The organism is Actinomyces ihuae (assembly GCF_001457875.1).
Lineage (GTDB): Bacteria > Actinomycetota > Actinomycetes > Actinomycetales > Actinomycetaceae > Pauljensenia > Pauljensenia radingae_A.
Window position 1 is genome coordinate 1 of record NZ_CZPX01000004.1, and the last position, 57,671, is coordinate 57,671.

The following is a 57,671-nucleotide window of genomic DNA, read 5'->3' on the forward strand; positions in this document are numbered from 1 at the left end:
TTTTTTTGGTTGGGATTGGCTGCCCTGTTGTGGGGTGGTTGTTTTCTGAGCAGATTATGGTTTTTGTTTTTTGTTTGGAGAGTTTGATCCTGGCTCAGGACGAACGCTGGCGGCGTGCTTAACACATGCAAGTCGAACGGGATCTGCGTGGCCTTTGTGGTTGTGTGGTGAGAGTGGCGAACGGGTGAGTAACACGTGAGTAACCTGCCTTTTTCTTTGGGATAACGCTCAGAAATGGGTGCTAATACTGGATGTTCTGCGCTTTCCGCATGGGGGGTGTGGGAAAGGGGCCTTTGTGGTTTCTGGAGGGAGATGGGCTCGCGGCTTATCAGCTTGTTGGTGGGGTGATGGCTTACCAAGGCTTTGACGGGTAGCCGGCCTGAGAGGGTGGGCGGTCACATTGGGACTGAGATACGGCCCAGACTCCTACGGGAGGCAGCAGTGGGGAATTTTGCACAATGGGGGGAACCTTGATGCAGCGACGCCGCGTGAGGGATGGAGGCCTTCGGGTTGTGAACCTCTTTCGCTCGTGTGCAAGCCGCTATTTGGGTAGTGGTGAGTGTAGCGGGTAAAGAAGCGCCGGCTAACTACGTGCCAGCAGCCGCGGTAATACGTAGGGCGCGAGCGTTGTCCGGATTTATTGGGCGTAAAGGGCTTGTAGGCGGTTTGTCGCGCCTGTCGTGTAATCCTCTGGCTTAACTGGGGGTGTGCGGTGGGTACGGGCAGGCTTGAGTGCGGTAGGGGAGATTGGAATTCCTGGTGTAGCGGTGGAATGCGCAGATATCAGGAGGAACACCGGTGGCGAAGGCGGGTCTCTGGGCCGTTACTGACGCTGAGGAGCGAAAGCGTGGGGAGCGAACAGGATTAGATACCCTGGTAGTCCATGCTGTAAACGTTGGGCACTAGGTGTGGGGGCCGCCCTTGGTTTCTGCGCCGTAGCTAACGCTTTAAGTGCCCCGCCTGGGGAGTACGGCCGCAAGGCTAAAACTCAAAGGAATTGACGGGGGCCCGCACAAGCGGCGGAGCATGCGGATTAATTCGATGCAACGCGAAGAACCTTACCAAGGCTTGACATGCGCCCTGAGCGCCTAGAGATAGGTGTGCATTTGGTTGGGGGTGTGCAGGTGGTGCATGGTTGTCGTCAGCTCGTGTCGTGAGATGTTGGGTTAAGTCCCGCAACGAGCGCAACCCTTGCCCTATGTTGCCAGCGCGTTATGGTGGGGACTCGTGGGGGACTGCCGGGGTTAACTCGGAGGAAGGTGGGGATGACGTCAAATCATCATGCCCCTTATGTCTTGGGCTTCACGCATGCTACAATGGCAGGTACAGAGGGTTGCGATGCTGTGAGGTGGAGCGAATCCTTTAAAGCTTGTCTCAGTTCGGATCGGGGTCTGCAATTCGACCTCGTGAAGGTGGAGTCGCTAGTAATCGCAGATCAGCTACGCTGCGGTGAATACGTTCTCGGGCCTTGTACACACCGCCCGTCACGTCACGAAAGTTGGTAACACCCGAAGCTTGTGGCTTAACCTTTTTGGGGGGAGCAGGTGACGGTGGGATTGGCGATTGGGACGAAGTCGTAACAAGGTAGGCGTACCGGAAGGTGCGGCTGGATCACCTCCTTTCTAGGGAGCCCTGTTTGTGCGTTTGTTTCTGCTCTTTTTGGGGTGGGGCGCGTTGTGGGGTTGCAAGTGTTGGCGGAGCAGACACATTGTCGGGTTTTCTTTCAATTCCTGTGTGTTTTGGAAGTGTGTGTTGCCTGCGTCTGGCTGCTGTTGTGGTGGTTGGGTGTGTGGTGGGTTGTTTGCGAACTGTCTAGAGGCTGTGAGCATCTTTATTGTGTTTTCTGTGTTTTGTTGTTTTTGCATGTTTTCATGTTTGTGTTGTGTTTAGTTTTTGTGGGCATTCGGTGGATGCCTTGGTACCAAGAGCTGATGAAGGACGTGGCGGCCTGCGATAATCCTTGGGGAGTTGGCGAGCGAGCGTTGATCTGAGGGTGTCCGAATGGGGGAACCTGGCTGGGGTTGTGCCTGGTCACTATCATCTGAATTCATAGGGTGGTAGGGGGAACGCGGGGAAGTGAAACATCTTAGTACCCGTAGGAGAAGATATTTCGTCAGTAGTGGTGAGCGAAAGCGGATGATGGCTAAACCGTGTGCGTGTGTGACTCGGCGGGGGTTGCGTGTGCGGGGTTGTGGGGCTCTTTTTTCTCATCTTCTGCCGGGGGTGGGGGTGTGTGCGTGTGCGTGTGGTGAACATCTTGGGATGGGTGACCGAAGTGCGTGATAGTCGTGTAGCTGTGTGTGTGCGTGTGTGCCAAAGGGGTGCCCGAGTAGTGCGGGGCTCGTGGAATCTCGTGTGAATCTGCCAGGACCACCTGGTAAGCCTGAATACTTTTTGGTGACCGATAGTGCATAGTACCGTGAGGGAATGGTGAAAAGTACCCCGGGAGGGGAGTGAAATAGTGCCTGAAACCGGGTGCCTGTAAGCCGTCAGAGCCTGCTTTTGTTGGGTGATGGCGTGCCTTTTGAAGAATGAGCCTGCGAGTCAGTGATGCGTGGCGTGCTTAACCCGTGTGGGGGATGCGTAGCGAAAGCGAGTCTTAATTTTGGGCGTGTGTCGCGTGTTGTGGACCCGAAGCGGGGTGATCTACCTATGGTCAGGGTGAAGCTATGGTAAGACGTGGTGGAGGCCCGTACCCACCAGGGTTGAAAACCTGGGGGATGAACTGTGGGTAGGGGTGAAAGGCCAATCAAACTCCGTGATAGCTGGTTCTCCCCGAAATGCATTTAGGTGCAGCGTCACACTGGGCTTGGTGGAGGTAGAGCTACTGGTTGGTTGATGGGCCGTGTTGGTTACTGACGTCAGCTAAACTCCGAATGCCATTTCAAGTGGGTGTGGCAGTGAGACTGCGGGGGATAAGCTTCGTGGTCGAGAGGGAAACAGCCCAGATCATCGGCTAAGGCCCCTAAGCGTGCGCTGAGTGGGAAAGGATGTGGAGTCGCGTTGACAGCCAGGAGGTTGGCTTAGAAGCAGCCATCCTTGAAAGAGTGCGTAATAGCTCACTGGTCGAGTGGTTGTGCGCCGATAATGTAGCGGGGCTTAAGCGTGCCGCCGAAGCCGTGGCAATAACTTTTTGTTTTTGGGTAGGGGAGCGTCCTGCTCTGGGTGAAGCTGCCTGGTGATGGGTGGTGGACGGGGTGGGAGTGAGAATGCAGGCATGAGTAGCGTTTCGTGGGTGAGAATCCTACGCGCTGATTGACTAAGGGTTCCAGGGGCAGGTTTGTCCGCCCTGGGTTAGTCGGGTCCTAAGGCGAGGCCGACAGGCGTAGTCGATGGGTGACCAGTTGATATTCTGGTACCGTTTGTTTTCCGTCTAACGCTGCATGCTTTCGCGTCGTGTGCTTGCCGTGCGTGGTGTTGTCTTTCGGGATGATGCTGAGTGTGGCTGTGTGTGGTGTGGGGTGTGTGGTGAGCATTGGGGTGACGCAGGGAGGTAGTTGCTGCACACTGGTGGTTATGTGTGTCTAAGGTTGTGGCCTGTTTCTTGGGTGAAATCCGGGAAGCTGCGTTTGATCGCGTGGGTGAGGGCTGATGGGGCTGCCTGTTGGGGTGGCTAGTGGTGATCCTGTACTGCCGAGAAAAGCCTGGATGTGAGGAAGATGAGCGCCCGTACCCTAAACCGACTCTGGTGGTCAGGTAGAGTATACCGAGGCGTGCGAGTGAATCATGGTTAAGGAATTCGGCAAATTGCCCCCGTAACTTTGGGATAAGGGGGGCCCTGCTGGTGTGCCTGCTGTGCGTGGGTGGTGCTGGTTGGGGTCGCAGAGAATTGGGAGAAGCGACTGTTTATTAAAAACATAGGTGTGTGCTAAGCCGTAAGGCGCTGTATACGCACTGACGCCTGCCCGGTGCTGGAAGGTTAAGAGGACGACTTAACTGCTTTTTTGTGGTGAAGGTTTGAATTTAAGCCCCAGTAAACGGCGGTGGTAACTATAACCATCCTAAGGTAGCGAAATTCCTTGTCGGGTAAGTTCCGACCTGCACGAATGGCGTAACGACTTCTCCGCTGTCTCGACCGTGATCTCGGTGAAATTGCAGTACGAGTAAAGATGCTCGTTTCGCGCAGCAGGACGGAAAGACCCCGGGACCTTTACTATAGCTTGGTATTGGTGTGTGTTTGTGCTTGTGTAGGATAGGTGGGAGACTGTGATGCCGTGCCGCTAGGTGTGGTGGAGTCGTTGGTGAAATACCATTCTGGTTCAAGTATGCATCTAACTTGGAGCCCTGATCGGGTTTGGGGACAGTGCCTGGTGGGTAGTTTAACTGGGGCGGTTGCCTCCTAAAGGGTAACGGAGGCGCTCAAAGGTTCTCTCAGCCTGGTTGGTGATCAGGTGGTGAGTGTAAGTGCACAAGAGGGCTTGACTGTGACACTGACGGGTGGAGCAGGTACGAAAGTAGGAACTAGTGATCCGGCCATGGCTTGTGGAAGCGTGGTCGCTCAACGGATAAAAGGTACCCCGGGGATAACAGGCTGATCTTGCCCAAGAGTCCATATCGACGGCATGGTTTGGCACCTCGATGTCGGCTCGTCGCATCCTGGGGCTGGAGTTGGTCCCAAGGGTTGGGCTGTTCGCCCATTAAAGCGGTACGCGAGCTGGGTTTAGAACGTCGTGAGACAGTTCGGTCCCTATCCGCTGCGCGCGTTGGAAACTTGATGAAGGCCCGTCCCTAGTACGAGAGGACCGGGATGGACGAACCTCTGGTGTGCCAGTTGTACTGCCAGGTGCATTGCTGGTTGGCTACGTTCGGTTGGGATAACCGCTGAAAGCATCTAAGCGGGAAGCTTTCTTCGAGATGAGGTTTCCGTGCCCCCCTTTTTGGGGGGTGGGAGGTCCCCAGTAGATGACTGGGTTGATAGGCCAGAGGTGGAAGCATTGTGAGGTGTTGTGAGCCGACTGGTACTAATGGGCCGATTCTAAACCAACACTCCACACTAGTGTGTGGGGCGAAGCGAGAAAACACGTGCACCCTATGTTTGGGGTGTGGTGCTTGCAATCACTGTGCGGTACACACTCAACCCACATACGGTGGGTGGGTGACATTTTTTGCGGTGGCTCATGGCAGGCGGGAAACGCCCGGCTCCTTTCCGAACCCGGAAGCTAAGCCGCCTTTGCGCTGATGGTACTGCGACCGGGGGGTCGTGGGAGAGTAAGACACTGCCGCAATCAACCGTGAGTTGGGGGTGGGGTACAGGCCTGGAGACAGGCCAGTACCCCCCCTTTTTACGCGCACACACTACCCAAACGCACGCCAGCGGGGCCGACCGGCGAGCTGGGTGCGTCCCTCGCATTGGCTTTCAGCACCGAAGAAGTCTCCCCCCACGCACGGGGGGAGGCTCCCATAGACGGGAGGCGTCTTCAATGGCCAGGTGAGAGCCTACCTGCGGCGCGTCACCAAAACTGTTCCCATTAAGATTGCCGCCAGGCCCGCAATCACAAGACCAGAGTCCGAACCAGTCGCAGCCAGGCGCGAGGGACACTCCAAGACCACACCTTGCCCCTGTCCCTCCTCATCACCAGTAGTCTGAGCTGGATCAACCTCTGGCTTGCCAGATGGTCCAACAGGCGAGGACTTCGTCAGCAGTGGAGATTCCGTTTGAGCTTGTCCAAGAAGACAATGGCGCAGCTCGGAGACCTTGTACCAGGATGATCCTTCGGCAACCGCAGTACACGAGGAATTAAACGGTGTTTCCACCTCGTTGACAAGCATGCGGACAATCGGGGTCCACGACCTACCCGTTGCAGGATCGGTGCCGGCCTGACAGGCCGTGTCCCACTGGACGTTTGCCGCCATCGGCATGACGGTGGATCCGCGCCATTCGTTGGTGGCGTAGTTAAAGACGTCGTCGATGCTGACAGGCTGTGAGACAGCAGGTGCCTGCTGGGTTGAACCAGGCAAACGAAGCAGGGCGGAGAAAGGAGCAATCGTTTCTGCGTGAGCAAAGCGGAACGTTGCAACGTGGGATCCACCTGCGGTGCGCTCATCGATCTGGGCGAAGAAGTCATCGAGCAACGGTTGCGCAGGCGCGTATGACCCGTCAGTTCCCGTCACGCCCGGACCTTTTTCGTAAAAGTCCTCAGCGTCGAGCAGATAGGAGAACCACTTGGCGTCGTCCTGGTAGTTTGCGAAATACTGCTCGAAATCGAATGCGTGCTCCCCGGTGTTTTCCTCCTGCATATCAGCATCGATGATGTACAGGTTGTACAGATCCATCGCCGCATCAACAGCGCTGGTGATCTTCTTTTTGGCGGAGCCGCACGCATCAGCGTCAGTGCTTTCATCAGCGTTCGGTGCGCAGTTCTTGTCGCCATCCTTCGAGCCATCGGCAGTGTTGAACCATGTATGCGCATCATCTCCGATCGAGTCAATAAACTCGGGCGTGAAGATCTGCGAGAGAACCCGGCGTGCCGATTCCTGCGACTGAGGCAGCGACTCGATGTAGTCCATCGCTCCGGCGATCACTCCACCGTCACTGGTCTGCTCCCCAATGAATGCTTCGTAACGAGAGGCTACTTCGTAAGCCGGCGTCCCCTCCTGCTTCATTGAGCCATCAGGGTTCTCCAGCTTGTGGAAGTAAAGTGTTTCAGGATGCGCTTCGAGGGGTTCCACGATCGGCGTCACACTGTTGTGCGAGGCGGCTTCAAACCCTGTGAGGAAGCTTTCGCCGGATTCGGTGGCGCGAGCCTCACCTGAGGACTCAAAGCGGATCGCGTCACCCTCGGCAATGGCGCGCTCGAAGAGAGCAGAGTTGCGTTTGTAGGTGCGTTCACCAATTCCGCGGTGCTGCGTAGCGCCCTGACCGGTGAGCATTCCGTAGCCGTTGGCCACGTTGGCCGCTGTGATCGACTCGAGGTTCTTCATGAAGGCCTCGCCCACCTCCGGTGACACGAAACCATTTTCTTTCTGAGCCGTCTGAGCCATCAGCATTAACAGAGCATCGTACTTATAGGAGGATAATCCTCGCGAACCATGGCGGGCGACGAGCTGAGTATGTTCAATGTCGAAACCTGCTGGAGGTTGTGAATATCCTGCGATGGCACTTTCGCTGGGTGCGATGTACGGCTGCTTCGAGGAATAGAAAGGACCTTCCTCGGTGGCGTCAGCAAAAGCCAGTTGTTGAGCTGACACCACGGACAATGCGGCAATTGAACAAAGCGCAGTCAGTCCGACAATCCGGGCGCGCTGTGTAGTCATGTTCAGACTCCTAAGCACTATGAAAGCGAAACACATACAGCCCTCACGCTAAGTGGTCAAAATGGCAGGAAGGGCCATGAAAGCTAACGCGCACGTTACAGGCGCGTGAACATCTGCCGGAAGGTCGATGGCCTTGCTGTCGAGCTTCACAAGACCGACCGTGGTGCCGCACTGACATCCACTTACGGGGTTGCACTACAACCCTGTGACGGGCGGTAGTGAGCGCCCAGTTGTCATGTTCGTGAAAGAGCTGATTATGCGCCGGTTGACACCGAGATAATACCTTTGATCAGGACAGTTGTAGCGCCCACAACTGCTAGGACTAAAGCCAGTGCACGGGAATGAGACTTGCTGACTCGAGGAGCAATAAGCACTCCCGCAGCGATCCCCACGAGCATCGCGCCAATAGCTACCGCGATGAGCCACCACGAGGTATGAAGCTGCACAGAACCACTCAACCACTTGGTTGTCAGCGAAATCAACCCGCCGATGACGAACACAGGCTGCATCGTGGCCCGAAATGAGTGCTGCTCCCACCGATTAGCCTGAGCATAGATCGTCATGGCAGGGGCTGCGATCCCAGCAACCGTGTTCATGAAACCGCCGACGGCGCCGGCACATAGCGCAGCGCCCGTCCCCTCAACCGGGCGTAGCTTCGCCCCTCGAACCACAGCTGCGATCAGTGACACGGTGATGAGTGCGCCAACAATAACCTGCACCCAGGCAGGTGAAACACTACGCACCAGCAAAGCCCCAGGAATTGAGCCGACCACCATGATTGGCCCGAGCAGCACCCACCGTTTCCAGTCGATGTCGCGCCACACGGTCAGCGCGATGATGCTCGCATTGATGACAGCCAGAATATTCATCATGACGATGCCGTCCACACCGCCCATCAGCAGCGACAACACCGGGCCGGCAACCAGGCCCAGCCCCATGCCGGAAATGCGTTGCAAAGACGCTCCCAGCAGGACTGAGCAGGCAATACAACACGCTACTAGCATGGCCGTACCTCCTTGCTGGTGGCTATCACATCCACCTAGGCGATGCCTCCACCTCAATGAGAGGAGTGTCGGCCCTTGGCGGTGCTACCTACTATTCAGCCGGCGTGTCCTTCGAGCCGGACGGTATTTCCGGTGAGTCAGTCGGTGCCGCTTGGCAGTCGAGGAATTGCAGCAATCAGTGCGCGCGCATAGTCGCCCTCGGGAGCTGACAATACGCGACGAGTCGGGCCGCGATCTTCGACGTGCCCATCCTTGAGCACGACGATAGTGTCGCACGCTGAGGCCACGGTCGCCAGATCGTGAGAAACCAGCAGAAGCGACATGCCGCGCTCACGGGTGATCGAATCGATCATCTCCATGACGGAGGCGCGCGTCGCCATATCCAGTGCCGAAACAGGTTCATCAGCGATGATGACGCTCGGCTCAGACACCAGCGCCCGGGCAATGGCGATGCGTTGACGCTGCCCACCTGAAAAAGTTCGAGGATACTCGTCAGCACGCTGCGGATCGACACCGACCAGGCGCAATGCCTCGTGCACCATCTCCCGCGCCCGTGCGCCCGACGCCACCTTCAGCGCGTGCAGCGGCTCGGCAACGATCGCCCCGACACGCATACGCGGGTTGAGGGAAGAATACGGATCCTGGAACACCGCCTGAACGTGTGAACGGAAATTGCGCATGATACTGCGCGAACGCGAGCGCACCGGCATCCCGGCAAAGGTGACAGACCCCGACTGCGCGGGCAGCAGTCCCAGACCCAGCCGCGCAGCTGTGGTTTTCCCGCTTCCGGATTCACCGACGAGGGCGACGCGTGCGCCCGGCTCGAGGTGCACGCTGAAGTGGTCAATGCCGGCATCTGTTGACGGGTAGTGGAAGGTGACGTCGTCAAAAATCAGAGCAGAATCACTCATCGTTGTCCCTCCGATCGTCGCGGGACTGGATAGTGTCCATCATCGTGTCGAGGTGGCGCGCCGCCTCCACAATGCGGCGTGTGCCATCGCTCAGATCCGTTGCGTCTGCGGCCACGAGGTTCGAGGTTGACACGTCGTCGCTGATCCGTCCCTCCTCGATGACGACGATGCGATCAGCCATCTGTGCGACCACCGGAAGGTCATGAGAGATGAACAGTAACGCAGTGTCGTGCTGGCGCGTGGCCTGGGTGAGGACATCCAGAATATGCGCCTGCACTGTTACGTCCAGCGCCGTGGTGGGCTCATCTGCGATCAGGAGGTCTGGCTGACAGGCCAGCGCCAGCGCAATCGCCACGCGTTGGCGCTGGCCTCCGGACAGTTCATGCGCAAATGCGTGGGCAACGCGTTCAGGATCAGGTAGCTGCACTCCGCTCAGCGCTTCATTGATTGCAGCGCGCATGGCGCGTCGCCCTCGTACATGCTGATGGTGGGCCAGCGGCCATTCCAACTGCTTACCGATACGCATGAGCGGATCGAGGGCAGACAGGGGATCCTGGAAAACCATTGCGGCAGTGGCTCCGCGGAAACTGCGCAAGTCTTTTTCAGAGGCGCTGGCCACATCGAGGTCGCTCACCCGTAAAGATCCGCTCACCTGAACTGGCGAAGGCAGAAGCCCCATCACAGTCTTGGCGAACATTGATTTACCCGACCCGGACGCACCGATCATGCCCACGTGCTCGCCGCGATTCATGGTCAGATTGAGCGAGTCCAGAATCGTGCTGCCGCCGATGCGCACGGTCAGATCGTTGGCCTGGAGCAGTGGCGCGGTCATGCGGCCTCCTGCTGGGTAGGATCGACCACGGCGCGCAGGCCGTCCGACAGTAGATTTGCGCCGATCACGAGGACGACGATGGCGACGCCTGGTGCGATTGCGCCCAGAGGCTGTGTGGTGAACGTGGCCTGAGCATCCAGCAGCAGACGTCCCCATGACGCGTTCGGCGGGGGAGTGCCCAGCCCCAGGTAGGACAATCCTGCTTCAGCCAGAACCGCCGAACCGAACAGGACGGCCACGTTGACGATCAGGAAGGGCCAGATATTGGGCAGAACATGGCGCCAGACAATGCCAAGGGTCCCCACTCCGGACGTGCGTGCGGCAACCACGTACTGCTCGCGCAGCACACGTGATGTGAGGATGCGCGTCAGCCGCGCTATCACGGCAGATGCCGAAAGGCCAATCGCCACCGTGACGGTCAGCAGTGATGCGCCTCCAACTGCGACCATCAGCATGGCGAGCAGTAGTGTCGGAAAGGCGATGAGGACGTCCAGGATCGAGGAGGCCACATCGTCGAACCAGCCGCGCGAAAGTGCTGCAAGGAGTCCGAAGCTGATGCCGATGATGGATGCGATGAGCGCTGCGCCGGCGCCGACCGTCAGCGCGATACGCGCACCGATCAGTACGCGTGTAGCGATGTCATGGCCCAGGCGGTCGGTGCCGAGCCAGTGCTGCCACGATGCGCCTTCCAGTCGGCCGCCCGACGTGTCATCGACAGGGTAGGGCAGCCAGAACAGTGAGATGAGGGCGGCCAGGGCGACCGCGGAGAGAAGAACGACGCCGATGATCAGGCCGGCTCTGCCGGTTCGACTGGCCCGACGGCGCGGAGCGGATGGCGAAGGGGAGGGTGCGGGAGTCATTTACGCGCGACCTCCTGTCAGGGAAGTGCGCAGACGCGGATCAACGATACGTTGAAGCACGTCAGCAAGGAACCCGATGACCAGCACGAGGGCGGTGGAGACAAGCAGGACCCCTTGAATAGAGGGGAAATCATGCTGAGCGATCGCTCGGGTCAGCATGGAGCCCAGGCCGGGCAGAGCGAAAACCTGCTCAACAACGACTGCACCGATGAAGGTGGTCGCAAGCTCGATGCTGGCTACCGAGATCACCGGGATCGATGCGTTGCGCAAACCGTGACGGATCATTGCGCGCGTGCGCGACTGGCCCAGCGCCCGCGCGCACGCCATGTAGCCTGAGTCAATGACATCGAGGGCGGCTGAGCGGGTGTAGCGCGTCATCGACGCGCTGGAGACGAAAGCGATGGTGCTGACCGGCAGGACGAGTGCCGTCCACGCGAGGAACGGGGTACCCCATCCCTGGGGTGGAAAACCGCTCGCGGGCACCAGACGCAACCTGACGGCAAAAACGATCACCGCCATCATGGCGATCCAGAAAACAGGAACAGCGATGCCGATCTGCGAAAAGATCGACACGATCAGGCCGGCAGGCCCGTTGCGCCATCGAGCCGCCACGTATCCCAGAGGAATAGCAATGAGCAGGGCGAATGTGAAGGCGATCAGAGTCAGAGGAATGGTCACCGACAGGCGTGAGGCAATCTCAGCGCCCACCGACGTTCCTGATGTAAACGACGTGCCCAGGTCGCCATGCGCCAGGTCAGAAATCCAGCGGACGAACTGGGTCACAACCGGCTGGTCAGATCCGACCTGACGGCGCGCCGCCTCAATCTGTTCCGGCGTTGCGGTCGATGTCAAAAGCGCATTGGCTGGGTCGCCGGGCAGGAGCCTGAGCAGCACAAATATTGCAATGAGGCCCGCCACCCCAGTGGCAACCAGCAATGCGCTGCGACGAACCAGGTACCGGATCACTCGGACTCGCTAATCCCCGCCACGAAGAACTGCGAGTTCAGCCCGTTGACCCCGTATCCGTTCAGATGAGACCGTGCGATCACAACTTGAGGGTACAGGTAGAGCCAGGCGCTTGTGGCTTCCTCGGCAATGATCCTGTTGGCCTGGCGCAGCAGGTCGGCTTGTTCATCGGTGGAATGCGCGTGCTGAGAACGCTCGACAAGGTCGGACACTTCAGGATTGTCGTAGCCCCAGTAGAAATCCGGGTTGGCGTACCACACGACGTCGCGAGTGTTGACGTGCTCCTGCAACGTGGCTTCGTAATCCTTGTTTGTGAAGACCTTGGAATACCATTCGTCAGCGGTGATCGGATTGATCGTCACGGTTACACCGATCTTGGCCAGCTCGCTCTTGACGAACTCAGCGACCAGTGGATGCGGATCGTAGGTCGGAGTGTCCAGCGTGAAGGAGAAGCCGCCAGCCAGTCCAGCTTCGGCCAGCAGTGAGCGCGACAACTCCGGATCGTAAGGGTTCAGGCCAGTCAGGTCCTCATACCACGGGTCCGAAGGCGGCACCATCGAGCCGATGACCTGTCCCTTGTCCGCCCACACGGACTCCAGGAGCTTGTCGCGGTCAATGGCTGAGTAGACAGCTTTGCGCACGCGCGCATCATCGAACGGCTTGACTCGGTCATTGAAAGCGAGCAGTTCCTTCGTCGTGGACATGCCGTCAGAGACGGTGAAGTTCGCGTTCGAATCGAAAGTGGGGATCGCATCCGGTGACTGCACATTCGTCACAATGTCGATGTCACCGGCCTGCAGAGCGTTCGTCATGGACGTCGCATCGGTGAAGTAGTGGAAGATGGCACCGGCATTGGCAGGCTTGTCACCCCAGTAGTCCTCGCGAACCTTCAGCGTGAGGGTCGAACCTTTCGTCCATCCCTCCACCGTGTAGGGTCCGGTGCCGTCAGTTTGCGTCGTGGTGTCGAGCCCTTCGGGAACAACCCACATGCCGGACAGGTCATAGTCCAGTGAAACGGAAGGCTCTGACAGCGTCAGGACGACGGTCGTGCTGTCAGGTGCCTGCACGTCAGAGATAACGGATACTTCCTTCTTGCGCGCGGACTGCGATTCGTCAGACAGTAGGTGCTTGATGGAGGCGACAACGTCGTTGACGGTCATCTCCTTTCCCGAGGAGAACGTCACGCCCTCACGAATGGTGAGCGTATGGGTCAGTCCATCTTCGGAGACGACGTCTTCAGTGGCCAGCCATGGTTCCACGTCACCCGAATCAGTCAGGCGGAACAGTGTTTCATACACGTTGCCTGTCAGCGCTTCGGTCGCGCCCTGCCCACCGCTACCTGAGTTTGATAGGTTCGTCGGCTCGTACAGGGAGCCAATGTCGATGGTGGCCGCTGCGTTCGCCTGGCCGCCGGCGCTTTGACCGGACTGGCTCGAGTTGAAAGCATCCGGGCCCGCACACGCAGTCATTCCCATGACGAGGGTGGCCAACGCGGCGATGACTCGTGAACGTTTCACAAAAGCTCCTATCCCAGATGCGGTCAGTGCGCTGTGTGTCACTGCGGACGCATCGCGACTGTTTAATCGGTGTGTGGGCGGGCGGTCACCATATATGCAGCCCACACTAGTCACACGTTAATGCGAAATGAAGACCTGCGCGTTGTGATATTCACCGTGTGAGATGGGAAGCGGGTCACCTGTCCTAGGCAAGGAGGTGTCGATGGTGGCACCATTTATTACTGTGAAAAACTCTGCCTCAGATGATTCGACTGCCAGCTCTGCGTCGAACTTTTCGGCACCTGCGTCCAACGAGTTGCCCTCGTCGAGCACAGCCGCGTACGACGATCCCAGGCACGACGAACCCGGTCGCGACGGTTCCCGTCACGGCAGGCCAGGCCACAATGAGCCTGGTGGCGGCGATACCAGGCGGGGCGATGCCGGGCGAGGCGCTCCTGAGCGCACTGCTGCGGCGCGTGAGGATGCAGTCACGGGCACAGACCACAACCGGTACGCTCACACCGAGCGTGAACGCACCTCACTGACGCTGCACCGTATGGTGGCTCACGATCGCCTTGCTCACGCGTCGCGTATCGTGTTGCGTCTGGGACAGATGCTGTTGTCCAGCGGTGCGAGTGCATTTCGCGTCAAACACGGCATGGCTCGTCTGGCGCAGGCAGTCGGCATTGAGCAGCACCACGCGCAGGTGACATACACCGAGATTATCTCCACGGCGTACGCGTCGGGCACCTTCCGCACCGAGCTTGCCGAGCAGCGCGCGATGGGTGTCAACGCTGACCGCATCGACCGGCTTGCGAGTTTCGTCAATGGCCTGGGCGGGCCCGGATCGATCAGCATCGAGGAAGTCGACTCCACACTTGATGAGATCGAGCACGTGCCGCCGTTGTATTCGACGCTGCCGAACGCGTTGGCATCGGGTATCGCATGCGCGGCGTTCTCATTTCTCAATCACGGCGGCTGGGTGGAGTGCTCCGTTGTTGCCATCGCGGCCTTCTTCGGTCAGTATCTGCGCCGCCAGATGCTTCACCGTCGCATGAATCACTTCGGCGTGTGGATGGCGTGCGGTGCATTGGCCTCCACGATCTACATTTCACTGGTGGCAGCCGCGCAGCACTTCATGAACGTCGAACCAACCCACCAGGCCGGCTTCATTTCAGCAGTGCTCTTCCTGGTGCCAGGATTCCCGTTGGTCACCGGCATCATTGACCTGGTGCGTCACGATTTCCAGGCGGGGATTCCGCGTCTGGTCTATGTCACGATGCTGATGGTGTCGGCGGGTGTGGCCGTGTGGAGCGTGTCGTTGATTTTCCACTGGTCGGTCACCCCTCAGTATGACTATCACCTAATGCCGTGGGTGCTGTACCTGCTGCGGTTCCTGACCTCGTATATCGCGTCTTACGGGTTCGCTATGTTGTTTAATACGCCGCCCAAGGTCAGTGCCTACGCTGCGCTGATCGGTGCAATGATCAACACGGGTCGTCTGGCGATGGTGGATGAGTTGCATGTGCCCGTTCAGGCTGCTGTGGGGATTGCGGCACTGTGCGCGGGTCTGCTGGCGTCGCTGGTGGCGCGTTCGAGCCATCGTTACTCACGCGTGAGTCTGTCGGTGCCCGCCGTTGTCATCATGATCCCGGGTGTGCCGTTGTACCGTTCGCTGGCCTACCTGAACAACGGGAACATCAATGACGCGTCTGCCGCACTTTTCTCCGTGTTCTTCACGGTTATTTCAATCGGCGTGGGTCTGGCGGTTGCGCGCATGCTCACTGACCGCAACTGGCTGATGGAGCGTCCAGTGTCTGTGCCTTCGCTCGGCCTGGCTGGGGCAATCGACGAGGGTGACGTTGATGAGCTGGGTGACAGCCTGGGCGATGAGGTCGATCCTTTCCCTGAAGGAGCCGACGGGCGGTAGCCGGTGGTAACCGCTGCAGCGCCGGCACGGCGTGCGGCACCCCGCGAGAGGGCGCGCAGGAATCGCTGCGCATCAACGTCATGCGGGTACTGTCAACGGGTCAAGGTCAGAGTCGATCGACCAAGGTGACAGTCAACGGGTCAAGGTCTGTCAGTGCGCTGCTGGGCACCTCGCCACAGTGACGGTCAACTGTTCAAGGTATTAATCAGCCGGTCAAGGTAGCCGACGTTGCGAAGATCAACCGGTCAAGGTAGCACGCCGTCACCGCGCGATCTCACCATGTGAGAACCGCGGAATAGTGCGGAAAAGTCGCTGTTGCCGAAGCGTGCCGGCCAGTTTTTCAGCTCTCTTACCTTGACCGGTTGACTGCATCTGACGTGATTGCATCTGACGTGCTGGCCTTGGCACGCCCTTCACTCAAGCCCATAGTTCGCGCCGCATACCTTTTCCGTCAGACAGCTGCTGTGCGCGGCAGTTTGTCGCCGAACCTTGTTGAGCCGGCAGCACTCTGATACCCTCATTATTAGCAGGTGTGGAATAATGTGCCTGCGGTTGTGGGTGCTGTTGTTGCGGCACTTACTCTTGGCTATACGGTTGCTCGCGATGATGGTGTATCTCGAGCAGCTTCGGGGCAGATTACCTGGAGCCAATGGAAAGGCTCTATTGGCTGGGGGATTTACGCAGGTGCAGTTGCGCTCGGCCCGGTTGGCGTGGTGGCCTATGAAGGGTGGAAGAACGGCTTTACGCAGGAATGCATGAAACATGACTATTGCAAGAATGGGTAGGTGATTCACAATGACTGTGAAGGTGACCAGTGATGCTTTGTATGTTATTGCCACTGTGCTGTTGGGCGGCGGGTTGATTTATGCGCTTGTGACACGCGGAGCAGTTCCTGGGCCTGCTCTGGGGGTCGGGATGCTGATCCTGTTTATTGCTGCTGCATTGAACCTGATTGATGAGCGGCGCAAACGTCAGTCGCTCCATTCGGACAAGGTCCGCAGGGGCATCGACAAGGATCAGTAGCCAGCTCACACAAGAAGCAAGTCGCCCTCGTCCATAAAGGAGGAACGAGGACGACCCGCCAATTGCTGATTAGCTGCGTAGAGCAGGCGTGAAACCGAGCAGCTACATGGCGCCGAAGACCTGCGCCACCATGATCTTGCCGATCATGGCGACCGGGTAGACCAGTGCGTAGCCGAGCGCCACACGAGGATCCATGTTCGTGCGGCCATTCGCAAATGCCAATACCGCAGGCTGGGTCTGCGAACCTGCAAGTACACCGGCCAGGCGCGTGCCGCCCATCTTGAAGATCCAGCGCATCGAACAGTACATGCCGATCGCCATGATCAACGTGATAATGACGCCGAGCAGGAAGATCTTCCACCATGCGCCTGATGTGAACGCTTCGATGATCTGACCGCCTGCGACGGCTCCGGCCTGAGCGAGGAAGACCAGCAAACCGAACTCCGAGAGCACCTGGCATGCGGTGTAGGGGATCGCGGTGACGATCGGGCCGACGCGGCCGATCTTGCCAAAGATCAGGCCTATGATCAGCGTGCCGGCAGCGGAACCGATCGAGAAATACTCACCGGTGGGGGTGAAGAACTTCAGCTCGCCCAGCAAAATGCCCAGCGCCATGCCGATGCCCAGAGCGACCGGGTTCACGTCAGACAGGCCGCGTGCCGAGTCACCGAAGAACTCGGTAATCTTCTTCATCTTGGAGGTCGGAGCAACCACACGCACGCGGTCACCTTGCTGGAGCACCAGTCCTGGTTCTGCGACCATATCCACGTCACCGCGACGTACACGAGAAATCGTGGCGGAAAAACGAGTGGCGAAATCAAGGTCTCCCACTGTTCGCCCAGCGACCTTCGGGTCAGACACTGTCATGCGGCGGAAGTCCAGGTAGGAGCGGTCCTGCAACAGTGAGTGCGAGGAGGAGTGCCCAAGCTCGGTGGCAACACGCGCCACAAGTTCACGCGGGCCAACAACTGTCAGCAGGTCACCAGGATCGAGTGTGTCCGACATGGATGGGCGCGTGATCGGGCCAGCCTCACCGCGGCGCAGACGCGAGAACGTCACGCGGCTGCCGAGCTTTTCGTAGATGTCACCAATGAAGGGATGGTCTTCGCGCTCGACGCGGATGGTGCGGTTAGCCAGCGGGCTGGGCGCATCTTTGTCGTGCTTGCCGTATGACAGGGCAGCAGCCGCAGCACCGAGCATGCCGATGACACCAAAAATGTAGGAAATGGAGTAGCCAACAGTGGCAGCACCTGGGTCGCCGGACGCTTCTCCGGCGGCAGCCAGAGCGGGCGTGTTCGTCGTAGCACCGGCAAATGTGCCCGTGATCATCGCGGTGCTCATGCCGAATCCGCGTCCGACCAGCAGGCCGACCGAAGCGGCCACGATGTACAGCACGACCATGATAAGGATTGGTCCGATGGCCTTGCGCAGATTGTGGAAGAAGGATGCGCCGGAAGTAATACCGATAGCAAAGGCGAACAGGGCCAGGCCAAGCGTGCCGAGTTCACGGGTGACGCGCAGCTCAACACCGTATGTTTCCGCCCACGCAGCCAGGATGATCGCGAAGAACAACACCGCGGCGGCACCCAGTCCGATTCCACGAACTTTGACGCGGCCAAACGCCATCCCGATGCCGATCAGGATGAACAGGAACAGCACGGGCTGTTCAGCCAAAAATGAGAATACAGAGGCCACAGGCACACTCCCATTAAGTTCCAAAGGTCTACATGCTCTGGCATTATCTCAGGTATTTCTCAGGGTGCGACAGTCTATCGTCCCAATTGTCGTCACATTTGGCGAATGTGACGCGACTGGCTTTCTGGCCCGGCTCGCATGGGGCCTGCTGGCGTGGTGTGGGGATGACGAGGGCGTGCTGCAGGTTTGATACTGCACCGATGCCGGATGCTTGCCGAAAAGGCGCGAAGAAAGGGTGCGGAGGGCTGCCTGTGAAGCGCAGGCAATCTGGCTAATGACGCCGGGTTCTCACAATATGAGATTCCGGGACTCGTGGCTCGACGGAGCCGTAACGTATGAGACGTGCAGAACATTATCGCAGTGACGGACGTCCTCCTCCTCGTAGGTTGGCGTGCGTATCCTGCTGCGTAAATGTCAGGTGGAACGCACGCCTAATCCCCACGCTTGGAGCGAAGGGGATTTTTTTGTACCACCACACAAACCATTGAGAGGACACCATGAACATGGGCGATACTCCAACACAGACAATGACCGGGGCGCAGGCCATCGTCGCGAGCCTGGAAGCACTGGGCGTGACCGACATTTTCGGTATGCCAGGTGGCGCGATCTTGCCGACTTACGACCCGCTCATGGATTCATCCATGCGTCACATTCTGGTTCGACATGAACAAGGAGCAGGACACGCCGCCGAGGGGTACGCCTTGGCGACTGGAAAAGTGGGCGTTGCGATCGTGACGTCCGGGCCGGCAGCAACCAACACATTGACTGCACTGGCTGATGCCAACATGGACTCTGTTCCGATCGTCGTCATTACAGGCCAGGTCGGTGCCTCCATGATCGGCACTGACGCATTCCAGGAAGCAGACATCGTGGGCGCATCCATGCCGCTCACCAAGCACTCATTCCTGGTGACGGACGCGCAGGAAATCCCCTCGCTGATCGCTGAAGCATTCCACATCGCATCGACCGGGCGGCCAGGCCCCGTCCTCGTCGACGTGACAAAATCTGCCCAAAACGCACAGATGAAATTTTCGTGGCCACCGGCATTCGACCTGCCGGGCTACAGGCCTGCCGCTAAGCCGCACAAGAAGCAGGTGCGCGCAGCAGCGGCTGCCATTGCGACAGCTCAAGCTCCAGTTCTGTACGTCGGCGGTGGCGTGATCCGCTCGCGCAGTTCCGAGGCGCTGGCAGAACTGGTGGAAGCGACCAACGCGCCAGTGGTGACCACACTGACCGCGCGCGGCGCATTCCCCGACTCGGATCAGCACTGCCTGGGAATGCCGGGAATGCACGGAACGGTCGCAGCGGTGGGAGCCTTGCAGCGTGCCGACCTCGTTGTTTCTCTGGGTGCACGGTTCGATGACCGCGTGACAGGAAACCTCGACTCCTTCGCGCGTCGCGCACGTGTGATCCACGTAGACATCGATGCTGCGGAGATCTCCAAGAACCGAGTGGCAGACATTCCCATCGTGGGCGATCTGGCAGCGACCCTGCCTCGCCTGACGGCTGCCGTCAAGGCTGTACAGGACGCCAGTAAACCTGCCGACCTGGGCGGGTGGTGGCGCTACCTCAACAGGCTGCGCGACACTTACCCGATGGGGTGGACTGAACCGGAAGACGGGCGCCTTGCCCCGCAGGGCGTGATCTCGCGCCTGTCAGCTCACGCACCTGATGCCATCTTCACTACCGGCGTGGGGCAACACCAGATGTGGGCGGCGCAGTTCCTCACACTCGACAAGCCTCACCACTTCATTTCCTCCAGCGGACTGGGAACAATGGGCTACTGCATTCCAGCCGCAATGGGAGCGCAGGTCGGACAACCCGACACGGTGGTGTGGGCAATTGACGGCGACGGATCATTCCAGATGACCAACCAGGAGCTCGCCACCTGCGTGGTGAACCGGATCCCGATCAAGATTGCCCTGATCAACAACTCGGTGCTGGGCATGGTGCGGCAGTGGCAGTCGCTGTTCTATTCGAAACGCTATTCGAATACCGACCTCAACCCCGACGAGGGTGACCAGGTTCCGAACTTCGTGGCACTGGCGAAAGCCTACGGCCTCGAAGCACGGACCGTGCGAACCGAGGACGAGGTGGACGAAGCGATCGACTGGGCAATGTCAATCAATGATCGACCTGTCTTACTGGACTTCAGGGTGTCGCGAGATTCGATGGTGTGGCCGATGGTCGCAGCCGGAGTTTCAAACGACGACATCATGTACGCCAAGGACATGGCCCCGAACTGGGAAACGGAGGACTGACCGATGGGACACTTGCGAACCTTGTCAGTGCTGGTGGAAAACAAGCCGGGCGTCCTCACCCGAGTGGCAGCACTTTTTGCCCGCCGCGCATTCAACATTCAATCCCTGGCAGTGGGGGAAACCGAACACCCGAAGATTTCCCGCATGACGATCATCGTTGAAGCCGATGGTCTGCCGTTTGAACAGATCACCAAGCAGCTCAACAAGCTGATCAACGTCATCAAAGTCGTTGAACTTGAGCCAGATTCCAGCGTGGAGCGCCGACTCATGCTGATTAAGGTGCGCACGCATGGTGCACACCGCACCCCCGTGCTCGAAGTGGTCGATTTGTTCCGTGCTCACGTTGTTGACGTCCAGCCGGAATCGGTGGTGATCGAATCCATTGGATCTGGTCAGAAGCTCGACGCCCTCGTGCGCGCACTTGAGCCATTTGGCATCACAGAAATCGTTCAATCAGGCGCTGTCGCCATTGGCCGCGGTCAACGCTCAATCACAGATCAACTCAAGGAGATTTAGAACAATGGCTGAAATCATCTATGACGACGGAGCAGATTTGTCGCTGATCCAGTCCAGGAAGGTCGCCATCATCGGATACGGCTCTCAAGGACATGCTCACGCCCTGAACCTGAAAGATTCCGGCGTTGACGTGGTGGTGGGACTTCGCCCTGGCTCATCCTCGTGGGACAAGGCCGAAAAGGCAGGCCTGAAAGTAGAGGACGTTCCCGAAGCTGTCAAGGAAGCGGACGTCGTCATGATTCTGGTCCCCGACCAGGTCCAGCGCACCGTTTACGCAGAGCAGATCGAGCCGAACCTGAAGGAAGATGCGGCACTGTTCTTCGCACACGGCTTCAACATCCGCTTCGGCTACATCGACCCGGGCAAGAACCATGACGTGTGTATGGTTGCGCCCAAGGGCCCTGGCCACACTGTTCGCCGCCAGTTCGTTGACGGCAAGGGCGTTCCAGCTGTTGTCGCAGTGGAAAACGACGCGTCGGGCAACGCATGGGATCTGACTCTGGCATACGCCAAGGGCCTGGGTGCCACCCGCGCCGGCGTCATCAAGACGACCTTCACCGAAGAAACCGAAACCGACCTGTTCGGTGAGCAGAGCGTGCTGTGCGGTGGCGTCTCGCACCTGATCCAGGCCGGCTTCGAAACCCTCGTTGAGGCCGGCTACCAGCCTGAAATCGCCTACTTCGAGGTGTGCCATGAGATGAAGCTGATCGTCGACCTCATTAACGAGGGCGGCATCACAAAGCAGCGTTGGTCGTGCTCTGACACAGCTGAGTACGGTGACTACGTGTCCGGTCCGCGAGTGATCGGCCCGCAGGTCAAAGAAGCGATGAAAGAGGTGTTGGCGGACATTCAAAACGACTCCTTCGCGCACCGATTCATTGCTGACCAGGAAGCGGGCGGCCAGGAGTTCAAGGCACTGCGTGCCGAGGAAGAAAGCCACCCGATTGAAAAGACCGGTCAGGAACTGCGCCGCAAGTTCGGATGGGCGTCCGTTGACGAGGACTACACGGACGGCTCAGCAGCTCGCTGATCTTTCAGTTGATGACCGTGAGCCGGGGGTGGCACCGAACAGGTGCCACCCCCGGTCTATGCGTAGGCCTTCATGACCACCATGTGCGGAGCACAGTGTCCGCCATGTGGGCCGCTCATTCGCATGGTGGACGAGGAGCCGTGAGCGCAGATGGAAGCGACACAATGAAGCCATGACACGGTTGAAATTAGCTGTAATTCCCGGAGATGGCATCGGGCGCGAAGTTGTGCCGGAAGCACTGCGCGCACTGGAGGCCGCACTTGCTGGCTCAGGTACACACATTGACACCACCGACTTTGACCTGGGCGCCCATCGCTACCACTCCACTGGTGAGATTCTCACCGACGAGGACCTTGCCCGGATCGATGATTCCGATGCGATCGTTTTGGGCGCAGTGGGCGACCCGTCAGTGCCCTCAGGCGTGCTGGAACGCGGTTTACTGTTGAAGCTGCGCTTCAGCCTGGATCACTACGTCAACTTGCGTCCCTCGCTGTACTACCCAGGAGTTGCAACCCCCCTGGCCGATCCCGGCACCGTTGATTTCACTGTCGTGCGCGAGGGGACAGAAGGCCTGTACTGCGGAAATGGTGGCGCCATACGTACCGGCACCGACCAGGAAATTGCCACCGAGGTGTCCGTGAACACCGCCTTTGGCGTGCAACGCGTAGTGAAATACGCCTTCGAACAGGCGGCCGTCCGTCCAGCGCACCACCTGACGCTGGTGCACAAGCACAACGTCCTCGTCAATGCCGGGGGACTGTGGCAGCGCACGGTGGAAGAAATCGGCGCACACTACCCGAACGTCACTGTCGACTATGCCCACATCGATGCCGCCACGATCTACATGGTGAACGACCCGGGCCGATTCGATGTCATCGTCACCGACAATCTCTTCGGAGATATCCTGACCGACCTTGCCGGCGCGGTAACCGGTGGAATCGGCTTGGCAGCGTCGGGCAATATCAATCCCGAGGGTACTCACCCCTCCATGTTCGAACCGGTCCACGGATCTGGCCCCGACATCGCCGGGACAGGAAAGGCAGACCCGACAGCTGCGATCGCATCGGTCGGAATGCTGTTGGAACACTTGGGATATCGCGAGGAAGCAGGCGCAGTCCACGATGCCATCGAACGCGACATGCAGCGTCGCGCTGACGCGCAGGCAAGCGGTGAGCAGCTGGTGCGTTCAACAGAACAGATTGGCAGCGATATCGCAGCGCAACTGGCACGCGACTAGGAGGTGTGCCAGTTGCCGTGGGACTGAGGTGAGCGTAGCCCTCGCGCAGCCAGAGTGCGCGCGTTCACGCCGACCACGTGCAGTGGCTCGACCATGCGCAGCTGCGCATTGCGCGCCCGAGACGTCCGCTCGTGCGAAACAGGTCGACATATGGACTGTCATATTGTTCTGCGGTGCAGAGGGATAGGCTGCAGGTAGCGAATGCGAAAGTCAGTGACGATGAGGAGTAACGATGACTATTGAGCATCAGCCCACGCAATTGGAACAAGCAGGTAGCCAGCCGCTTCCGGACGCCGACCGTATTGCTGGGCGCTTCCCGCTCGAAAAGAACACGTCGCCCGCTGATCAGGCAACTTACGACGGCATCATGAAGGACCTCACCTTCGGTCACCGCTTCACTGACCACATGGCACACATGGCGTGGACACCGCAGCAGGGATGGCATGACCGCGAAATCATTCCATTCCGGGATCTGACCGTGTCGCCGGCTGCTGCCGTGTTCCACTACAGCCAGTCCGTCTTCGAAGGACTCAAGGCGTACCGCCATGAGGACGGCTCCGTGTGGACATTCCGCCCCGGATACAACGCTGCGCGCATCAACCATTCCGCTCACCGTCTTGCACTTCCACAGATGGACCGCGAAGACTTCGTGGGCTCGCTCGTAGACTATGTTCGCGCCGACGAAAAATGGGTGCCTGACGTGGAAGGGTCCAGCCTGTATTTGAGACCCTTCATGTTCGCATCTGAGGCGTTCTTAGGCGTCCACTCGGCTTCGCGCATTGACTACTACGTGATTGGATCCCCCTCGGGCCCGTATTTCGTGGGCGGATTCCAACCAGTGTCGATTTGGGTCTCCCGAGGTTTCCACCGCGCAGGCCCGGGCGGAACAGGAAGCGCCAAAGCAGGCGGCAACTACGCTGCTTCACTGCTCCCGCAGCAACTCGCAGGGGAAAAGGGCTTTTCGCAAGTCTGCTTCCTCGACAGTTACGAGGAACGCTATCTGGAAGAACTCGGCGGCATGAACATGTTCGTCGTGATGAGCGACGGACGAGTGTGCACACCTGAACTGACTGGCGTCATTCTGGAAGGCGGCACGCGCTCCGCGATCTGCCAGCTCCTGCGCTCACAGGGCGTGGATGTTGAAGAAAAGCCGATCGCCCTGGACGACCTGGTCAGCGGCATTCAGTCGGGCGCCGTCAGCGAGGTCTTCGCATGTGGAACTGCCGCTGTCGTCACACCCATCGGCCGCCTGGCCAATGATGATTTCGACGTGACGATCCCTGTTGGCCCGGTGACGGAAAAGATCTACCACCAGCTCACCGACATTCAGATGGGACGTGCAGACGACCCGTTCAACTGGACGTACAGGATCTGCTGAAACAGGTGTGATAGTCCATCGGCGGTGTTAATTTGCCGACCACGTAGGAACATCGTACTCTTACGTGGGTAAGCCGTTTTTATGTGAAACAGCGTCATATAAGCACGAGGTTTACCAACTGGCCAAACCGACTGCGACAGATGGAGTTTCAACAGTGAAAGCGGCTTCGTGGACACCAGCTGCATGCCTGAGCACACTCACGTGTGCCCTCGTCATGACGGTCACCGGGTGCGCCAACATTGCGACAGTACCCGAATCCGATGCCAGCGCATGCGACATGCCGCCAGCCTCCACCCAAGCCCGCGACTTTGACTTGTCGGAATCAGTTCAGGCCAATCTGCCCGACCCGCTACAGCTCAAGGGGCCAACAACCGCGTACACGCGAAGCGACCAGATCATCCCAATTTCCGACGATCCAACCAGCTCACAGACATTGCCTGCCACCGTGACCAGTGATGACGGTGCGCGCCAGACGGTTACGGACACCACGCGCATTCTTGCCCTGAACAATAACGGCGGACTCGCGTCCATCGTGTACGCGCTCGGATTTGGATGCCAGCTGGTCGGCAGGGACACGGCCACGGCGATCCCCGGCCTCGACAATCTGCCACAAGTCACGCGAAACGGGCACGAACTCAACGCCGAATCCATCCTGGCGCTGCACCCCTCGGTCATCATTACCGACGACAATATCGGACCGCGACAGGTCCACGAGCAGCTACGCGACACGGGCATCCCCGTCGTGTTCATACCTGACGTGCACGAGGGCGGCCTTGACGCTGTCGGTACTCAAATCAAAGCGGTGGCCGATGCTCTGGGTGTCCACGAGCTGGGTGCTCAGCTGGCTACGCGCACCGACCAGGAAATTGCGAACGCACGCCAGGCAGTTGCTTCCATTGCTCCTACTGATTCGTCGGCACGGCCACGCGCCGCATTCCTGTATATGCGCGGTCCCAAAATCTACGACTGGTTCGGCCAGAATTCAGGAGCCGACGCGCTGATTGAAGCACTGGGAGCGACCGACGTGGCAACGGAAGTGGGGTTCGAAGGATCCCAACCTACCAATGCTGAAGCGCTGGTGCAGGCGGCTCCAGACGTGATCGTGACGATGACACTGTCCATTGCGTCGGTTGGCGGGCTAGATGCGATGTTGAAATTGCCCGGCATTGCACAGACACCTGCCGGGCAGAATCGCCGCATCATCGACATGTCTGACTACGAGGTCATGACGTGGGGGCCGCGAACGGCTGATGTGATCGTGGCGTTAGGGCAGGCACTGTATGATCCGGAGCGCGCGTACCTTCCTGACCATAAGCCAGCCATTGTTCAAAAACGCCTCGATGAGATGGCGGCGCGCACAGGGCAACACGGCGGCGCTGGAACAGGGCGCGGTCACGGCGGACAAAGCGGTGCGCGTCAGTGACAACTGCCCGACCCCGCACCCTCATCGTCTTCACCGTGATGACCGCTCTACTGGTCATCACGGTGCTCGTGTCTGCGGCGCTCGGCCAACTCGTCATTCCCTTCGACCAAGTCCTCGGATCCGTTACTCATAAAATCGGCTTGCCGTGGTTTCCTGCACCCACCCACCCATTCGGTGATGAAGCCCTGTGGAACGTGCGCTTTCCTCGCATCGCGATGAGCATCCTGGTGGGAATCTCGCTGGCGGTCGCTGGCGCGTTGATGCAGGGCATATTTGGCAACCCGTTGGCCGAGCCTGGAACAGTGGGTGTCTCCTCTGGAGCAGCGGTTGGTGCCGCACTGTCGGTCATCGCCGGATGGACATTCCTGGGGCCTCTCACCACACCGACGCTGGCATTCGTCGGCGGGCTGATCACCACATTCATCGTCTATGTCATGTCTCGACACGAAGGACGCACCGAAGTCGTGACGTTGATTTTGATGGGCGTCGCCGTCAACGCGGTCGCCGGAGCGATCATCTCATTCATCGTTTTTCGCGCGCCCACATCCGCCCGTGAACAGATCGTGTTCTGGCAGATGGGGTCCATCGCCGGTGCGTGCTGGCAGCAAGTCACCCTCGTCGCACCCCTGTGCGTGATCGGCACGCTCATCGCATTCGCTTTGTCTCGTCAGCTCGACATTCTTTCACTGGGGGAGCGGGCGGCCCGGCATGTCGGTGTCAACGTCGAGCGTCTGCGCATGATCGCGATGACACTGGTAGCACTGCTGGTTTCGTGCGCCGTCGCATTCAACGGCATCATCGCCTTCGTCGGGCTGGTCGTGCCGCACTTCATCCGCATGCTTATCGGCCCCTCTCATGGGCTCCTGCTGCCCGCAAGCGCGCTGGGCGGCGCACTCCTGATGGTCAGCGCGGACTTTTGTGCCCGCACACTCATCGCCTACGCCGACCTGCCGATCGGCATGCTCACGTCACTGGTCGGAGGGCCCTTCTTTTTCTACCTGCTCAGGCGCTCACGTTCGCGATCAGGAGGCTGGGCATGAGAACCTGGCGATCCCTGCTTTCACGCGACTCTGACCTGCCCGATCAGCCAGATCCCCACACACCGCTCATCGACGCGCAGGACGTCACGGTGACAATCGATGAGCACACCATCCTCGATCACGTCAGTGTGCGCGTATTCCCCGGCGAGGTGGTCGCCCTCGTCGGTCCCAACGGAGCGGGAAAATCAACCCTGCTGTCTGTGCTGAGCGGAGATCGCGCTCCACAGTCAGGGACAATTCGCGTCGCGCAACGCCCCATCAGGGAATGGAACGCGGTGGAACTGGCACAGCGACGCTCAGTGCTCCTGCAACGTATCGACATCGCGTTCCCCTTTACTGTCGTGGACGTTGTGCGCATGGGGCGGGCATTGTGGGCCGGCACCTCCAAGGAAAACGAGGACGAGGCAACAGTCAGCGCAGTTCTGAGGAAAGTTGATATCGAGGCGCTGCGCGAGCGCACCTACCCTTCACTGTCAGGTGGTGAACGAGCCAGAGCAGCATTTGCCCGCATTATGGCGCAGGCCAGTCCTCTCATGCTGCTCGACGAGCCAACGGCGGCGATGGACATCCGACATCAGGAACTCGTCCTCAGGCTGGCACGCGACTATGCGCAGACGGGCTGCGGTGTTGTCATTGTGCTGCATGCATTGGATGCTGCAGCCGCATATGCGGACCGAGTGATCCTGCTGCACGACGGCACAGTGGACTGCTCAGGGCCGCCCGCTGACGTACTCACGTCTGAGCGTCTGACACGCGTGTACCAGCACCCCATCGACGTATTTGACCACCCTCACACGCACACTCCGGTGATCACGCCACGACGACACTATGCTGAATAAGGCATACCTCAGTTGTGAGGAGAGGTAGTAGAAGAGATGAACAGAAAACACGTAGTTATTGCGGTGTCGTGGATGTCGGCGCTTGCGCTCGCAGGCGTGTATATCTGCAGCGGGTACGCCATCGATGCTGTCATCGAGTCGGGGCCGCTGGGCTGGGGACTATGGGCCACTGCCGCTATCTGCGCTCTCATCACGGGCGTGAGCGCGTGGGCAGCATCGCGTCTTGCGGGGCACAGCGTCGGCGCTATTGAAAAGGAATACCGTCACCGCATCGTGGATCATGTCTTCGCGCGCGGTCCGGCTGAACGCTCACGCGAGCGCACAGGCCGAATCGTCAACTCAGCAACCGACGGCGTGGAACGCGTGGCTAACTATCGCGGCACGTTTATCGGTCCGATGATTGCTTCTCTTGCGACGCCGATTCTGATCGTCGTCGTCATCGCGATTGCCATCGACTGGGTGGCGGCGCTGATTTTGGCACTGGCCATCCCGATCGTGCCGCTTGCCATCGGCGCATTTCGAGCCGCATTCAAACCCGTCTCGTCTCGTTACCGTTCGGCAGCGCGTTCGCTCGCAGCAGCTGAACTCGATGCTATTCAAGGCCTGTCAGCGCTGACACTGATGAATGCCGGCGCGGCAATGGGCCGCCACCTGGCTGACCAATCAGAGAAAGTGCGCCGCAGGGTCATGCGATACCTGGCAGCAAATCAGCTGGTCCTGTTCGTAATGGACGCCGTCTTTTCGTTGGGGATCATCACGGGAGCAGCCTTGCTGGGAACGTGGCGGGCTGGCAGCGGAGCAATCAGCGTGGGCCAGGCTATAGCGCTGGTCCTGCTGTCCACCATCATGTTAGATCCGTTGGATCGGGTCGGTCAGTTCTTCTATGTCGGCATGGGCGGAATGGCCTCACAACGCGAGATCAAGCGCCTGACCAGTGAGCCTGTGGCGGTCAGCGACGCGGCAGATGCGATCGACCCGGATGCGCACGGCGTGGCGCAGCGAGGTGCGGGTGATGCGGTGCGGCGAGGTGCGGGTGACGTGACTCGCGGTTCGGATAGCGAAGAAATTTCCGGAAGCACGGGCGGCACGAGCGGCGCCACCATCGACATCGACCGCGTAAACTTCGCCTACCAGAAAGGTGTCAACGTCCTCACGGATGCTTCACTGCACATCGGAGCCGGTCAGCATGTCGTACTGACCGGGCCATCAGGAGCAGGAAAAACCACACTCGCCACCCTCATATGCGCCAACCGTCGGCCCGACAGCGGATCGATTCGCATCAACGGACACGACCTGACCGACGTGACACTGCAGTGGATTCGACGCCACATCACCACCGTCGAGCAGGAAACCTACCTGTTTACCGGCACGCTGCGCGACAACCTGCTGATCGCAAACCCACACGCCACCGACCAGGACCTCCGCCGCGCACTCGACGCGGCCCGCCTCACGCAGACACTGGAGCGCCTGCCCTACGGCCTAGACACGGAAGTGGGAGAGCGTGGCCTGGCCCTATCGGGTGGGGAAGCGCAACGCGTCGCGATTGCGCGCGCACTGCTCAAGGATGCTCCGATCCTGATCTTGGATGAGCCGACCGCTCACGTGGACCTGAACAGTGAGCACGAGATCCTGCAGGCGCTCGCCCACCTCACCCAGGGGCGCACAACGCTGACCATTTCGCACAGACGCAACACGATCGACCAGTCAGGACGACGCATCACGATGTGCGACGGACAGCTGACCGACGGGAAGGCGGCATCCCGATGAACGAATCACGCTGGAAGACCTCTGCCAGACTGATCAACGTGGCACGCCCTGTCATGGCACCGTTGGGCATCTCGATCACGGCGCGCGTGATCGGAATGGTGCTGCACGTGGCGCAGTACGCAACAGCAGGGTGGGTGATTGGCAAGATTGCCTCCGATATCTCCACGATGCCGCTGCTGACCGTGGCAGTGGTGCTCGTTGTCCTGTCGCTGAGCAAAGCGCTGATGCGCTACCTCGAGCAATTCAGCGGGCACTGGGTCGCATTCCGCTCCCTCGCATTGCTTCGAGGCTACTTTTACGATCGCCTCGAACCGCAAGCTCCTGCGCGCACCGAAAGCGAAGACTCAGGCGACCTTCTTTCACGAGTCACCAAGGACATTGACCGGATCGAAGTGTTCTTTGCGCACACCCTCGCTCCCGGCTTGAGCGCCATTATCTGCCCCGTGATCGTCCTGGCCTATCTGGGATGTGCGGTTTCATGGTGGGCAGTCTTGGCGCTCGCTCCGTTCCTGGTGGCCGTCAGCATAGTCGTCCCGCAGCTGGGGGTGCGTACCACCAGTGACGCTGCACGCACCATTCGAGCGACCCGAGGTGACCTGTCCCAGCACGTCACGGACACCGTCCAGGGCGTGCGCGAGATCCTGACCTTCGCGAACGAGGCCGAGCGGCACCGCACGATGCGACAGCTCGAAGATACGATCGATGAGGCTCAGCGGCGCACAACGTCGGTGGTGGCGCTGCGACGCGGGTTGAATCAGACTCTCGTCGCGCTCGCCTTGATCGTCCAACTGGCTGTCCTCGCGTCATTGGCGAGGGCGGGCGCAGTGAGCATGGCTCAGATGTGCATGGCGCTGGGCGTCACCTTGGCATCCTTTGCTCCGGCACTGGCAGTCGAAGACTTCATGGCTGATCTGGACCAGGCCTTCGCATCGGCGCGCCGCATCTTCGCTATCACCGAGCGTGCCCCGCTGGTGCGAGAACCTGACAGCAGCCAGGTGCGAGACGGTGACGTGAGCGGAAAAGACATGATCGCACTGGATGGTGTCTCATTTGCCTACCCGCCGCGCCCGAGCGCAGCAGGACCATCCCCGCAGGTTCTCCACAATGTCACGGTGTCGATTCCGGCCGGAAGAGTCACCGCAATCGTCGGGTCGAGCGGATCTGGGAAGTCAACGATCGCACGGCTCATTGACCGCATGTGGGACCCCGATCAGGGCGTAGTCAGCATTGGTGGGGCGGATGTGCGTACCGTGACGCGCCACCATCTACGTTCCATTGTCGTGTTCGCCCCGCAGACCCCGTATGTGTTCAATATGAGTGTGCGTGAGAACCTGCTGCTCGCCTGTCCCGATGCCAGTGATGAGGATCTGCAGCGTGTGTGCCGCCAGGTGGGCCTGGATCAGTGGCTGGCCAGCGAACCGGATGGTATGAACACCCGGATCGGAGAGATGGGCCAGCGCATTTCTGGTGGTCAGCGTCAACGCGTCGCCCTCGCCCGCGCACTTCTGGCTGGCGCACCGATTACTATCCTTGACGAGGCGACCTCACAACTCGACAGCGCTACCGAAGCCGTGGTGCTCGATGGCATTCGCGAAGCAACAGCTGGGCGCACACTGATCATCATTGCTCACCGGATCTCCACAATTCGCGGCGCCGACCGAATCATCGTGGTCGACGATGGGCATGTGGCGCAGATCGGCACATATGATGAGCTTGCAGTTCAGGACGGGCCATTTGCCCGCCTTCTGCAACGCGAACGCGAGGGCGAGTCGGCCACAGTGCGGGAAAGTGATTAAGATCGGTTAGAAGTACACGACTGAATCGTCGCGAGCGGGTCGTGCGGCATGCGCGACCAGGATTGTGGTGCGCACAGCGATGCGCACATGCGAGGAGCCACGTTTTATGGAGCGTCTTACAGGCTGGAAGAAAAACGACGCGTGGGGGTCAACCGACGCGATCCCGAATTTCCTGGGCTCGGAACGCTCTGAGTCGCCTGTGTCAGAAGTGTGGTTCGGTGATCATATCGACGGTCCGACGTCGCTGAATGAGAGCGGCATAATCCTTCGCGACCTCATCGATCAGGATCCCACTGCCATGCTGGGCGACGGGTTGCTGTACTCATTCGGACCGCGTCTGCCTTTCCTGATGAAACTCATCGCGCCGGCAGAAGCCCTGTCACTGCAGGTGCACCCAACGAAGGAGCTCGCACGCGAAGGGTATATTCGCGAAGATGTTCTAGGCATTGAGCGCACAGCCGCAGATCGCACCTACCGCGACATGAACCACAAGCCGGAAATGATTTATGCTCTCACCGACTTTGAGGCGCTTGTGGGCTTTCGAGTCCCACGTAAGGCGCGCCGGTTGCTGGATGGTCTGGAAGGCATGGTTGCCGATTCTCTGCGCAAGCGTCTCAGACTCGCTACCGTGCGATCTGGGCTCAAGATGCTGATCGGCTGGCTTTTTGATGAGGACTCTCCGGTGACGGCCGAGGGAGTGTCAGAATTTGCCGCATCATGCGCGCAGCGCCTGGAGCGCGGCACGTCTCCGTCCCGACGCACCGATGAGATGGTGACGCGGTTGGCCGCCAAGTACGTGGGTGACCCCGGTATCATCGTCGCATTCCTGATGAATCCAGTGTCGTTGCGTCCCGGTGAGGCCGTCTATATTCCACCTCGCCAGATCCACTCCTACCAGTCGGGATTGGGGATAGAGGTCATGGCGTCCTCTGACAATGTGGTGCGCGCGGGCCTGACCCGCAAGTATGTCGATAGCGCTCAACTGGTGGAAATTGCCGAGTTTTCTGCGTTGCCGCCCATTCGCGTTGCTGCCGAGCACCCCAGTGACACGACCGACACATTCCTGGCACCGGCCCAGGAATTCTCCCTGTCTGTCACCACTCTTCCCGGCACAACGCCCGGCACGCGCGACGCTGCAGGCGAGCCCGTACAGGCCACTGCGCCAGGTCCAGTTCTGATCCCAGGGGAGGGACCGCGCATCTTGATGTGCTTGGACGGCAGCGTTGATGTCATGACCACTGCTCCGCGCGCCCACTCAGCTGCTCACGTGACCATGACGTGTGGTCAAAGCGTCTTCGTCGGTGCATGCGAGAAGGACATTTACGCCAGCGGACACGGCCAGCTCATCCAGTGCGCCACGCCGTAAACATCTCCCGAAGAAAGTAGAGGGGGAGACGGCCGCTCGATGTAGGCAACGTTAGTTGTCAATTTCGCATTTTGGTGAGTATTTCAGCTGCCGGGCACAGCCATATCTACAATTTTCTGAGCTCCAAGTAAACGGGTTTCTGAAGGCTCTTAATTGGAAGCGAAGCGAACAAAGCCAAAGTGTGGTGTATAAGTCGTAGATTTTGGTCGCCAGTAAATCGGAAAATCAAGAGCGGGAGGTTTTGTTGTTGCGCTAGGGGTAGCTGTAGCACAGGAATTCGAGTAATTGTCGTTTACTTACTTTCGTAGTGTTTATTAGCTATTAGATGTAGTGAAGAACAGAATGAGCAACGACCTCCTCGTTATACTGGTGACATGGATCAGAAAGGTCGGCGCCGCCCCGTTTTGGCAGATGTCGCGCGCCGAGCTGGTGTTTCGCAGTCCACTGCGTCACGCGCGCTGAGCGCTAAGGCTTCATTAATCTCGACAGCCACGCAGCAGCGAGTGAAAAAAGCTGCGAAAGAGCTTGGATACCAGACGAATCCGATTGCTAGATCGTTACGCCTATCAAAGACTTCGGTGATTGGAATGATTGTTCCATCCATCTCAAATCCATTTTTCACAAGGTTAGTTGAGGAAGTTGAACACGTCTTATACGAGAATAACTACTACCTATATCTGTCGGATTCCCGTCGAAACTTGGATACAGAGGCGCGCCTATTAAGGGCTTTTGAGTCTGGATCAGTTGACGGTGTACTGATCGTTCCTTGTCATGAAGTAAAGTCTGCTCCATCAATTGCTGATTTCACATCCGGTATCCCTCTGATTCAGCTAGATCGTCCCACGACATGCACGAAGTTTTCGGGTGTTGGTATTGATGAACGCCAATCTATGTTCTCTGTCATCAAGCACCTCAAAGACTCAGGTGCTAAGACGATCGGCGTTGTCACCAGCAAGGAAACTGAGCTTACATCAATGCTGAGGCTGAAAGAGACTGAAGAAGCCTGTCGCTTTTATGACGTTTGTCTGCCTAGGAAACTTATTGTTGAGGGAGAACATTCAATTAGTGGCGGAGCGGAAGCTGTTGAGACTTTGCTTGCATCGAATTTGTTTCCAGATGCGTTGGTTTGTTTCAGCGATCTGCTGTCAGTAGGCGCAATAAAACAATTGAAGGATCAGGGAATTGGCGTTCCCGAGGACGTCCTTGTCACTGGTTTTGATGATACGCCTTTTGCTGAGTTATTCAGACCGTCCTTAACAACGGTTCGCCAGCCTGTTGAGCGGATGGCGCGCACGGCCGTATCGATGCTCCTAGAAGCTTCTAGCAGTGTGAGTCACTATCGATTGCCTGGACGGCTGATAAGACGTGAATCAACGCTGCTAGAAGCTTCGTATCAGGATTGATGCCAAGAAAATGTGAGCTAGTAGGCTAGACCTATCGGCTGGTCTCCCAACGTAGCTTCGAGTGGATCGACAACTTCGAAGTTGTTCGCTTTATAGGCTTCATAGTCGAAGTTCTCGCACTCGAGATACCCTATGTGGTGATATTCGTAGAATCCAGGCCAGTTTTCGTAGCCGGATCCCAGCTCGGCTTCAAGGAAGGCGTCGGCCATCGCCATACCCAGTGGGGCACCGATGTAAAAAGCGCCCATTGCAAGCAAGTTTGCATTGTTAGCTGCAGCCGCTCTCAAGGCAGCTGGAACGCTTTCGGCAACCGCGGCGTGGACATGCGGCACTTTTGATGCTGCGATATGGATGCCCATACCTGTTCCGCAAAACGCAAGGGCTTTGGCAAAGTTTCCCTCGGCGAGTTCTGCGCCAAGACGGAACCCTACCCTGTGGTACATAGGAAGATTTTCATCGTTAGGCGTGATGTCGACGACTTCCCAGCCGCGCTCGTGCAAGTGATCTGCAACAGCGCTTTTGAGCGGGAATCCTGCGAAATCGGCTCCGACTACGACTTGTTTTTCAGCGGACATGGTCTATTCTTCTTTCTTCATTGGTTTACGTATCTTGCGAAGCTTTGTACTGTTCAGAGAAATGACGGCAAGCAATACTGCTCCCCAGATGAGCGGTCTGTAGAAGTTGGAAATACCTGAGAACATGTTCAGACCTGATGAGAGCATCTGCAGGATGCCGATCGCAACAATTACGCCTAGTAAACGGCCTTTCCCGCCATTCGGATCGACACCCCCCAGCACGACTATGAGCACGGTCAATAGTGTGTAGGTGGCTCCATAGTCAGCCTTGGCTGAGTTGTAATTGGCCAGCATCACGATGCCGGCGACTGCTGCCATGAGTCCCGATGTGACATAGGTCCTGAGAAGTAGACTCTTCACCTCTAGCGCCGAGAATACGGCAGCAGTCTCATTTGTCCCGATCATTAGTATTTTCTTGCCGAATCCGGTTAATCCCAACAAAAAGCCCATAATGAGTGCACATACCACGAATATCAACAAGGAAACAGGAATAACACCGAATAACTTGAAAGAAAAGACTTGGCCAAACGCCTTAGGCAGCCCGGAGATTGGCTTTCCTGCGGTGAGGATGATCCCGATGCCGCTGAACAGTTCCAAGGTCCCAAGAGTTGCAAGAATTGCAGGAATTCTTACGTAAGCGACGAGAATGCCGTTTAGAAGTCCACACAGCGTTCCAATTACAAGTGCACAACCAAATGCTATGAGAATCGATAGTGTGGCGCTGCCGCCAGAATCCGAAGTTGGCATGACCGAACGCAGGATCAAAGCGGTGCTGATTGCTGTCACGTTGGCGATTCCAACAACAGACAAATCGATTCCTGCTGTCAACATTGTAGCTAGTACGCCCAGAGCCATTAGACCATATTCAGGAAATTGGACTGCCATGGATGTCCACGTGCGAAGGCTCAGAAACGAGTCGGTTCTAATAATCGCGAAGAAAAGACTCACGGCGAGGAAGACTACAAAAAGCCGGGCGATGTACGGATCCTTCTTGAAGAAGTCCTGAACCTTGGTGAGTATGCTTGGAGACTTCATTTCAACCTGCTTCAACATCTCACTCTCCCTCCACTATGCTTGCTTTCCGACGATGTTCTCTCATCACCTGGACAGCGGAAACACCGGTACCAATTACGATGAGCAGTCCAAGAGCAAAGCGCTGCCAGAAGGTAGGAATACCGGTAAGAATCATTGAGTTTTGTACGACAACGATGAGAGACGTTCCCAGAACAACCCCCGTCAGTGAACCCGTGCCGCCGGTAATTGACGTGCCGCCCAACACGACCGCAGCAATAACCATCATTTCCATTCCAAGCAAGTTCGTTGGATGCATCTGGCCCATACCGCACGTACGAGCCATACCAGCCAATGCCGCAATCACGCCGACCAATATGTATAAGACAAACTTGACGCGCCGGACAGTGACACCTGCTCGCACGGCAGCGGCCTCATCTCCTCCGATAGCGTAGAGAGAGCGGCCAAATGTTGTGTATCGGGTAATCACAAATGCTACAAAAAGCACAGCAATTAAAATCAAGATGCTCTTAGGCATTGCGGAAGTAAGACCGCTACTCTTATTTTCCACAATAAATAGTGGTTCACTTCCAAATTCCTTCATTGATGACGGAATATTAGGAATTTGCACAGAATTGAGAGCGCCCTGCATGAAGCCCGAAAAGACGTTTGCCGTTCCTAAGGTGACAATAAGCACTGGAACAGTCAATCGTGAGCAAAACACTCCGTTGAAAGCTCCGAGTAGAGCCCCAAAGACAATGGCAAGTAGAAAAGGAATTGCAATGCCGCCATTGAATGAGTGATCCACCAGAAGGCGAGTGCTTGCGTATACTGCAAGAGACGCTAAAGCCGGAAAAGAAACGTCAATGCCACCTGAGATGAGCACTAGGTGTGCACCGACTCCAAAAAGGCAAGGAACGATTGCGGCATTAATGAGGTCTACGATGTTATTTAGCGTGAAGAACTGACCACTTCGAGCCTGAATAATCACCGCAATCACGCATAATACTAGAAAAACATAAAACTCGTTAGAGCGTTTAAGTTTGTTGAATAGTTTCGTTGTCATGATTCGATCTCCGAAATCTCGTCAGAAATCATAGAATTTAATTCGATCTGAGTTGTGGAATGTGTGTCACAGGACGCGACGATACGCCCCTTTTTCATGACAAGAATTCTGTTACATGTTTCCAAGAGCTCTGGCAAATCGTCAGAAATCATCAGAATTGAAATTCCAGAATCTGCTAAACGCTTGATGAAGGCGTGGATGGTGTACTTCGATCCAATGTCGACGCCCACGGTGGGTCCGTTTAAAATTAGAATCTCAGGGTGGGTAGCGAGCCACTTGGCTAGCACTACTTTTTGTTGGTTTCCGCCTGAAAGAGTATTAACTGCGAAGCTCGGGTCAGGGGTCGCAATAGAAAGTTCCTTAACCCACTCTTTTTCTTCTCGTGCCATTTTTGTCTTGTTAAGAAAACCGAAGTGAGTCGAGAACTTCTCAAGGACGCTGACAACGATGTTCTCTCCAATTGAACGTGTGAGAAAGAGCCCTTCAGAAAGTCGGTCTTCTGGAACGTATGCAATTCCGGCTTCGACTGCGTCGCTTACCGACTTGATTTTCAGGTTCTTCCCTGATACTTCAAGAGATCCACCTGTTACTGGGTCGAGACCAAACAATGCTCTTGCAAGCTCGGTTCGACCTGATCCAAGTAAGCCCGCTACGCCGAGAATCTCTCCCTGGTGTAGGTCAAAAGATATGTCGCGAAAGCTGCCTTGACTAGATAAATTGGATACTTTGAGTGAAATCTTTTCGCTGACGTTGTCCGAGTGAAACTTCTGTTCATCAAAGTCACGGCCAGTCATGTACTTTGAAAAAGACCGTCTGTCAAGTTCTTTGCTTTGGCAGGTGATTATTTTCTCACCGCTTCGAAGAATCGTGAACTTCTCTGCGATTTCGAAAACCTCTTCTAGCTTGTGGGAGACAAACAGAATCGCTATTCCCCGGTGCTTCAAATCGAGAATAAGCTTGAATAGTGTCTTGACTTCGTTTCGTGTGAGCGCAGTAGTAGCCTCATCCATGATGATGAGCTTGGCGTCAGACACAAGAGCTCTGGCGATCGCTATCAGTTGTTTGTCTGCTACTGATAGTTCTGATACTCGAGCGTCTATGTCGAGTGTAATTCCAATTCTCTCGAGAGCTTCTCTTGCAACCTGGCGGATCTCACGAGGTTTCACGATTTTCTTACCAGATGCAATTTGAGCGTTTAGGGCTAAATTTTCAGCAACTGTTAAGTTTGGAAATATCGAGAAGTCTTGGTAAATGACTTGTATTCCGTGCGCGATTGCTTCGCGCGGAGAAATCTTACGGACTTTTTCGGTGCCAAATTCGATAGTACCACTGTCGGGGGAGTGAACGCCTGAAATGACTTTGATCAGAGTTGACTTTCCTGAACCATTTTCTCCGGCAAGGCAGTGTATTTCACCAGGGTATATAGAAAAGTCGATATTTTTAAGGGCCTGTACGCCCTCAAAGGATTTGCATAATTTGTGTAGTGCAACTATTGGATATTCATCCATTACTTGCCCCCTAGATGTAGTGTGAACAACACTTTTTCGCGTCTTATAGGACTGCTAGTCAGATTGGGTTCCGGACAGGGCGGAATCGGCTGAACAAGAAGCAGTCGATTCCGCCTGCCACGATTTGCTCGTTGAGTTCGCGGATTAGAAGCCGAAGTCGTCGACGTTTTCTTTCGTGATGGTCACCCAAGACTTTCCTTGGAGAACTTTGTCTGACCCCGCTGCGAAGTGCATTTCTTCGTAGCCGGGTACCCCAAGATCGACGCCGTCCTTGATTTCTTCTCCGTTCAGAATCTTGGTGGCAAGGGAGGCCATTGCGTATCCAGCATCTGCGGGATCCCAAAGTGTCAAAGCTGAGACAAGATCTCTGTCAAGGATGTCTTTGTTTGTGGCGGGCATTCCAGTACCAGAGGTAAATACCTTGCCTTTTAGTCCAAGCTCATCAATCGCGCGCGCAACTCCGGGTGCGTCGAAAGAGGATGTTCCCATAATGCCTTTGAGGTCTGGGTATTTCTTCAGTAGCTCTTTTGCCGCCTGATATGCTCCTTCTGCATTGTCGGTTGATTCGACTCGTGGCTCGGCTTCAAGCAATTTCATCTTTGGGTAGGCTTCTTGGGCATGCTTGACTCCGCCATCCGCCCATTCGTTGTGAGATGCGTTTGTCACATGGCCAACCATGGTGGTGTACAATCCTTCTTCGCCCATTGCCTTGGCCAAGTTATCCATAATGAATGCGCCATATGCGTCGTTGTCGAATGCCTCGATGTCGTACATTGTGTTTTCTTGTGATGCGCCCTCGTGGGTCACAACGACAATTCCTGCATCCATTGCTTCCTTGAGAACCGGCTCGATTGCGCCTGGGTCGACGGGAACCACACCAATTGCGTCTACACCTTGAGCGATAAGGTCTTGAATAACCTGAGCCTGCATGGTCGCATCAGTTTCTGCAGGGCCTTTCTGATAGACATTGAGTCCTGTATCTTCGGCATACTTCTTGACGCCTTGTTCCATTCGCACAAACCACGGATTCGTTGCGTCCTTGGGGACGATTGCAATGGAGTAGTCCTTGTCGGACTTTGTTGCATTGTCTGAACCGCTCGAAGCTGAGGACTCAGCCTGGTTGGCTGTTCCTCCGCCGCTGCATGCGGTTACGAGGAAACTCATACTCGCAATGGCAACGATTGCATTAATCCACCGCGTAGACCTTCTCATGATCAACCTCAATCTACTTCGTCGTAATGAATATTTGAAAGGGTGAGGCTTGCGTTGAAAATCTCGGCGGCCACTCCCTTATGGCCTCGTGTAATGACTTCTTGCGCAAGCATGACTGATTGTACTCGCTTGCGGCGAGAGTGAGATCTGTTCCACTAAAGATGGGGTGATCGTAATAGTCTCGCAATTATTCGGATGGACAATTAAAGCCGCTTGCGGATCGCGCGTTTAGCTCAAGATGTGCAAGAGGATGTTAGCGTGGAATTTCGGTTTGTTTGCTGGCTATCTCTGTTTTTCACTGATTCCCAACAGTGATCTGAAATAAGCGGCCGCAAATGTCGAAGACGATTTAGCGTCTGGCTGTTAGTAGCCAACATGGAGTTGGGTGAGTGGGTAATGAATTTTACTGAGTATGAGAGCGATGAGCAGTACTTGGGAGACTGGCCCGCTTGGAGTACTTCAGCCGGTACACCACGTTCATCAAGAGGGAATCAAACGTTGACAACCCCGCCTCGCCAGTGATCTCAGCGATTCGAGCAGCACGCGCATTCTTTTCCAACACGTATTCGATGGCGGCAGCGTCGCCCTCGTCAATTCCCAGACACAATGCGGCACGCGACAAGAGGACGACATTCGAGCCGAGCCTGTTGTCAGCGCGCAGGCCGACGATCTGGGCAAAATCGTCCAGCTGCGGTGTCAACGTACGTCCGAAGAACGTGCTGACCTGCGAATCCGTGCACACGCGGATCGCGGTCACATCCTCACGTTTCGCATAGCACTGTTCATGCAGCCTGACAGTCAGAGTTGACGGGGAGCAGGGCACGAACTGGCCCTCAAGATCGCGCGTGAAATACTCGATCTGCCCTGCCGAATCCGGTGGGGTGCAGGTACGGCGCGACATGACCACGCCGTCAGCATCGGGCGCGAGCTCCGCTTCGGTCAGAGATTGGGGCACGAGGCCCTCGTAAATCTCACGACACACCTGCTCCAGGCGGGTCGCGCGGGCCAGAGCGTCGGACTTACTGGTGCCGCACACCAGCGCGCCGTGAGCACGCATCAACACGACATTCACATCGGGGTGATCAAACAGAACCTGTTCAACACCGTGGTGGAGTGTGTGCGTACCCGGCAGGCCGTAGCTGGCGATCGGCAGGATACCCTGACCCAGCAGACGAGCATGCTCATCGGACAACTCGAAGCTCTCGGGGCTGACGGACAAGGACGACGCGTAGGGCTGATGCGTGTGAATCACCATCGCAGCATCCGCTCGCAGTCGGTAGCACAAGGCGTGCATCGGGTATTCCGAGGACGGCTTGAACGGGCCGATAGCCTGACCGTCGTCATCCACTTCGCTCAGGTCCTCGGGCTGCATGGTGGAATATGAACGGCCCGAGGGCGTGATGACGAACGCATTACCGCGAACGCGAGCACTGACATTGCCCCAGGTGCGCACTACCAGGCCATGATCGAGCAGGTCGTGAGACAAAGCAATGACGTCCTCGCGTGGATTCGCGGTCAGGGGAACCTGCTCGGGCACCACGTGGCCCGGTCCGAAATCCGGCGCGCTCATAGCTTCGTGACCTGGTCAAAGACACGGTCGAAACGGGTGAGCGCGTCGTCGATCATCTCATCGGAGTACGCAGCCGAGGTGTACAGGCGCGAGCCGGCCAACGTGACGATGCCTTCAGCCATGTAGGCGGCGCCCATATGCTCCATCTCCTTCTTCCGAGCCGATGTCTCCTTCAGGACGTGAGGGATCGTCCACGGTTTCGTCCAGTTGATCGAGAAGTGCATCGTCCCCACTGTCTCCAGGTGACAGATCGACCCCTGGTTGAAGGCGACGAACGGCAGACGATGTTTTTTGATGAGGGCACGCAGACCATCGGTCAAGCGGTTGCCAGCCCGCGTCGCCTTCTCGCAGGCACCAGTTTCAGCGATCTCCTTGACGGTGTAGTAGCCGGCCAGGGCGCTCAGCGGTGTGGCCGCGAGAGTACCGCCAACGAGCGCCTTCTTGACCTTGTCGCCACTTTGGATACCAGCCGACAGGTAGCGCATGTACTTGGTGGGACCACCGACACCGCCGGCTCCGGGGTAGCCGCCTGCGACGACCTTGCCAAACACAGTCAGATCCGGGCGGATCCCCATCAGACCTTGCGCGCCGTGTTCGGACAGGCGGAAGGCGGTGACAACCTCGTCAAAAATCAACAGTGCGCCGAACTTGGTTGCCAGGCGGCGCAGGCCGTGCAGGAAGTCCATCGACACGGGGCGCGTACCGCTTTCAGGGCCGACCGGCTCAACGAAAATGGCAGCGGTTCCGCCGCGCAGCTTGTTGGCCATCAGGGTGCGCTCGACATCCTTGAGATCACCGGGGAAATATTCTTGCGTGTACTTCATCGAAGCCAGCGGGATACCTTTGGCCTGTGTCCACTTCGAGCCAGGCACGCGAATACCGTATGCCAGTTGATCGCTCCAACCGTGGTAGCCGCCACCCATCTTCATGATGAATTTGTTCTTCGTAGCCAGGCGTGCGATACGTGACGCAGCCGCACATGCCTCGGATCCGGAGTTGAACATGCGGAACATATCGACGCTGTCGAACAACTCGGAAATCAGTTTAGCCAGCCGGTATTCGTATTCATGGAACAGGCCGGTGGATGGGCCGCACGTGTTGAGCAGGTCAATGACTTTTTCACGCACGGACTGCGGATTCGACCCCAGCACCGTTGGTCCGCCTGCCTGCAGGAAGTCGTAATACGTGTTGCCGTCCAGGTCAGTCAGTGTTGCGTCCTTTGCGCTCGTGAACACCAGCGGGAACGGATAGTTGAACGCCAGATTGTGCTGAACGCCGCCGGGGATGTACTGCTGGGCTTCCCCGATCATCTCCTTGGATTTCTGGCACTTCGCATCAAAGTAATCGCGCTCGTAAGCGGCCAGTGCCGACGGTTTAATGGAATAGATAGGTTGTGCGATCAATGAGTCGAGCTCATGTATCACCTGGTCAATTCCAGGTCGATTCATATCCACAGCGGCCTCCTCGCCGGTTTCTACGTGCAGTGAGTACGCACTCATGTTTTCGTCCAAAATCATATCATGCAGCTTTCCGCGTGGTAATCTTTTGGCAAAGGTGAGCTGTTACAGCACTCATGGAGGAGTCATGGTTAACGCCGCAATGAAGCGGTTCCAGGCGCTTGCACCGGAAAAACGCGAACGGATTGAGCGAGCAGCCATTGCCGAATTCGCCGCACACGGCTACGCCACGGCCAACACGAACACTATTGCCGAGCGTGCAGGCATCTCCGTGGGAGCACTGTTTCGCTACTTTGACACCAAACGCGACATTTTCATGTATGTCGTCGGACGCGCCCAGGACGAATTGCGCACCGCCCTGCTCGCAATCACAGACGAGGGAGACTCCGCACTGACTCGCATCGGTGCCCTCGCAGAACTGGCGGTAACCTCGGCGTCGACGCATCGTGACCTGGTACGCCTGTACTGCGAACTGACAGCCACCGGAAGCGCTGAGATCGTGGCAGAAAGCGTGGATCAGCTTGAAGGCGAAACGTTCAGGATGTACCGCGAACTCATTGCCGAAGGGCAGGAAACAGGTGAGATTCGCACCGATATCGATTCGAGCACGCTGGCGTTCTTCATTGACAACATCATGATGTCGTTGCAGTATGCCCGAGCCAGTGACTATCACATTCAGCGCGCGTTGCTGTATGTCCCCGGGATGAGTGATGCCGAGCTTGCCTCGGGCGCACGTGAATTCCTCATTTCCGCCTTGCAAGTGCCTGAAGGAGGAAACCACAAGTGATAACCGTGCTGGCATACGATGTTGGGACGTCGGGAGTCAAGACATGCCTGTTCGAGATTGATGACCGAATTCGTATCATCGACTCAGTTTCGGCATCGTACTCACTGCATGTTCTGCCTGATGGGGGAGCTGAGCAGGATCCTGACGAATGGTGGCAGGCAATCGTTCAGACCACCCGACAGATTGCCCGCGACCATCCTGAGCAGTGCGCAACACTGACCGGCATCAGTTTTTGCGCGCAGATGCAGTGCCTCGTCATGGTTGACCGACGAGGGCGCCCGGTCTGCCCGGCGATGAGTTACATGGATCAGCGTGCCAGCGTTGAGATGCGACTGATCGGTGGGAAGGCGCCGCGCATTTCAGGTGTGAACGCGGGGATATTGGCCAAAGCCTTGTACCATACGGGTGCGGCACCGGCTTCCGTGAAAGATCCTGTGTGGAAATACCACTGGGTGCGCCGCAACAAGCCCGAAGCGTTCGCGCGTGCCTATAAGTGGCTGGACGCTAAGGAAGCGATCATTGCACGGATGACCGGCAAGTTCGTCATGAGTCACGATTCGGCTTTCGCCACGCTTCTATATGACGTGCGCGCTCGGAAGGGACGGTTCAGTCCCGAAGTGATGCGGGCTCTTCACGTCAATCCCGCCCATATGCCCGAGATTGTGGCCAGCACCGATGTGGTCGGTCCGCTCCTTGCCGAGGCTGCCGACGAACTCGGTTTGCCTGAAGAGACACCGGTGTATGCCGGTGGCGGCGATGCTTCGCTCATCGGTGTAGGAGCCGGTGCGACCGAGCTGCACGATACTCACGTGTATATGGGCACGTCAGGGTGGGTCGGTACCGTCACGGATAAACGCGCGGTGGATTTGAGTGCCATGATTGCAACCGTTGTCGGTGCGGACCCCTCGCGCTACCACTACTTTGCTGAGCTGGAGACGGCAGGTAAGTGCCTGGAGTGGGTGAAGGACCATCTGGCCCTCGACGAAATTAACGTCTACCTGGATAAGCACAGTGTATGCGAGGGGATGGAGGCCCGTTTCCGCAGCCTGTATGACTACATGTCGGAAGTCATTTCCCGCAGTGAACCCGGTGCGGGGGGAGTGCTGTTCACTCCGTGGCTGCATGGCAACCGGTGTCCGTTTGAGGATCCGAACGCCCGCGCAATGTTCATGAATATTTCATTGAATACCGGCAAGACGGAGCTGATGCGTGCCGTCGTCGAAGGCGTGTGTTACCACATGCGCTGGTTCATCGAAACTCAGGAAAAAAAGGTCATGACTTCATCGGTTGTGCGCTTTGTCGGTGGCGGAGCGTTGTCTGATGTGACTGCGCAGATTCTTGCTGACATTGTGGGCCGTCCGGTTGAAGTGACGGAGAATCCGCAGGATGCCGGCGCTGTCGGGGCTGCGCTGCTTGTCGCGGTCGGTGCGGGAATCACTCCGACCGTGGAAAGTGCGCGGCGCTTGGTGACAGTGCACGCTCGCTTCGAGCCGCGCCGCGAACTGGCTCAGACCTATGCACGCCAGTACGACGCGTACCGCAAGATCTACCCAGCCAATAAAAAAATCTTTTCGCTTCTGAATCGTGGGTGATGATGATGGCACAACGATCGACGAAAGTCCAGGCCGTTATGTTCGTGCTGCTCTCGTTGAGCGCAGGCGTGATCGAGGCAGTGTCTTACCTGCTGTTGGATTGGTTGACTCCGCTGCCTTATGACTGGAAACACGTCATCTCAATTATCTTGTCAGTGATCTGGAACTTCACGCTCAACAGGCGCTACACCTTCCGATCAGCCAACAATGTTCCGATCGCCATGGCGAAGGTGGCCCTGTTCTACGTCTTTTTCATCCCGATCACTGCGTGGCTAGGCCAAGTGGTCGCCAATGCTGGGGTGAGCGAAGTCCTGATCAAAGCGGCGACGATGGTCCTCAACGGGGTAGGAGAATTTGTGTGGTGGAAGTTCGTGGTCTTCCGTGGCAGTGAGGATACGAATTCCCTCGCCCAGCACGCAGACTCCGCCAACAACATGGGAAGCGCAGAACCTGCAGGTCACGCCGAAACTGAGTGAGCAGGGTAGGCATTGCGTCCTGGTATCTGTGTTGAGTGAGCCGGGCAGGCGGCGCGTCCTGATATCTGCGTGCCTGCGCGCACGATGCCCTGGGTTTACCCCCTCGCGAGTGCACATTCCCCTAGATCTAGCCTCCACGGGTGCACATTCCCCTAGATTTTCGCTCCTTTTTGCACAATCCCCTAGATCTCACACCCGCCCATTTCACCGCGGTTGTGAACATGCAGGTCACCGGGCATTCTCATTTTCGAGGGTGGTCCCGCCCGCTGTTGATCTAGGGGTTCGTGCACACACAGCCCTAAGATCTAGGGGCTTGTGCACCACGGCGCTCTAGATCTAGGGGCTTGTGCACGACGGAGCCTAGAATCCAGGGCATCGTGCAGCACACAAGCCATGATCCGATCGATGCTCCACCCCGCGACAGAACCACAACACAACCAGCCAGGCAAGAACCAATCCGCCGCGGCATTCCGCGGGGGCGCAGGGGTGAGGGGTCGCAAGCGGGCGCCTTGCCATTCGGGAATTGAGGGCCGACGGGAATTGAGAGCTGTCAGCCGCTGAAAGACGCGCGCTTACAGGCCGCTGACCAACCACTGTGCGAGGCGCCGACAGCCCGCGACGATATCGCGCTCATGCCTGTCAAAATCATCCAATATCTGGTTCGCATCGTCTTGACTGAGGCCACTGGTTGACAGGGACTGCTCCACCCACGCGCGATCCACTTCCGGGTGGAATTGCACGCCGAGGGCGTGCGACCCTACCGCGATCGCATGGATACACCGCTCAGAGCGTGCAAGGACGCGAGCCTGAGCAGGCAGCTCGTCAATCGCATCATTATGGTCAGCAAAGACAACGGGTATACGTGAAAGATCATCGACCAGACGGATCCACGGGCCACCCTCGTCCATCGCGTTACTGAGTTGGTCAGCCACCGCCGGCATCATGATGGCTGCACCTGTAGCCGAAGCGACCGGGGTCATCGGAACGGCGGCGTCAGACTCGAAGGGCGCCTCCCACTCGACAGGCACGATTCCCATCTCGTGGAACTGTGGATCTGAGCAGGCGACCGAGCCGCCGGCGGCGCGCGCGATCAGTTGGTGTCCCAAACAGATGCCGAGCGTGCGCACACCCTCGTTCATACAACGCACCAGGAGAGCGCGGACATCGGGCAGCCACGGGGCGCGCTCATCATCGTAGGCACTCATTCGCCCGCCGAGGATGACGATGGCATCAGGTGCGGAGCAATCAGAACCATCGGGCGGCAGAACGCTGGAGACGTCCTCACCGTTCCACGGGCGCATCAGCTGTATCGAGGCTCCAAGGTCATCGAGCGCGGAGGCGAGGCGGCGCGCATCGACGTCTTCTTCATGTTCAATAATCGTGATCACAGGCACGGATGACACGTTAGCGCGACTTTAGCGGCAACACCACAGGATAAGTGGTCTAGACGAAATGAGGAAGTGGCGCCCATCTGGTGGGATGCGCATCGATTAAACATCTGACGTTCTGTACTGTAAGGGGGTGCGCGTCAATCGGGAGGCGCACTGAACTCGTTAACGAGGAGATAAACATGACTATTCGTACAACGCACGTTGGCTCGCTTCCGCGGACCCCGGAACTGCTCCGGGCGAATGCAGAGCGTGAGCGAATGGGCGAGGAAGCGTTCATAGCGCTTCTGCAGGAAAGCGTGGACGAAGTCGTGACCCGCCAATACCAGACTGGATTGGATGTGGTCAACGACGGCGAGTACGGCCACATGATGACCCAGACAGTCGATTACGGTGCATGGTGGTTTTACTCCTTTACCCGCCTGGGTGGACTTGACCTGCGGACAGATCCCCAATTCAGCGTTGAGCCTGCGCCTTCCAGTGGCAAAGTCAAGCTGGCATCATTCGGTGAACGTCGCGACTGGCAGGCATTTTCCGACGCCTACTCAGATCCGGCTTCCGGCATTCACACCGCCACCGATCAAGGCCCCGAGGCGTTCCCCGTCATCACCGGTCCTCTGACCTACATCGGTGCAGATGCCGTCCGTCATGACGTCGAAGGCCTGACGCACGCACTGGACAAGAACGGGATCGACCGCGGCAACGGCTTCATTGCATCGGTCGCACCCGGGTCGGCTGCCCGCATCGGCAACGAGTACTACAGCACTGAAGAAGAAGTACTGGAAGCCTGCGCGCACGCCCTGCACGAGGAATACAAGGCGATCACTGATGCCGGCTTTATCGTGCAGATCGACGACCCCTCACTGGCCGAAGGCTGGGACCAGGTCAACCCTGCTCCCACCTACGAGGATTACCGTGAGTTCGTTCAGACTCGAGTCGATGCGCTCAACCTTGCGCTTGAAGGTATCCCGGAAGAGCAGGTGCGCCTGCACCTGTGCTGGGGCTCATGGCACGGACCTCACACTACGGACATCCCACTGCGCGAGATCGTTGATAACGTGCTGACGGCGAAGGCACGCTACTTCTCATTCGAGGCTGCCAACGCGCGCCACGAACATGAGTGGACCGTGTGGCAGGACGTGAAGCTGGCAGATGACAAGGTACTTGTGCCTGGTGTGGTCGGCCACTCCACAAACGTGGTCGAGCATCCCGAGCTGGTGGCCCAACGAATCCAGCGTTTTGTGGACATCGTGGGCTCTGATCGCGTGATTGCCTCGACGGACTGTGGTCTGGGTGGACGCATCTACCCGTCGATCGCATGGGCCAAGCTTGCCGCACTGGTCGAAGGGGCCCGCCTGGTGAAGTAACGCTGACTGGTCACCTCCACCGCTATTCACCGCGATAGGCGAGGTGGTGCCGCGCTGAATACCGGCGCTGCCACCGACGGTAATGGACGAGGGTGGCCTTATCACTGAGGGCGGGGAGTCTGAAAAAACAGGCTCCCCGCCCTTTGTGCAGTCACTTCATGTGCTGTGAGCGTGAGATCGTTTCCTACAGGTCTTTCTTGAAGGCGACGTTGCGGATGAAGTCGTTGAGCTCTGCGCGCCAGATATCCCACGAATGGATGCCAGGCAGGTTGAACTCAGCGACGTCAACACCGATATTTCGCAAGGATTCGGCCCGTGCGGGCGAGGATGCGGAAATAAAGAACAGGTGGTCCTGCAGGCCCGTTCCCACGTGGATGGTGCCACGCAACGCTGCAATGTTCTCACGTTCAGCGCAGGTAAATGTCGAGCTGAGTTTGCCTGCGCTCCACAGACCGTAGTACTCGAATGTGCCGGGATACTTTGTCAGCAGCTCAATGGCGCGTGCACCGCCCAGTGACAGGCCGGCAAAGGCCCGGTCCTTGGCTTCAGTCGACACATTGAAGTGATCCTCCACAAATGGGATGACGTTTTCCACCATGTCGTGCCCATAGGAAGTTGACAGCACCAGGCTGTCCACGCCCAGGCCGTTGAAGTTTGTTGCCACGATGATGGTAGGCTCCGCTGCCCCCTCGTCAATCGCATTTTCCAGGATGTACGGCGCAGCGCCCATCGTGAACCAATCGGTGTCGTTGCCGCCAAAGCCGTGGCTCAGGTACATGACGGGGTACGGTTCGGCGCGGTCTGGATCGTACCCGCGAGGCAGGTAGACCGACAACGGGTGAATGCCCTTGGGATCAAGGGAATAGCTCGTCTCGTAGGTTTCATGGACGAACGTCCCCATCTCATCGGCTGGGCGAGGCGCCTGATAGGCGTTGTCGTAGGTCGGATAATTGGGATTCTCCGGTACAAAGACCTGCGACAGGCTCTGAGATGAATACGCCGGCAGCTCTGCCGCCATCCCCGGGTTCGCAGGATCTGCGTGACGTTGGCACGAATCGACGGCGATCGGCGGGCACTCATGGGTGAATGAATAGCTGAAAGTACCTGAGGGAAGGGGCACCTTCAGTTCCCAGATACCATCATCGCCCTGATTCATCTCCAGAAGTTTCCAGGGGGCGTTGGGAACGTCCCCTGGCTGCCACAATGCGGGAATGCGGTGTTCTCCGCCTCCCAGAGTGGTGATGCGATCAGGTTGAGAAAAGAACCATTCACCATAGATCTGCACGGAATCGACATTGGCGGGCGCCTCGTAGCGGAACGTTACCTCGTACCCGGTTGGTCCCGTATCGGTACGGGTGACAGTGGGGCCGAGGGGAAGCTGCTCGTCCTGTTCAGCGGCAAATGATGAGCTGCCCGCTGCGATGAGCGAGAGTGCCAAAATTCCGGAAGCAAATAGTCGGTGTCGTGCGATGTGTCGTGTCGAGTCCACGATGTCTCCTCGAGTCGGCGGTTCTGCAGGCCATTCGGCAGCCGTGCTCCTATGTACGTGCCACAGTAACGAGGGTGAGTCGATGCGTCAATACGTGCAGGGGCTTTAGTCCTGGTGGGTATCTTCTGGTGAATCACCGTCAGAGCTTGGCCCTATGACGACGTCGCCTGTTTCGTTGTCCATAAAACGCCGCCCCTTCTCATCAACCACCAGCTGCACGTCCGTGCCAACAGGCAGGTCGTACAGGCCCATCACCGCAGGCTCAATGCTGATTGCGTGATTGAACGAGATAACAGTGAAGTTCGAGGGATCAGCCAGGTACTCATCAGTGTCGATATGGGAGAAGAAACGCCACCCGTTGTCTTCGGGGCGGGCCGATTCCTCTCGCACGCACCACTTCAGACGACCTTCACCCGACAGGATCGAGTTCGTCACCAGGCAGGCGCCGGACTTGGGGATAAATTCGGGGATCTCGGGGGATTGCGTATCAGCCATCAGCTTGATGCTCCTTCAGATGTCTCGTAATCAAAAGGCCACGTGCCCGGAACGAGCCGATCAGTTGTCGTCTCCACAATGGTGGTGCCTACTGATCCTTTCACGATGCGAACGTCCGTGCCGCTCGGCATTCCCAGCACTGACATCACCACGGGGGTGCTGGCAATAATCGTACTCAGTGGGACGATCTCCGTTGCGACGTTTTTCGGTTGTCGCGCGTCGTCGCCCTCATGAATAAACAGCCAGCCCGAATCGTCGTCGGCCGACGGTTGTTCGCGAATACAGCGGGAAACAGGGCGTCCCTGACCATCAGCTCCCACCCGGCACGTGCCGAGGGAGTCGGCCGCAGGGCAGTAGCGTTCGCGGATGTAGGACTGGACACGTCGGGCGAGGGTGGCGCGGTACTCAATGCGGGCCAGAGCGTCGAGGGGGCACGCGCGATAATGCGATGAGCTGGCGGTGAAGTCGAGCAGATGCGGCGAAGAAAACCACAGGTCATAAAGGTCGGCAAGTTCGTCGTCCGTGAAAGGCAGATCGACGAGCCATGCGAAAGCGACCTCGTTGTTTGCGTTGCGGTGATTGATGTCGACGCCGCGATCAAGAAAAATGCGCGCCAATTTGAGGTCACGGTGCAGATCATGTTTTCTGGATGAGAGCAGGACATGCAGGGGCGAGTTCGCTTCCGAGCCTGCCGGGGTCAATGCGCAGTCACGCTCCAGGAGGAAATCAGCTATGTCGTAGCGATCGGGAATTTTAGTGTTGGCCAGAGCCGAAAAGATCAGTGCCTGACCGTCGAACGCCTCGCGTTCGTCGCCGTCAGTGAATTGCCCGAAGAACTCGTCGGCGGTTTTCAAGCGCGCTGTTAGAGAGATTTTCATACCCGCTCCCATGCAATCTACTCAGCTCGATGGCTCCTGTTTGATGATGGTAACTCAGGGCGATAGTTTGCAGGATCGTTATACCAGTCGCGGAATTCTTGTGGTGTCATCTCACCTTTCAAGTACAGCTCATGCATATCGGAGTACTTGTGTCCAGGCCGGTGTCCCATGTCCCAGACGCCCTTTCGGGGTTGTCCCGGCTCCCACTCCATGACCGTGTCCGTCAGGGGGTCACGCACCTTTCCGTCCACTGAATCCTCCACCGCATTTTGCCAGACTTGCTCTGGGACGCCTTTACGGAGGGAGGGGCGAGAATCCTGGTAGGGGAGATCTTCGACGACGGATACCGGCTCGATGTGGTCGGTTGATACGACGTCGTCAGCCACATTGAGGGCATCGTGGGTTGAATCAGCTGCCCGGGCGCCGTCAGCCAGATCATCGGCACCTCGGATTCCCCTTGAGGAATCCGACAGGTCATCTGCATGATCAAGCAGACGAGCAGTGCGTGATGCGTCGGAAATATCATCGGCCGCGTTGAGCGCTCGAGTACCGTCGCCAATATCGTCCAGTTTGCCCAGCGCCCGTGCACCGTCACCCGCACTATCCAGGCCGCGCAGAGCTCGTGCCCCGTCCTCGATATCGTCCAGGCTGTTCAGTGCATGTCCCGCAGTTGACGTGCCTTTGGTCAGAGCCGTACCGCTGCCGGCGGTGAGGAGCGCGATCGCGACGTCAGGCACGAGGTGTCCAACTGCACGGGCAGGATCGTCGGCCCACGTGTCCCAGTCCAGGACTCCCTTGCCGATTTGCTTGCCAAACTCCAGGGGATCCTTCTTCAGCGCGCTTAGCATCGCGGAGACGTCATCCAGAGGAAGCTGGAGCTTGGCAACCGCTTCGTCGGGTGTGAGGTCGCCGGTCGCCAGTTTGGTGAGGCTGTCCAGCATGAAACCTTGAGGGCCTGTGATGAGGTTGAGGAGGTCACCGACTGCCTCACCGGCGCCGACGAGGATGCCACTGACGAACGCCAGTCCACTTTCCAGCCAGTTGCGTTTTGCGGGTGCAAACTCGCAGGCGGAACGGATCGTCTGTGCGCATGCCTGCGCACATTCGTCCAGGCTGGCGACAGTCTGATTAAATGTATTAATCGCATCTTGGCGCATGGGTTCACCAGGGTCAACAAAGGGCGCGATTGTCACTGCGAAGGTGCCGAGCCCGTTGACTGCCTCCCAGGCAGCTTTCTCCTGCATTCCCCTGGCGACCTCAGCTTCATAAGCTGCGCGTGCCTGCTCGGTGACCCGGTTGCCTTCTTCGTAGAGCGCGCGGCATGCCGCAGCACTGTCCTGCGCATGAGTCAGGTTGTCCGCGTACGAATCCAACGCGCCAGCAGCTGAGGAGAATCCTCCACTTGCTTCCTGCCAGCGTTGTGGCTCCACGCTGAAACGCTCCCGGAATCGATCAGCTGCACGCCCTATCCACCCCTCGGTGGAAATCGAATCCAGCGCGCGGGCGATCTCTGAGTAATCGCTGCTGCGCGTACGTACAGTTGAGGCGCGTGATGAGATGGCTCCCGCGTTCCCTTCGATGGTGAAAACCGGTGCACCCTGATTCTCGACTCCCATGGCTTACTGCTTCCCTGCAAGCCCTGGCAGCTGGGCGGCTGCAGATGCGAGTTGTGACATCTCCTGCGCCGCTTTCGTGTCGTAATCAATGTAGTTCGAGGCGACCTTGCCCAAACGCCCTGCTACTTCCGTGATGTCGTCCGTCATGTTGTTGATGCCGCGTTCCCACCGTGACTGAAACTCATCAACTGCCGACCACATGATGTCATTGGCCAGATCAGCTTGGGTAGGAACGTAGTCGGAAATATCGTTGTCTTTTTTGAGCTGAACTGCTTCGCTCGTTTTCTGGGCGGCCGTAATGAGGGCTTCGATATCGACCTCAAAATCATGACTGGGCATGGGGGATGCTCCTAATCCAAAATTGCGACATTCTTCGTTTCAGTTTCATGGGCGAGGGTGCGGACGCGATCAACCGATGACGATGCGGCCTTCAGAACGTCACTGATGGTGCGGGCGTGGTCTGTCAGTTTGTCGAGGTGTTGGTCATGGGAGACGCGGGATTCGGAGCCTTCAACCCAATCGTGGACAGTTGAGAGCACATCTGCCGCCATTGCGCGGGAGTCTTGCGCAAAAGTGAGGGAAGCTGCTTTGCACGTCTGCTGCATAGCCTGGGCGGCATCATCGTGGAAAATTAAAGATGTGGTGCTCATTACGATCCTAGACGTGTGGAGATGCGCGGATTGAAGGTTCCAGTGGTGTGCGATTCAGTCGCCGCAGTCGTCTGGTCAACGGTGGTCAGCGCCTGCGCGTGCTTGCTGAGCGCTTCAGAAAGACTGGCAGCCGATTCCCCGATGGAATTGACTGCCGCCATAAAATCTTTCATTCCTGAGCCTGTGACGCGCGACGAATTGCACTGGATCGTGTTCGCGCAGTCAGCGAAAGCTGTGCGCGTAGTATCGAAACACTCGCTGACGATCCCGGCAGCGGCCGTTTGCTGGCCAAAAGTCATTCCCATTCCCTGGGACATAAGTCTCACCCCCTGACGAACGTAATGGGTGAATCTATGTGAGACAAGACCCTCCTCTTTTCTGTGACTCAAGTCACTGGAAAAACCGACCTTATTTACCTGACGGCAACGTGGTGGTCACCTCACTGTCCACGCTGTGGCCCTCCTGACGCACTGTCACCAAGAACTCTCTAGGCTAAGAACAACACCAGGAGGAGGGGTACTGATGGCTCGACAGCTTCGTTCAGCAACGTCGACTCAGGGACGCAACATGGCGGGCGCTCGCGCGCTGTGGCGCGCAACCGGAATGGGAGATTCTGACTTTGGCAAGCCGATCATTGCCGTCGTCAACTCCTTCACCCAGTTCGTTCCCGGCCACGTCCACCTCAAGGACATCGGCCAGCTGGTCGCTTCTGAGATTGAAAAATCCGGTGGCGTCGCCAAGGAATTCAACACGATCGCCGTTGATGATGGCATCGCTATGGGACACGGCGGCATGCTGTACTCCCTGCCGTCACGCGAAGTGATCGCGGATTCGGTCGAGTATATGGTGAACGCACACTGTGCCGATGCAATGGTGTGCATTTCCAACTGTGACAAGATCACGCCCGGCATGCTGATCGCAGCGATGCGCCTCAACATTCCGACGGTCTTTGTATCCGGCGGTCCGATGGAAGCAGGCAAGAACATTCCTGAAGACGCCATTGTCGGACCGTCGCACAGCGGTCACGGCAACCTCATCACCGTCATGAACGCAACTGCCAACGATGCAGTCTCTGACGATGAGCTTGGCCAGATCGAACGTCTCGCGTGCCCGACGTGCGGTTCATGCTCGGGTATGTTCACTGCTAACTCGATGAACTCGCTGACTGAGGCACTCGGACTGTCCCTTCCCGGCAACGGCTCCACGCTGGCTACTCAGGTCGCGCGACGCGGATTGTTCGAGCGTGCCGGTCGTCTCGTCGTTGACTTGTGCCAGCGCTACTACAACGACGAGGACGACTCTGTTCTCCCGCGATCTATTGCGACGAGGGATGCATTCTGGAACGCCATGAGCCTGGACATGGCGATGGGCGGATCTTCCAATACTGTGCTGCACTTGCTGGCAACTGCCGTTGAAGCAAAGGTCAATTTCACATTGTCGGATATTGCTGAGCTGGGGCGCACCGTACCGTGTCTGTCAAAAGTTGCGCCGAACCACAACGACTACCACATGGAAGATGTCCACCGCGCCGGCGGCATCCCGGCCATCCTGGGCGAGCTGGATCGTGGGGGCTTCCTGCGTCACACGGTGCACGCCATTCACTCCCCGTCCCTGGAGCAATGGCTGGCAGATTGGGATGTTCGAGGCGGGCACGCCACTGATGAAGCAATCGCCCTGTGGCACGCAGCTCCCGGCAACGTGCGCACCACCGAACCGTTCTCAACGTCCAATCAGTGGACTGAACTGGATCTAGATACTGTGGAAGGCTGCATTCGCGATGTCGAGCATGCCTACACGGCCTCGGGTGGACTGACGGTGCTGACGGGCAACCTTGCTCCTGAGGGTGCCATCATTAAGGCCGCAGGTATCGATCCGTCCCTGTTCCACTTTGAAGGAACGGCGCGGGTCATGGAGTCGCAGGAAGAGGCGATCGAGAAGATCCTGGACAAGACGGTGCGAGCCGGTGACGTCGTGGTGATCCGTTATGAGGGGCCCTCAGGTGGGCCGGGAATGCAGGAGATGCTTTATCCCACCTCGTTTATCAAGGGGCGCGGTCTGGGCAAGGAATGTGCGCTGATAACCGATGGCCGTTTCTCCGGTGGCACGTCCGGCATCTCGGTGGGACATATCTCCCCCGAGGCTGCTGCTGGCGGCTTGATCGGCTTGGTTGAGGATGGTGACCGGATCATCATCGACGTCAACGAGGGAGTCCTGTCACTGGATGTGCCCGACGAGGAAATTGAGCGTCGCCGCGCCACGCAGGAACGCCGCGAGAATCCGTGGACGCCTGTCAATCGTGACCGTCAGGTCTCAGGCGCACTGAAGCTGTATGCCGCTACTGCGACCTCCGCATCGACGGGTGCGGCACGCGATATTTCCCTGATCAGACGCAAGTAATTCACGTACCTGCGAAGCCGGGGAGTGCTGTGCTGTGTTCTGCCCCGTCGAGAACGTTAATGTCACGTTTCTTCTCTCAAATGAAAGGAGAGCCGTGGCTTTTTCGTTATGGTTTTTATGTTTTTTTGTTTACTTTGAGATTCGTTTTTTTCGAAACGTCGTCACAAGTGTCTGCCGGCACCAATCCTGACGCTTCATTTGAGAGGAAAAAATATCGTCTGAGCCTCCCAAAAGTTGCGACAAATCGCGCAGTTTTTCGAGAATGGTTTCCATTTGTCTCTTGCTAGAGGTACTGCACAGCAAGAGGTGGTGTGTTTGGATGTGTGGAAGCATCTGAGGGTCGGAGGCTTATGAAGTGACTGTGACCTGCATCAATGCGAGTTTTAGAGATGGTGATCTTTCTTTAGAATTTGGGTTTAACAGGGACAATCGTTTTCGGCTTGTGTTTGTTAGCTCATTGCTGATACCGTTACCGTTAACGGAAAGTTTCTTTTGCTTTTCGGATTGGTCGAAGATGACAGTGTTAACAAAGGAGTAATGATGAAGCGGATAGGCTCTGCAATCGGTGTGGCAGCATTGATCGGCGTGTTCGCCCTGACCGGGTGCGGTGGAGGGTCATCCTCCAACAGTGCGAATGCAATGTACACGTGGATCTCCAACGAATCTGACCGTGCACAGTGGCAGGCGTTCGTCGACGGTGTCAAAGAATCAGATCCCGAATTCAACCTCGAAATGGAAGGCCCGTCGTTCCAAGACTACTGGACAAAAGTCAAAACCCGAATGAGTGCTTCAGACGCACCATGCATTTTGACCACTCAGGCCGCACGCGCACAGGAGCTGAAGGAACTGCTCGCTCCCCTCGATGAGTTGGTCGCCAGCAATAACGTTGATATGAGCGCCTACAACGAAGCAATGCTCAAGGGACTTACCGTTGATGGGAAGCTTCGCGCGATTCCTTATGACGCAGCGCCGCTGATCCTGTACTACAACAAGGACCTGTTCGACCAGGCCGGTCTTGAACATCCAGGAAAGAACTACACGTGGGATCAGTTCGTTGCGGATGCAAAGGCATTGACGAATGGTGATGTCTATGGAGTGTCCATTCCGCCCATCTTCCAGACGCCAGCTTCGATTGTCTACGCCAATGGTGGGGCCGTCGTGGAAAACGGAGAGCTCAAGCTTACTGAGCAGACCACAGTCGATTCTATTCAGGACGTTTTTGACCTTGCCGCTAAACACAAAGTGATGAAAGCGCCGCTGGCTGCAGATGCTGAAGATATCCAACTACAGACCTTCCGTGCCGGCAAAGCTGCAATGATTATTGATGGCCCATGGGTTTATGACTCGCTCGTCAGCACCGAGGGACTGTCAGTAGGAATGGCAGTCGTTCCATCGCGCAGTGGAGAGTCGATTGGCATGGTGCAGGGATCAGGGTTCGGAATTTCTGAAAAATGCGCTGATAAAGAGACAGCCTTCCAGAACATCATGAAGATGACCACTCCGGATGTGATGCGCTATGTTGCTCGGTCGCACGGAAACGTTCCCGCCATTGACGCAGCATTCGACGGTTGGGCAGAAGGCAAGGATCCGAACGATGTCGAGATCGTCAAGTACATGACCGAAAATGCCAAGACCTACGAAACAACGGAGAACTGGCAGCAACTTGAAGTCGAGTTCACACAAAACGTATCAAACGGCTACACCGGCGAGAAATCTGCACAGGAAATTCTCACTTCATTAGAGAACTCCATTAAGTAACGGGTAGATTCATGGCTACTCAACTCACAAAGACTCGGGTCCCTGCCAAGGTCCCGAAGGGAACATCACGGTGGGATCCAAAGGCGTTTCCGTATCTGGCGCCTGGAATGACGGGGTTCTTCCTCTTCATCGTTCTGCCTTTGGTGTTCTCGCTGATTATCTCGCTTTTTGACTGGCAGCTTTACGGTTCTCCCACCTTCGTTGGTGTCAGCAACTACGTGAATCTGCTCAATGGGTCAGATCCTGCATTCTTTCGGGTCCTGTTGAATACGGCGATCTTCGCCATTTTCTACACGACTCTTAACCTGATTGTCTCCACACTAGTGGCCGTATGGCTCCAGAGTGTGGGAGG

The 57,671-nt window shown here is 57.6% G+C and carries 43 protein-coding genes, 3 rRNA genes and 1 pseudogene (1 of these 47 running past the window's edge); 24 read left to right on the forward strand and 23 right to left on the reverse strand.

Going from position 1 to position 57,671, the window contains the following annotated elements; genetic code table 11:
- Positions 1-71: 71 nt before the first annotated feature.
- The 3 genes from BN3002_RS01190 (at position 72) to rrf (ending at position 5,225) form a co-directional block, all read left to right on the forward strand.
- Positions 72-1,622: ribosomal RNA gene (locus BN3002_RS01190) — 16S ribosomal RNA — on the forward strand.
- Between the two features lie 261 nt (positions 1,623-1,883).
- Positions 1,884-4,984 (forward strand): 23S ribosomal RNA (locus BN3002_RS01195).
- A gap of 122 nt (positions 4,985-5,106) precedes the next feature.
- A 5S ribosomal RNA gene (gene rrf / locus BN3002_RS01200) occupies positions 5,107-5,225 on the forward strand.
- The 16S, 23S and 5S rRNA genes sit together here, the layout of an rRNA operon.
- Before the next feature lie 211 nt (positions 5,226-5,436).
- On the opposite strand, the gene BN3002_RS01205 is transcribed toward rrf, so the two are convergent.
- The 7 genes from BN3002_RS01205 to BN3002_RS01235 all read right to left on the reverse strand — a co-directional run bounded on the left by BN3002_RS01205 (position 5,437) and on the right by BN3002_RS01235 (position 13,344).
- The gene (locus tag BN3002_RS01205; protein WP_058236247.1) at positions 5,437-7,254 is read right to left on the reverse strand and encodes a histidine-type phosphatase; all 1,818 of its coding nucleotides are present in this window, start codon (positions 7,252-7,254) and stop codon (positions 5,437-5,439) included.
- 254 nt (positions 7,255-7,508) lie between these two features.
- Positions 7,509-8,258, reverse strand: coding sequence for a sulfite exporter TauE/SafE family protein (locus BN3002_RS01210; RefSeq protein WP_074026142.1), 750 nt, complete (start codon positions 8,256-8,258; stop codon positions 7,509-7,511).
- Between the two features lie 137 nt (positions 8,259-8,395).
- Entirely contained in the window at positions 8,396-9,169 is a 774-nt protein-coding gene (locus BN3002_RS01215) for an ABC transporter ATP-binding protein (protein WP_058236249.1), read from the reverse strand.
- On the reverse strand, positions 9,162-10,001 hold the full coding sequence (locus BN3002_RS01220) for an ABC transporter ATP-binding protein (RefSeq protein ID WP_058236250.1): 840 nt from the start codon (positions 9,999-10,001) through the stop codon (positions 9,162-9,164). Before BN3002_RS01220 ends, BN3002_RS01215 begins: the two co-directional genes overlap by 8 nt.
- Positions 9,998-10,861, reverse strand: a complete 864-nt coding sequence (locus BN3002_RS01225) for an ABC transporter permease (RefSeq protein ID WP_058236251.1) — start codon at positions 10,859-10,861, stop codon at positions 9,998-10,000. Before BN3002_RS01225 ends, BN3002_RS01220 begins: the two co-directional genes overlap by 4 nt.
- Positions 10,862-11,827: an ABC transporter permease gene (locus BN3002_RS01230; RefSeq protein ID WP_058236252.1), complete on the reverse strand. Its 966-nt coding sequence runs from the start codon at positions 11,825-11,827 to the stop codon at positions 10,862-10,864.
- Complete coding sequence (locus BN3002_RS01235) at positions 11,824-13,344, reverse strand: ABC transporter substrate-binding protein (RefSeq protein WP_257525378.1); 1,521 nt, start codon at positions 13,342-13,344, stop codon at positions 11,824-11,826. The genes BN3002_RS01230 and BN3002_RS01235 overlap by 4 nt, the downstream gene beginning before the upstream one ends.
- Positions 13,345-13,879: 535 nt before the next feature.
- Between BN3002_RS01235 and BN3002_RS01240 the strand changes: the two are divergent.
- Both BN3002_RS01240 and BN3002_RS01250 read left to right on the forward strand, forming a co-directional pair.
- Positions 13,880-15,154 (forward strand): annotated as a pseudogene (locus BN3002_RS01240) (threonine/serine exporter family protein); the annotation flags it as partial.
- A gap of 894 nt (positions 15,155-16,048) precedes the next feature.
- Positions 16,049-16,276 (forward strand): hypothetical protein, encoded by a 228-nt coding sequence (locus BN3002_RS01250; RefSeq protein WP_058236254.1) that lies wholly within the window; start codon positions 16,049-16,051, stop codon positions 16,274-16,276.
- Positions 16,277-16,378: 102 nt separating this feature from the next.
- Here the strand turns inward: BN3002_RS01250 and BN3002_RS01255 are convergent, their stop codons facing one another.
- Positions 16,379-17,971 (reverse strand): aspartate:alanine exchanger family transporter, encoded by a 1,593-nt coding sequence (locus BN3002_RS01255; protein WP_058236826.1) that lies wholly within the window; start codon positions 17,969-17,971, stop codon positions 16,379-16,381.
- A 503-nt stretch (positions 17,972-18,474) separates the two neighbouring features.
- Here BN3002_RS01255 and BN3002_RS01260 point away from each other — a divergent pair.
- From BN3002_RS01260 to BN3002_RS10690, 12 genes are all read left to right on the forward strand, one after another.
- Positions 18,475-20,232 (forward strand): acetolactate synthase large subunit, encoded by a 1,758-nt coding sequence (locus BN3002_RS01260; RefSeq protein WP_058236827.1) that lies wholly within the window; start codon positions 18,475-18,477, stop codon positions 20,230-20,232.
- A gap of 3 nt (positions 20,233-20,235) precedes the next feature.
- Positions 20,236-20,748 carry an acetolactate synthase small subunit gene (gene ilvN, locus BN3002_RS01265; RefSeq protein WP_058236255.1) on the forward strand — a complete coding sequence of 171 codons (513 nt, stop codon included), beginning with the start codon at positions 20,236-20,238 and terminating at the stop codon, positions 20,746-20,748.
- A gap of 4 nt (positions 20,749-20,752) precedes the next feature.
- Positions 20,753-21,778, forward strand: a complete 1,026-nt coding sequence (ilvC, locus tag BN3002_RS01270; protein ID WP_058236256.1) for a ketol-acid reductoisomerase — start codon at positions 20,753-20,755, stop codon at positions 21,776-21,778.
- A gap of 172 nt (positions 21,779-21,950) precedes the next feature.
- On the forward strand, positions 21,951-23,015 hold the full coding sequence (locus BN3002_RS01275; RefSeq protein ID WP_058236257.1) for a 3-isopropylmalate dehydrogenase: 1,065 nt from the start codon (positions 21,951-21,953) through the stop codon (positions 23,013-23,015).
- A 232-nt stretch (positions 23,016-23,247) separates the two neighbouring features.
- Positions 23,248-24,393, forward strand: coding sequence for a branched-chain amino acid aminotransferase (locus BN3002_RS01280; RefSeq protein WP_058236258.1), 1,146 nt, complete (start codon positions 23,248-23,250; stop codon positions 24,391-24,393).
- Between the two features lie 154 nt (positions 24,394-24,547).
- Positions 24,548-25,816: a heme/hemin ABC transporter substrate-binding protein gene (locus BN3002_RS01285; RefSeq protein WP_074026143.1), complete on the forward strand. Its 1,269-nt coding sequence runs from the start codon at positions 24,548-24,550 to the stop codon at positions 25,814-25,816.
- On the forward strand, positions 25,813-26,856 hold the full coding sequence (locus BN3002_RS01290) for a FecCD family ABC transporter permease (RefSeq protein WP_227469049.1): 1,044 nt from the start codon (positions 25,813-25,815) through the stop codon (positions 26,854-26,856). The genes BN3002_RS01285 and BN3002_RS01290 overlap by 4 nt, the downstream gene beginning before the upstream one ends.
- Positions 26,853-27,695, forward strand: coding sequence for a heme ABC transporter ATP-binding protein (locus tag BN3002_RS01295; RefSeq protein ID WP_058236259.1), 843 nt, complete (start codon positions 26,853-26,855; stop codon positions 27,693-27,695). Before BN3002_RS01290 ends, BN3002_RS01295 begins: the two co-directional genes overlap by 4 nt.
- 36 nt (positions 27,696-27,731) lie before the next feature.
- Entirely contained in the window at positions 27,732-29,462 is a 1,731-nt protein-coding gene (locus BN3002_RS01300) for an ABC transporter ATP-binding protein/permease (protein WP_058236260.1), read from the forward strand.
- Positions 29,459-31,258: a thiol reductant ABC exporter subunit CydC gene (gene cydC, locus BN3002_RS01305; RefSeq protein ID WP_058236261.1), complete on the forward strand. Its 1,800-nt coding sequence runs from the start codon at positions 29,459-29,461 to the stop codon at positions 31,256-31,258. The genes BN3002_RS01300 and cydC overlap by 4 nt, the downstream gene beginning before the upstream one ends.
- Before the next feature lie 106 nt (positions 31,259-31,364).
- The gene (manA, locus tag BN3002_RS01310; RefSeq protein ID WP_058236262.1) at positions 31,365-32,624 is read left to right on the forward strand and encodes a mannose-6-phosphate isomerase, class I; all 1,260 of its coding nucleotides are present in this window, start codon (positions 31,365-31,367) and stop codon (positions 32,622-32,624) included.
- A gap of 374 nt (positions 32,625-32,998) precedes the next feature.
- Positions 32,999-34,027 carry a LacI family DNA-binding transcriptional regulator gene (locus BN3002_RS10690; RefSeq protein ID WP_070725034.1) on the forward strand — a complete coding sequence of 343 codons (1,029 nt, stop codon included), beginning with the start codon at positions 32,999-33,001 and terminating at the stop codon, positions 34,025-34,027.
- Positions 34,028-34,044: 17 nt separating this feature from the next.
- On the opposite strand, the gene BN3002_RS01320 is transcribed toward BN3002_RS10690, so the two are convergent.
- The 7 genes from BN3002_RS01320 to BN3002_RS01350 form a co-directional block, all read right to left on the reverse strand.
- Positions 34,045-34,602: an RpiB/LacA/LacB family sugar-phosphate isomerase gene (locus BN3002_RS01320; RefSeq protein WP_058236264.1), complete on the reverse strand. Its 558-nt coding sequence runs from the start codon at positions 34,600-34,602 to the stop codon at positions 34,045-34,047.
- Positions 34,603-34,605: 3 nt separating this feature from the next.
- Entirely contained in the window at positions 34,606-35,655 is a 1,050-nt protein-coding gene (locus BN3002_RS01325) for an ABC transporter permease (RefSeq protein WP_371935761.1), read from the reverse strand.
- Between the two features lies 1 nt (position 35,656).
- On the reverse strand, positions 35,657-36,679 hold the full coding sequence (locus BN3002_RS01330; RefSeq protein WP_058236265.1) for an ABC transporter permease: 1,023 nt from the start codon (positions 36,677-36,679) through the stop codon (positions 35,657-35,659).
- Positions 36,676-38,187, reverse strand: a complete 1,512-nt coding sequence (locus BN3002_RS01335; RefSeq protein ID WP_058236266.1) for a sugar ABC transporter ATP-binding protein — start codon at positions 38,185-38,187, stop codon at positions 36,676-36,678. The genes BN3002_RS01330 and BN3002_RS01335 overlap by 4 nt, the downstream gene beginning before the upstream one ends.
- A 144-nt stretch (positions 38,188-38,331) precedes the next feature.
- A complete protein-coding gene (locus BN3002_RS01340; protein WP_058236267.1) occupies positions 38,332-39,399 on the reverse strand; it encodes an autoinducer 2 ABC transporter substrate-binding protein in 1,068 nt (355 codons plus the stop codon).
- Positions 39,400-39,802: 403 nt separating this feature from the next.
- Positions 39,803-40,969, reverse strand: coding sequence for a class II aldolase/adducin family protein (locus BN3002_RS01345; protein ID WP_058236268.1), 1,167 nt, complete (start codon positions 40,967-40,969; stop codon positions 39,803-39,805).
- Positions 40,966-42,417 carry an aspartate aminotransferase family protein gene (locus BN3002_RS01350; RefSeq protein WP_058236830.1) on the reverse strand — a complete coding sequence of 484 codons (1,452 nt, stop codon included), beginning with the start codon at positions 42,415-42,417 and terminating at the stop codon, positions 40,966-40,968. Before BN3002_RS01350 ends, BN3002_RS01345 begins: the two co-directional genes overlap by 4 nt.
- 136 nt (positions 42,418-42,553) lie before the next feature.
- On the opposite strand from BN3002_RS01350, the gene BN3002_RS01355 reads away from it, so the two are divergent.
- The 3 genes from BN3002_RS01355 to BN3002_RS01365 are packed head-to-tail and all read left to right on the forward strand — an operon-like array spanning position 42,554 to position 45,281.
- A complete protein-coding gene (locus BN3002_RS01355; protein ID WP_058236269.1) occupies positions 42,554-43,213 on the forward strand; it encodes a TetR/AcrR family transcriptional regulator in 660 nt (219 codons plus the stop codon).
- The gene (locus BN3002_RS01360; protein ID WP_257525387.1) at positions 43,210-44,805 is read left to right on the forward strand and encodes a xylulokinase; all 1,596 of its coding nucleotides are present in this window, start codon (positions 43,210-43,212) and stop codon (positions 44,803-44,805) included. Before BN3002_RS01355 ends, BN3002_RS01360 begins: the two co-directional genes overlap by 4 nt.
- Before the next feature lie 5 nt (positions 44,806-44,810).
- Complete coding sequence (locus tag BN3002_RS01365; protein WP_227469053.1) at positions 44,811-45,281, forward strand: GtrA family protein; 471 nt, start codon at positions 44,811-44,813, stop codon at positions 45,279-45,281.
- Positions 45,282-45,853: 572 nt separating this feature from the next.
- Here BN3002_RS01365 and BN3002_RS01370 read toward each other — a convergent pair.
- A complete protein-coding gene (locus BN3002_RS01370) occupies positions 45,854-46,684 on the reverse strand; it encodes a type 1 glutamine amidotransferase (RefSeq protein WP_154955685.1) in 831 nt (276 codons plus the stop codon).
- 167 nt (positions 46,685-46,851) lie between these two features.
- Here BN3002_RS01370 and BN3002_RS01375 point away from each other — a divergent pair, with 167 nt between their 5' ends.
- Positions 46,852-48,036 carry a cobalamin-independent methionine synthase II family protein gene (locus tag BN3002_RS01375; RefSeq protein ID WP_058236271.1) on the forward strand — a complete coding sequence of 395 codons (1,185 nt, stop codon included), beginning with the start codon at positions 46,852-46,854 and terminating at the stop codon, positions 48,034-48,036.
- A 184-nt stretch (positions 48,037-48,220) separates the two neighbouring features.
- Here the strand turns inward: BN3002_RS01375 and BN3002_RS01380 are convergent, their stop codons facing one another.
- The 7 genes from BN3002_RS01380 to BN3002_RS01410 form a co-directional block, all read right to left on the reverse strand.
- Positions 48,221-49,525, reverse strand: coding sequence for an alpha/beta hydrolase-fold protein (locus BN3002_RS01380; RefSeq protein WP_058236272.1), 1,305 nt, complete (start codon positions 49,523-49,525; stop codon positions 48,221-48,223).
- Between the two features lie 105 nt (positions 49,526-49,630).
- Positions 49,631-50,020, reverse strand: a complete 390-nt coding sequence (locus BN3002_RS01385; RefSeq protein WP_058236273.1) for a DUF2185 domain-containing protein — start codon at positions 50,018-50,020, stop codon at positions 49,631-49,633.
- Positions 50,020-50,898 carry a DUF2185 domain-containing protein gene (locus BN3002_RS01390; protein ID WP_058236274.1) on the reverse strand — a complete coding sequence of 293 codons (879 nt, stop codon included), beginning with the start codon at positions 50,896-50,898 and terminating at the stop codon, positions 50,020-50,022. Before BN3002_RS01390 ends, BN3002_RS01385 begins: the two co-directional genes overlap by 1 nt.
- A gap of 17 nt (positions 50,899-50,915) precedes the next feature.
- On the reverse strand, positions 50,916-52,514 hold the full coding sequence (locus BN3002_RS11225; RefSeq protein WP_058236275.1) for an HNH/ENDO VII family nuclease: 1,599 nt from the start codon (positions 52,512-52,514) through the stop codon (positions 50,916-50,918).
- Positions 52,515-52,517: 3 nt separating this feature from the next.
- On the reverse strand, positions 52,518-52,853 hold the full coding sequence (locus tag BN3002_RS01400) for a hypothetical protein (RefSeq protein WP_058236276.1): 336 nt from the start codon (positions 52,851-52,853) through the stop codon (positions 52,518-52,520).
- A gap of 11 nt (positions 52,854-52,864) precedes the next feature.
- Entirely contained in the window at positions 52,865-53,164 is a 300-nt protein-coding gene (locus tag BN3002_RS01405; RefSeq protein WP_058236277.1) for a hypothetical protein, read from the reverse strand.
- Positions 53,164-53,481: a hypothetical protein gene (locus tag BN3002_RS01410; RefSeq protein WP_070725059.1), complete on the reverse strand. Its 318-nt coding sequence runs from the start codon at positions 53,479-53,481 to the stop codon at positions 53,164-53,166. The genes BN3002_RS01405 and BN3002_RS01410 overlap by 1 nt, the downstream gene beginning before the upstream one ends.
- Positions 53,482-53,686: 205 nt before the next feature.
- On the opposite strand from BN3002_RS01410, the gene ilvD reads away from it, so the two are divergent.
- From ilvD to BN3002_RS01425, 3 genes are all read left to right on the forward strand, one after another.
- Positions 53,687-55,561 (forward strand): dihydroxy-acid dehydratase, encoded by a 1,875-nt coding sequence (gene ilvD, locus BN3002_RS01415; protein ID WP_058236279.1) that lies wholly within the window; start codon positions 53,687-53,689, stop codon positions 55,559-55,561.
- A 537-nt stretch (positions 55,562-56,098) separates the two neighbouring features.
- Positions 56,099-57,319: an ABC transporter substrate-binding protein gene (locus tag BN3002_RS01420; RefSeq protein ID WP_227469055.1), complete on the forward strand. Its 1,221-nt coding sequence runs from the start codon at positions 56,099-56,101 to the stop codon at positions 57,317-57,319.
- Positions 57,320-57,330: 11 nt separating this feature from the next.
- A protein-coding gene (locus BN3002_RS01425) for a carbohydrate ABC transporter permease (RefSeq protein ID WP_227469057.1) crosses the window boundary here: on the forward strand, positions 57,331-57,671 show its beginning. It continues 586 nt past the right edge of the window; only the first 341 of its 927 coding nucleotides appear in the window; its start codon is at positions 57,331-57,333; its stop codon lies beyond the right edge, outside the window.

Coding starts and splice junctions, on each gene's coding strand:
- BN3002_RS01375 (WP_058236271.1), top strand. CDS start 46,852: ATGACTATTCGTACAACGCACGTTGGCTCGCTTCCGCGGACCCCGGAA.
- BN3002_RS01350 (WP_058236830.1), bottom strand. CDS start 42,417: ATGAATCGACCTGGAATTGACCAGGTGATACATGAGCTCGACTCATTG.
- BN3002_RS01385 (WP_058236273.1), bottom strand. CDS start 50,020: ATGGCTGATACGCAATCCCCCGAGATCCCCGAATTTATCCCCAAGTCC.
- BN3002_RS01320 (WP_058236264.1), bottom strand. CDS start 34,602: ATGTCCGCTGAAAAACAAGTCGTAGTCGGAGCCGATTTCGCAGGATTC.
- BN3002_RS01400 (WP_058236276.1), bottom strand. CDS start 52,853: ATGCCCAGTCATGATTTTGAGGTCGATATCGAAGCCCTCATTACGGCC.
- BN3002_RS01335 (WP_058236266.1), bottom strand. CDS start 38,187: ATGGATGAATATCCAATAGTTGCACTACACAAATTATGCAAATCCTTT.
- BN3002_RS01420 (WP_227469055.1), top strand. CDS start 56,099: ATGATGAAGCGGATAGGCTCTGCAATCGGTGTGGCAGCATTGATCGGC.
- BN3002_RS01365 (WP_227469053.1), top strand. CDS start 44,811: ATGGCACAACGATCGACGAAAGTCCAGGCCGTTATGTTCGTGCTGCTC.
- BN3002_RS01390 (WP_058236274.1), bottom strand. CDS start 50,898: ATGAAAATCTCTCTAACAGCGCGCTTGAAAACCGCCGACGAGTTCTTC.
- BN3002_RS01225 (WP_058236251.1), bottom strand. CDS start 10,861: ATGACTCCCGCACCCTCCCCTTCGCCATCCGCTCCGCGCCGTCGGGCC.
- BN3002_RS01295 (WP_058236259.1), top strand. CDS start 26,853: ATGAGAACCTGGCGATCCCTGCTTTCACGCGACTCTGACCTGCCCGAT.
- BN3002_RS10690 (WP_070725034.1), top strand. CDS start 32,999: ATGGATCAGAAAGGTCGGCGCCGCCCCGTTTTGGCAGATGTCGCGCGC.
- BN3002_RS01330 (WP_058236265.1), bottom strand. CDS start 36,679: ATGACAACGAAACTATTCAACAAACTTAAACGCTCTAACGAGTTTTAT.
- manA (WP_058236262.1), top strand. CDS start 31,365: ATGGAGCGTCTTACAGGCTGGAAGAAAAACGACGCGTGGGGGTCAACC.
- ilvN (WP_058236255.1), top strand. CDS start 20,236: ATGGGACACTTGCGAACCTTGTCAGTGCTGGTGGAAAACAAGCCGGGC.
- BN3002_RS01340 (WP_058236267.1), bottom strand. CDS start 39,399: ATGAGAAGGTCTACGCGGTGGATTAATGCAATCGTTGCCATTGCGAGT.
- BN3002_RS01355 (WP_058236269.1), top strand. CDS start 42,554: ATGGTTAACGCCGCAATGAAGCGGTTCCAGGCGCTTGCACCGGAAAAA.
- BN3002_RS01260 (WP_058236827.1), top strand. CDS start 18,475: ATGGGCGATACTCCAACACAGACAATGACCGGGGCGCAGGCCATCGTC.
- BN3002_RS01210 (WP_074026142.1), bottom strand. CDS start 8,258: ATGCTAGTAGCGTGTTGTATTGCCTGCTCAGTCCTGCTGGGAGCGTCT.
- BN3002_RS01345 (WP_058236268.1), bottom strand. CDS start 40,969: ATGAGCGCGCCGGATTTCGGACCGGGCCACGTGGTGCCCGAGCAGGTT.
- BN3002_RS01300 (WP_058236260.1), top strand. CDS start 27,732: ATGAACAGAAAACACGTAGTTATTGCGGTGTCGTGGATGTCGGCGCTT.
- BN3002_RS11225 (WP_058236275.1), bottom strand. CDS start 52,514: ATGGGAGTCGAGAATCAGGGTGCACCGGTTTTCACCATCGAAGGGAAC.
- BN3002_RS01280 (WP_058236258.1), top strand. CDS start 23,248: ATGACTATTGAGCATCAGCCCACGCAATTGGAACAAGCAGGTAGCCAG.
- cydC (WP_058236261.1), top strand. CDS start 29,459: ATGAACGAATCACGCTGGAAGACCTCTGCCAGACTGATCAACGTGGCA.
- ilvD (WP_058236279.1), top strand. CDS start 53,687: ATGGCTCGACAGCTTCGTTCAGCAACGTCGACTCAGGGACGCAACATG.
- BN3002_RS01275 (WP_058236257.1), top strand. CDS start 21,951: ATGACACGGTTGAAATTAGCTGTAATTCCCGGAGATGGCATCGGGCGC.
- BN3002_RS01215 (WP_058236249.1), bottom strand. CDS start 9,169: ATGAGTGATTCTGCTCTGATTTTTGACGACGTCACCTTCCACTACCCG.
- ilvC (WP_058236256.1), top strand. CDS start 20,753: ATGGCTGAAATCATCTATGACGACGGAGCAGATTTGTCGCTGATCCAG.
- BN3002_RS01405 (WP_058236277.1), bottom strand. CDS start 53,164: ATGAGCACCACATCTTTAATTTTCCACGATGATGCCGCCCAGGCTATG.
- BN3002_RS01250 (WP_058236254.1), top strand. CDS start 16,049: ATGACTGTGAAGGTGACCAGTGATGCTTTGTATGTTATTGCCACTGTG.
- BN3002_RS01410 (WP_070725059.1), bottom strand. CDS start 53,481: ATGTCCCAGGGAATGGGAATGACTTTTGGCCAGCAAACGGCCGCTGCC.
- BN3002_RS01205 (WP_058236247.1), bottom strand. CDS start 7,254: ATGACTACACAGCGCGCCCGGATTGTCGGACTGACTGCGCTTTGTTCA.
- BN3002_RS01220 (WP_058236250.1), bottom strand. CDS start 10,001: ATGACCGCGCCACTGCTCCAGGCCAACGATCTGACCGTGCGCATCGGC.
- BN3002_RS01325 (WP_371935761.1), bottom strand. CDS start 35,655: ATGTTGAAGCAGGTTGAAATGAAGTCTCCAAGCATACTCACCAAGGTT.